Source organism: Dactylosporangium sp. NPDC006015 (assembly GCF_040614215.1).
In the GTDB taxonomy this organism is placed as follows: Bacteria; Actinomycetota; Actinomycetes; order Mycobacteriales; family Micromonosporaceae; genus Dactylosporangium; species Dactylosporangium maewongense.
In genome coordinates, this window is sequence record NZ_JBEXUD010000011.1 from 1 (window position 1) to 57,462 (window position 57,462).

At 68.9% G+C, this 57,462-nt stretch carries 50 protein-coding genes and 3 pseudogenes (1 of these 53 only partly in view); 29 read left to right on the top strand and 24 right to left on the bottom strand.

Annotated elements, in window-relative coordinates; genetic code table 11:
* Nucleotides 1-369, bottom strand: a pseudogene (locus tag ABZ321_RS20940) (IS5/IS1182 family transposase); the annotation flags it as partial.
* Between the two features lie 196 nt (nt 370-565).
* Between ABZ321_RS20940 and ABZ321_RS20945 the strand changes: the two are divergent.
* The 5 genes and pseudogenes from ABZ321_RS20945 to ABZ321_RS20965 form a co-directional block, all read left to right on the top strand.
* A pseudogene (locus tag ABZ321_RS20945) lies at nt 566-1,648 on the top strand (DUF4158 domain-containing protein); the annotation flags it as partial.
* 4 nt (nt 1,649-1,652) lie between these two features.
* Nucleotides 1,653-1,937 (top strand): recombinase family protein, encoded by a 285-nt coding sequence (locus tag ABZ321_RS20950; RefSeq protein WP_354893520.1) that lies wholly within the window; start codon nt 1,653-1,655, stop codon nt 1,935-1,937.
* Complete coding sequence (locus ABZ321_RS20955) at nt 1,931-2,080, top strand: hypothetical protein (RefSeq protein WP_354893523.1); 150 nt, start codon at nt 1,931-1,933, stop codon at nt 2,078-2,080. Before ABZ321_RS20950 ends, ABZ321_RS20955 begins: the two co-directional genes overlap by 7 nt.
* Nucleotides 2,081-2,143: 63 nt before the next feature.
* On the top strand, nt 2,144-2,908 hold the full coding sequence (locus ABZ321_RS20960; RefSeq protein WP_354893526.1) for a DinB family protein: 765 nt from the start codon (nt 2,144-2,146) through the stop codon (nt 2,906-2,908).
* A 56-nt stretch (nt 2,909-2,964) separates the two neighbouring features.
* Nucleotides 2,965-3,216 (top strand): hypothetical protein, encoded by a 252-nt coding sequence (locus ABZ321_RS20965; protein WP_354893529.1) that lies wholly within the window; start codon nt 2,965-2,967, stop codon nt 3,214-3,216.
* A gap of 129 nt (nt 3,217-3,345) precedes the next feature.
* Here ABZ321_RS20965 and ABZ321_RS20970 read toward each other — a convergent pair whose 3' ends face one another.
* The 3 genes and pseudogenes from ABZ321_RS20970 to ABZ321_RS20980 form a co-directional block, all read right to left on the bottom strand.
* Nucleotides 3,346-3,744 carry an MmcQ/YjbR family DNA-binding protein gene (locus ABZ321_RS20970; RefSeq protein ID WP_033367863.1) on the bottom strand — a complete coding sequence of 133 codons (399 nt, stop codon included), beginning with the start codon at nt 3,742-3,744 and terminating at the stop codon, nt 3,346-3,348.
* 82 nt (nt 3,745-3,826) lie between these two features.
* A complete protein-coding gene (locus tag ABZ321_RS20975) occupies nt 3,827-4,723 on the bottom strand; it encodes a hypothetical protein (RefSeq protein WP_354893533.1) in 897 nt (298 codons plus the stop codon).
* A gap of 204 nt (nt 4,724-4,927) precedes the next feature.
* Nucleotides 4,928-5,154, bottom strand: a pseudogene (locus tag ABZ321_RS20980) (IS630 family transposase); the annotation flags it as partial.
* A 423-nt stretch (nt 5,155-5,577) separates the two neighbouring features.
* On the opposite strand from ABZ321_RS20980, the gene ABZ321_RS20985 reads away from it, so the two are divergent.
* The 3 genes from ABZ321_RS20985 (at nt 5,578) to ABZ321_RS20995 (ending at nt 9,198) form a co-directional block, all read left to right on the top strand.
* On the top strand, nt 5,578-6,837 hold the full coding sequence (locus tag ABZ321_RS20985; protein ID WP_354893536.1) for a PKD domain containing protein: 1,260 nt from the start codon (nt 5,578-5,580) through the stop codon (nt 6,835-6,837).
* Nucleotides 6,838-8,104: 1,267 nt separating this feature from the next.
* Nucleotides 8,105-8,239, top strand: coding sequence for a LuxR C-terminal-related transcriptional regulator (locus ABZ321_RS20990; RefSeq protein ID WP_354893539.1), 135 nt, complete (start codon nt 8,105-8,107; stop codon nt 8,237-8,239).
* 563 nt (nt 8,240-8,802) lie between these two features.
* Nucleotides 8,803-9,198 (top strand): hypothetical protein, encoded by a 396-nt coding sequence (locus tag ABZ321_RS20995; protein ID WP_354893541.1) that lies wholly within the window; start codon nt 8,803-8,805, stop codon nt 9,196-9,198.
* 30 nt (nt 9,199-9,228) lie between these two features.
* On the opposite strand, the gene ABZ321_RS21000 is transcribed toward ABZ321_RS20995, so the two are convergent.
* Complete coding sequence (locus ABZ321_RS21000; RefSeq protein ID WP_344514960.1) at nt 9,229-9,384, bottom strand: DUF6131 family protein; 156 nt, start codon at nt 9,382-9,384, stop codon at nt 9,229-9,231.
* 483 nt (nt 9,385-9,867) lie between these two features.
* Here ABZ321_RS21000 and ABZ321_RS21005 point away from each other — a divergent pair, with 483 nt between their 5' ends.
* Nucleotides 9,868-10,386 carry a hypothetical protein gene (locus tag ABZ321_RS21005; RefSeq protein ID WP_354893545.1) on the top strand — a complete coding sequence of 173 codons (519 nt, stop codon included), beginning with the start codon at nt 9,868-9,870 and terminating at the stop codon, nt 10,384-10,386.
* 217 nt (nt 10,387-10,603) lie between these two features.
* Here the strand turns inward: ABZ321_RS21005 and ABZ321_RS21010 are convergent, their stop codons facing one another.
* A complete protein-coding gene (locus ABZ321_RS21010; RefSeq protein WP_354893548.1) occupies nt 10,604-11,254 on the bottom strand; it encodes a MarR family transcriptional regulator in 651 nt (216 codons plus the stop codon).
* A 171-nt stretch (nt 11,255-11,425) separates the two neighbouring features.
* Here ABZ321_RS21010 and ABZ321_RS21015 point away from each other — a divergent pair, with 171 nt between their 5' ends.
* A complete protein-coding gene (locus tag ABZ321_RS21015) occupies nt 11,426-11,725 on the top strand; it encodes a DUF3040 domain-containing protein (RefSeq protein ID WP_344514966.1) in 300 nt (99 codons plus the stop codon).
* A 249-nt stretch (nt 11,726-11,974) separates the two neighbouring features.
* Here ABZ321_RS21015 and ABZ321_RS21020 read toward each other — a convergent pair whose 3' ends face one another.
* Nucleotides 11,975-12,490, bottom strand: coding sequence for a response regulator (locus tag ABZ321_RS21020; RefSeq protein ID WP_344514968.1), 516 nt, complete (start codon nt 12,488-12,490; stop codon nt 11,975-11,977).
* A gap of 297 nt (nt 12,491-12,787) precedes the next feature.
* Between ABZ321_RS21020 and ABZ321_RS21025 the strand changes: the two genes are divergently transcribed.
* Complete coding sequence (locus tag ABZ321_RS21025) at nt 12,788-13,243, top strand: nitroreductase family deazaflavin-dependent oxidoreductase (RefSeq protein WP_344514970.1); 456 nt, start codon at nt 12,788-12,790, stop codon at nt 13,241-13,243.
* Between the two features lie 289 nt (nt 13,244-13,532).
* Here ABZ321_RS21025 and ABZ321_RS21030 read toward each other — a convergent pair whose 3' ends face one another.
* From ABZ321_RS21030 to ABZ321_RS21040, 3 genes are all read right to left on the bottom strand, one after another.
* Complete coding sequence (locus tag ABZ321_RS21030) at nt 13,533-13,823, bottom strand: STAS domain-containing protein (RefSeq protein WP_344514972.1); 291 nt, start codon at nt 13,821-13,823, stop codon at nt 13,533-13,535.
* Nucleotides 13,820-14,449, bottom strand: a complete 630-nt coding sequence (locus ABZ321_RS21035; protein WP_344514974.1) for an STAS domain-containing protein — start codon at nt 14,447-14,449, stop codon at nt 13,820-13,822. The genes ABZ321_RS21030 and ABZ321_RS21035 overlap by 4 nt, the downstream gene beginning before the upstream one ends.
* 102 nt (nt 14,450-14,551) lie before the next feature.
* Nucleotides 14,552-14,890 (bottom strand): STAS domain-containing protein, encoded by a 339-nt coding sequence (locus ABZ321_RS21040; RefSeq protein WP_344514976.1) that lies wholly within the window; start codon nt 14,888-14,890, stop codon nt 14,552-14,554.
* Nucleotides 14,891-15,177: 287 nt separating this feature from the next.
* Between ABZ321_RS21040 and ABZ321_RS21045 the strand changes: the two genes are divergently transcribed.
* From ABZ321_RS21045 to ABZ321_RS21070, 6 genes are all read left to right on the top strand, one after another.
* Nucleotides 15,178-15,606: an STAS domain-containing protein gene (locus tag ABZ321_RS21045; protein WP_344514977.1), complete on the top strand. Its 429-nt coding sequence runs from the start codon at nt 15,178-15,180 to the stop codon at nt 15,604-15,606.
* Nucleotides 15,607-15,956: 350 nt separating this feature from the next.
* Nucleotides 15,957-16,631 carry a response regulator transcription factor gene (locus ABZ321_RS21050; protein WP_344514980.1) on the top strand — a complete coding sequence of 225 codons (675 nt, stop codon included), beginning with the start codon at nt 15,957-15,959 and terminating at the stop codon, nt 16,629-16,631.
* On the top strand, nt 16,628-17,983 hold the full coding sequence (locus ABZ321_RS21055; RefSeq protein WP_344514981.1) for a HAMP domain-containing sensor histidine kinase: 1,356 nt from the start codon (nt 16,628-16,630) through the stop codon (nt 17,981-17,983). The genes ABZ321_RS21050 and ABZ321_RS21055 overlap by 4 nt, the downstream gene beginning before the upstream one ends.
* A gap of 8 nt (nt 17,984-17,991) precedes the next feature.
* Nucleotides 17,992-18,552: a GerMN domain-containing protein gene (locus ABZ321_RS21060; protein ID WP_354893556.1), complete on the top strand. Its 561-nt coding sequence runs from the start codon at nt 17,992-17,994 to the stop codon at nt 18,550-18,552.
* 257 nt (nt 18,553-18,809) lie between these two features.
* Nucleotides 18,810-19,082, top strand: a complete 273-nt coding sequence (locus tag ABZ321_RS21065) for a hypothetical protein (RefSeq protein WP_354893559.1) — start codon at nt 18,810-18,812, stop codon at nt 19,080-19,082.
* Between the two features lie 97 nt (nt 19,083-19,179).
* Entirely contained in the window at nt 19,180-19,419 is a 240-nt protein-coding gene (locus tag ABZ321_RS21070; RefSeq protein WP_354893562.1) for a hypothetical protein, read from the top strand.
* Nucleotides 19,420-19,457: 38 nt separating this feature from the next.
* Here the strand turns inward: ABZ321_RS21070 and ABZ321_RS21075 are convergent, their stop codons facing one another.
* From ABZ321_RS21075 to ABZ321_RS21085, 3 genes are read right to left on the bottom strand one after another with little or no spacing between them, the layout of a single operon-like run.
* Entirely contained in the window at nt 19,458-20,363 is a 906-nt protein-coding gene (locus ABZ321_RS21075) for a glycosyltransferase family 2 protein (protein WP_344514987.1), read from the bottom strand.
* Nucleotides 20,360-21,589: a cation:proton antiporter gene (locus ABZ321_RS21080; RefSeq protein ID WP_354893565.1), complete on the bottom strand. Its 1,230-nt coding sequence runs from the start codon at nt 21,587-21,589 to the stop codon at nt 20,360-20,362. The genes ABZ321_RS21075 and ABZ321_RS21080 overlap by 4 nt, the downstream gene beginning before the upstream one ends.
* A gap of 4 nt (nt 21,590-21,593) precedes the next feature.
* Nucleotides 21,594-22,076: a cation:proton antiporter regulatory subunit gene (locus tag ABZ321_RS21085; RefSeq protein WP_354893568.1), complete on the bottom strand. Its 483-nt coding sequence runs from the start codon at nt 22,074-22,076 to the stop codon at nt 21,594-21,596.
* An 813-nt stretch (nt 22,077-22,889) separates the two neighbouring features.
* Here ABZ321_RS21085 and ABZ321_RS21090 point away from each other — a divergent pair.
* Nucleotides 22,890-29,552: an RHS repeat-associated core domain-containing protein gene (locus ABZ321_RS21090; RefSeq protein WP_354893571.1), complete on the top strand. Its 6,663-nt coding sequence runs from the start codon at nt 22,890-22,892 to the stop codon at nt 29,550-29,552.
* Nucleotides 29,553-29,615: 63 nt separating this feature from the next.
* A complete protein-coding gene (locus ABZ321_RS21095) occupies nt 29,616-30,110 on the top strand; it encodes a hypothetical protein (protein WP_354893574.1) in 495 nt (164 codons plus the stop codon).
* A gap of 248 nt (nt 30,111-30,358) precedes the next feature.
* Here the strand turns inward: ABZ321_RS21095 and ABZ321_RS21100 are convergent, their stop codons facing one another.
* Nucleotides 30,359-31,351: a hypothetical protein gene (locus tag ABZ321_RS21100; protein ID WP_354893577.1), complete on the bottom strand. Its 993-nt coding sequence runs from the start codon at nt 31,349-31,351 to the stop codon at nt 30,359-30,361.
* Nucleotides 31,352-31,731: 380 nt separating this feature from the next.
* On the opposite strand from ABZ321_RS21100, the gene ABZ321_RS21105 reads away from it, so the two are divergent.
* Complete coding sequence (locus ABZ321_RS21105) at nt 31,732-33,585, top strand: GAF domain-containing protein (RefSeq protein WP_354893580.1); 1,854 nt, start codon at nt 31,732-31,734, stop codon at nt 33,583-33,585.
* A gap of 861 nt (nt 33,586-34,446) precedes the next feature.
* On the opposite strand, the gene xylB is transcribed toward ABZ321_RS21105, so the two are convergent.
* The 4 genes from xylB to ABZ321_RS21125 form a co-directional block, all read right to left on the bottom strand.
* Complete coding sequence (xylB, locus tag ABZ321_RS21110; protein ID WP_344515002.1) at nt 34,447-35,850, bottom strand: xylulokinase; 1,404 nt, start codon at nt 35,848-35,850, stop codon at nt 34,447-34,449.
* Between the two features lie 257 nt (nt 35,851-36,107).
* Nucleotides 36,108-36,851: an alpha/beta hydrolase gene (locus ABZ321_RS21115; protein ID WP_354894117.1), complete on the bottom strand. Its 744-nt coding sequence runs from the start codon at nt 36,849-36,851 to the stop codon at nt 36,108-36,110.
* A gap of 97 nt (nt 36,852-36,948) precedes the next feature.
* The gene (locus ABZ321_RS21120) at nt 36,949-37,518 is read right to left on the bottom strand and encodes a DJ-1/PfpI family protein (RefSeq protein WP_354893584.1); all 570 of its coding nucleotides are present in this window, start codon (nt 37,516-37,518) and stop codon (nt 36,949-36,951) included.
* Nucleotides 37,519-37,601: 83 nt separating this feature from the next.
* Nucleotides 37,602-38,423: a GntR family transcriptional regulator gene (locus ABZ321_RS21125; protein ID WP_354893587.1), complete on the bottom strand. Its 822-nt coding sequence runs from the start codon at nt 38,421-38,423 to the stop codon at nt 37,602-37,604.
* A 274-nt stretch (nt 38,424-38,697) separates the two neighbouring features.
* Between ABZ321_RS21125 and ABZ321_RS21130 the strand changes: the two genes are divergently transcribed.
* From ABZ321_RS21130 to ABZ321_RS21165, 8 genes are all read left to right on the top strand, one after another.
* Entirely contained in the window at nt 38,698-40,092 is a 1,395-nt protein-coding gene (locus tag ABZ321_RS21130) for an extracellular solute-binding protein (RefSeq protein ID WP_354893590.1), read from the top strand.
* Nucleotides 40,089-41,051 carry a sugar ABC transporter permease gene (locus ABZ321_RS21135; RefSeq protein ID WP_354893593.1) on the top strand — a complete coding sequence of 321 codons (963 nt, stop codon included), beginning with the start codon at nt 40,089-40,091 and terminating at the stop codon, nt 41,049-41,051. Before ABZ321_RS21130 ends, ABZ321_RS21135 begins: the two co-directional genes overlap by 4 nt.
* A complete protein-coding gene (locus ABZ321_RS21140) occupies nt 41,051-41,962 on the top strand; it encodes a carbohydrate ABC transporter permease (protein WP_354893595.1) in 912 nt (303 codons plus the stop codon). Before ABZ321_RS21135 ends, ABZ321_RS21140 begins: the two co-directional genes overlap by 1 nt.
* The gene (locus ABZ321_RS21145) at nt 41,962-43,029 is read left to right on the top strand and encodes an ABC transporter ATP-binding protein (RefSeq protein WP_354893598.1); all 1,068 of its coding nucleotides are present in this window, start codon (nt 41,962-41,964) and stop codon (nt 43,027-43,029) included. The genes ABZ321_RS21140 and ABZ321_RS21145 overlap by 1 nt, the downstream gene beginning before the upstream one ends.
* Nucleotides 43,029-44,105 carry an ABC transporter ATP-binding protein gene (locus ABZ321_RS21150; protein ID WP_354893601.1) on the top strand — a complete coding sequence of 359 codons (1,077 nt, stop codon included), beginning with the start codon at nt 43,029-43,031 and terminating at the stop codon, nt 44,103-44,105. Before ABZ321_RS21145 ends, ABZ321_RS21150 begins: the two co-directional genes overlap by 1 nt.
* 252 nt (nt 44,106-44,357) lie before the next feature.
* Complete coding sequence (locus tag ABZ321_RS21155; protein WP_354893604.1) at nt 44,358-45,818, top strand: NAD-dependent succinate-semialdehyde dehydrogenase; 1,461 nt, start codon at nt 44,358-44,360, stop codon at nt 45,816-45,818.
* Between the two features lie 5 nt (nt 45,819-45,823).
* The gene (locus ABZ321_RS21160; RefSeq protein ID WP_354893607.1) at nt 45,824-46,036 is read left to right on the top strand and encodes a hypothetical protein; all 213 of its coding nucleotides are present in this window, start codon (nt 45,824-45,826) and stop codon (nt 46,034-46,036) included.
* A 1-nt stretch (nt 46,037) separates the two neighbouring features.
* Nucleotides 46,038-47,246, top strand: coding sequence for an iron-containing alcohol dehydrogenase (locus ABZ321_RS21165; RefSeq protein WP_354893610.1), 1,209 nt, complete (start codon nt 46,038-46,040; stop codon nt 47,244-47,246).
* A 163-nt stretch (nt 47,247-47,409) separates the two neighbouring features.
* On the opposite strand, the gene ABZ321_RS21170 is transcribed toward ABZ321_RS21165, so the two are convergent.
* Nucleotides 47,410-49,716, bottom strand: coding sequence for an MMPL family transporter (locus ABZ321_RS21170; protein WP_354893613.1), 2,307 nt, complete (start codon nt 49,714-49,716; stop codon nt 47,410-47,412).
* Nucleotides 49,717-49,926: 210 nt separating this feature from the next.
* Here ABZ321_RS21170 and ABZ321_RS21175 point away from each other — a divergent pair, with 210 nt between their 5' ends.
* Nucleotides 49,927-50,427, top strand: coding sequence for a TetR/AcrR family transcriptional regulator (locus ABZ321_RS21175; protein ID WP_344515024.1), 501 nt, complete (start codon nt 49,927-49,929; stop codon nt 50,425-50,427).
* A gap of 282 nt (nt 50,428-50,709) precedes the next feature.
* Here ABZ321_RS21175 and ABZ321_RS21180 read toward each other — a convergent pair whose 3' ends face one another.
* The 5 genes from ABZ321_RS21180 to ABZ321_RS21200 all read right to left on the bottom strand — a co-directional run.
* Nucleotides 50,710-51,996 (bottom strand): ABC transporter substrate-binding protein, encoded by a 1,287-nt coding sequence (locus tag ABZ321_RS21180; RefSeq protein WP_354893616.1) that lies wholly within the window; start codon nt 51,994-51,996, stop codon nt 50,710-50,712.
* On the bottom strand, nt 51,993-53,369 hold the full coding sequence (gene fucP, locus ABZ321_RS21185) for an L-fucose:H+ symporter permease (protein ID WP_354893619.1): 1,377 nt from the start codon (nt 53,367-53,369) through the stop codon (nt 51,993-51,995). Before fucP ends, ABZ321_RS21180 begins: the two co-directional genes overlap by 4 nt.
* Before the next feature lie 182 nt (nt 53,370-53,551).
* Nucleotides 53,552-55,282: a glycosyltransferase gene (locus ABZ321_RS21190; RefSeq protein ID WP_354893622.1), complete on the bottom strand. Its 1,731-nt coding sequence runs from the start codon at nt 55,280-55,282 to the stop codon at nt 53,552-53,554.
* Complete coding sequence (locus ABZ321_RS21195; protein WP_344515032.1) at nt 55,279-56,838, bottom strand: glycosyltransferase family 39 protein; 1,560 nt, start codon at nt 56,836-56,838, stop codon at nt 55,279-55,281. Before ABZ321_RS21195 ends, ABZ321_RS21190 begins: the two co-directional genes overlap by 4 nt.
* Nucleotides 56,835-57,462: the 3' portion of a glycosyltransferase family 4 protein gene (locus ABZ321_RS21200; RefSeq protein ID WP_354893625.1), read on the bottom strand. 764 nt of this gene lie beyond the right edge of the window; the window shows 628 of its 1,392 coding nt (coding positions 765-1,392); its start codon lies off the right edge, out of view; it ends in the stop codon at nt 56,835-56,837. The genes ABZ321_RS21195 and ABZ321_RS21200 overlap by 4 nt, the downstream gene beginning before the upstream one ends.

The window sequence follows — 57,462 nt, forward strand, 5'->3', positions numbered from 1 at the left end:
GCCGGCCCGGTCGCCGCCGCACGGCGCTTTCGTGATGGCGCCGTCGGCGCTGACATCGGTCAGGTCCAGGCCGATCATCCGGTCGTAGGCGTCCAGGGCCAGTTCGTGGACCTGCTCGCCGAGACCGGCGTCGGCCCACAACCGCAGACGTCGGCGGATCGTCCGGTCCGAGCAGGCAACCGACGCGACGCGTTCATACCCGGACCCGTGCACCAGAGCGGCGATGACGTGCTCGAACACGACCCGGTCCGGGATCCTGCGGCGGTGACAGCCCAGCGGATGCGAAGGGTCGAACTCGGGTTGCTCAGGCCACAGCGCGGCGAACTGGACCCAGACAGGTTCGAACAACGAAGATGGCAACGCAGGCACGGGACTCCATCGATCACGAAGCGTAGAGAACTCCGATGATCAATGGACCCGTGCCTGTTTGCTACCCCGGGTGCCTACCCGCCGAGTCATGGACCTATTGCCGGTCGCTCTAAGGACAATCTTCGATGGATGGGGCGTGGGTGTCGGATCGAGGACGTCGCTTTGCGTGGGATGAGGGCGGCTCGTTGCGCACAATGTGGCGACCCGCGATGTGTTCTCCGAGGCGCAGTTGGCGCAGCTACGAGGCTTCCCGGAGATCAGTCAGGTCGAGCTGTTCCGGTATTTCACCCTGACGCCGGCTGACGAAGAGTTCGTGCTGGGGTTTCGCCGGGCTGCGAACGTATTCGGCGTCTGCGTACAGCTGTGCTCGCTGCCGTGGCTGGGCTACGTGCCCGATGACGTGGCGTCGGCGCCGGCCGCGGCGGTGGCCCGGCTGGCCGAGCGGCTGCGACTGCCGGTGGGTGCGCTTCGCGAGTACGGCGGCCGCGAGCAGACCCGCACGGATCACCTGGCGCAGGTGGCCCGGTATCTGGGCTGGCACCGGGCTGCTGGGGAGTTGCAGTGGAAGGAGCTGGCCGAGTACCTGTTCGCACGGGCGATGGAGCACGACTCGCCCACGGCGCTGTTTCGGCTGGCCGGCGAGCATTTGATGTCTTCGCGGGTGATCCGCCCCGGCGTGATCAAAATGTTGGAGCGGGTCGCGACCGCCCGGGAGGTCGCCCGGGCGGCGACTTGGGAGCGGGTCCGGCATCTGGTTACGCCAGCGCGGGAGGCGGAGCTGGACGCGCTGCTGCTGGTTGATCCGAGTCTGGGCCGTACGCCGCTGTCGTGGCTGGGGCAGGGCGCCACGAATCCGTCGCCGGCCGGGGTGAAGGTAGAGCTGGAGAAGCTGGCCTATCTGCGCAGGTTGGACGCGCACGAGCTGGACCTGTCGATGCTGCCCGATCAGCGGCGCCGGTTCCTGGCCCGCATCGCTGATCGCGCCACGCCGCAGCAGTTGGCCCGTCGTGACCCGCCGCTGCGGTACCCGATCCTGCTCGCTTGGTTGTCGTCGTCGGTCGTCGAGGTGTTCGACGAGGTGCTGCTGATGTTCGACCAGGCCATCTCGGGCCGGGAGCATCACGCGAAGGAGAAGGTCAAGGCGAAGCTGGCCGAACGCGCCAAGAGCGGCGAGTCGAGGCAGAAACTGCTGGACGACATCCTGGACATCGTGCTCGACACCGCGGTGGACGACGAGCAGGTCGGCACGCTGTTGCGCGAGCAGGTCGGCATGGAGCGGGCACATGCGCCGCGGCGACACCCTCGTCGTACTCGACCTGAGCCGGCTGGGCCGCGACACCCGCGAACTCCTGGCCATCGTGGAGGACGACCTGCACGCCAAGGGCCGGCACTTTCGCGCGTTGGACGGGATCGTGCTGGACACCAGTGACGACATGTGGGGAGAGCTGGTCTTCACCGTGTTCGCCGCCATCGCCAAGTTCCAGCGCCAGCAATCGTTAAGGGCACCCTCGAGGGACTCGACGCCGCCCGCGCCCGGGGTCGGGTCGGCGGACGCCCCCGCGTGCTGAACGCCGAGCAGATTGCCGACGCGGCTATCCTGCTGCGCGCCGGACAGACCCAAGCCGCCGTCGCCGGCAAGCTTGGCGTCTCGCGTTGGACACTGAGGCGATCTCTGGAAACCGACTCGGACGGGGCCGCCGCGGTGGGCTGATCACCTGGCCGCTGGGGTGACTGTGGTCTGGCGCGGGCGGGACGGATACGGGAAGCTGTCCCGATGCCTGCTGAGTACACCCAAAGTGACCAGTTCCGTGGTGCCCGCATCCACCTGTGCGACCTCTCCGGCCTCGAGATTCGCGATTGCGACGTCACCGGCCTGAAGATCGTGGACTGCTATGGGGGCAACGTCTCCCTCGGTGGCGGCTTCGAGCGTGTCGTTGTCAACGACGTCGACGTGACCGCCTACGTCGAGGCCGAGCTCGACCGGCTGCATCCCAACCGGGTGCTGGCCCGTGAGGCCACGTCCGCCGCCGAGTACCGGGCCGCTTGGGATGCCATCGAGAAGCAATGGGAGGAGACGCTCGACCGCGCCAGGCACCTACCCGAGGCGAAGCTGCACGAGCAGGTTGACGGCGAGTGGTCGTTCGTTGAGACGCAGCGGCATCTGCTGATGGCCGCCGATGCCTGGATCGGCAACGCCGTGCTCGAGGAGGACGCGCCGTACCACCCGTTGGGCCTTCCTGGCGGCTGGATGCCGCCCGACGCGGCGGCGAAGCTCGGGCTCACCCTCGATGCCACCCCGACGCTCGACGAGGTACTCGCGCCGCGGCTGGCCCGCATGGCCACGATGCGCCGGGTCGTCGACGGGCTCACCGAGGCCGAGCTCGATCGGGTGTGTGGTCGCAAGCCGGCCGACCCCTACCCGGACAAGGACTACTTCGTACGCCGCTGCCTCACGGTGGTGTGCAAGGAAGAGGCCGAGCATCACCGGTATGCGGTCCGCGACCTCACCGTGCTCGAGGCCGGTGCCCGAACCGAGTGAAGGCGCGTCCCGGCAATGGACGGCGATCTCGCGATCCTGCGCTGGACCAGCCCATCTTGCTGTCGGAGCCCCTCATCGCACCCGCACTGCCCAGCCAGGGCGCGGTGCCGACCGGCGAGGTAGTCACGACTGGCTACGGAAAGACCAGCAATGCGGGCAGCTTCCCCAACGAACGACGCGAGGTCTTCCTCGATGTCACGCCGCGGTGGACCTGCGAAGCCATCTACCAGTTCGTGAAGCCGATCACGCCCGGAATGAACTGCACCCGCAAATCCGGCCAGACGGCCGGAGCATGCGGCACTGGGTGATGTCGTCATCGGAATCGCCTCCTGAAATATCTCTGGCCAGTGCGGCAACCCGACCTATCCCGCCGTGAATACGAATGCTTCTCAGCGCCGAACCTGGATAAGCGGCAACGTGGGGAGGTAGCCGGCGGTTCATCCACCTGCCTTCAGCCGGAACGCGAGGCGGCGGGGCGCCTGCACTCGATAGCTGTCCGTCACCAGCTCGGCAACCTCGACCCAGTCCGTCTCGTCGTCCAGCACCATTCCCACGACATTCACACCCCAGTCGGCCCGGAAGAACGGAGGGCCGGCATGCGCCAGCGCGGCCAACTCCCCGGGCGGCGCCCGGAAGGTCATCAGGATGGCCGGATCGTCCGTATCGATGTACGCCGACCGCCTCCCGTCGGTGGTGTAGACGTGCAGGAACGTCCGCCGGCGAATCCGCCACCGCAGGCCGATCCACGCCGGCTCCTCGTACGCCTCGGGCAGCTCCCCGCAGATCACCCGGAGCCGGCCCACAACGGCGGGTGGAACGTCCGCGATGTCGCTCATCTGTACCTCCCGCACCCATCCTGCCCGCCGGGTAGGACATCAGCACATCAGAGTCTCCGGGGTTGGCGGGGCCGCGCCGACGTCATAGGACTATCGGGCCCAGCTCGGTGACGACGCTGGCAAAGGTTTGGATGAGATCGGTTTCGGCGGCGGTGCGCCAGACAAGCGCGAAACGGGCGAGTGGTGCGTCGCGGATGAGCGGGTAGGCGATGCCGGGGTGTGGCGCCAGGCGTCTGGCTTGGGCCGTCACGGGTGCCATGGCCTCGCCGGTGAGCAGGAGTGGGATCTCCTGGTCGAAGCTGGCGACTTTCGGGCCGCCGTCGCGGCCGACCGGCCGGTTCCCGAGCCAGGTGCGCAGGTAGGTGTCACGCTGCCCGGCCGGGACCCCGCCCAGCACAGTGAACGCATGGACGTGGCCTTCCAGGAACGCCTCCTGCCCGCCTGAGGCGAAGATCCGGTGCACCGCCTTGCCCGAGTACGACATCCGCAACGCGAACAGCATGCAGGTCACATGCTCACCACGAAGGTTGACCACGGCCTCACCGAAATCGACCTCAGCCTCCATAACCGGCCGGTGGGTCTGCGGCACGAACGCCTCCACCGGCGCCCGGCCGGTCTCGACCCTGATCTGCGCCGCGCGTTCCCGCACATACCGGCGCACCACCGGATACGACACATCCGTCATCGCATGCTCGGCGACCAGCCGGTCGAAGATCCGCTTCGCCGTGTGCCGCTGCTTGCGCGGCGCGTCCAGATCCGCCCGCAGAATCCCCTCGATCACCGGCTCGAACCCGTCCAACTTCGACGGCCTCGACGGCAACGCCTTGCGCGGCGCCGGCCACGCCGACGCGATCGCCTTCGCCACCGTCCGTCGCGACACCCGGTACTTCGCCTCGATCGTCCGGCCCGACAGACCAGCGCGTGCGTCCCGACGGATCGCCGCGTACAGATCAATCTTCGCAATGGGCGGCATCGGCAAGCCCCTCACCCAGACGCGCCGATGCTCCCACCACAACCAGTGGTGCCGAAACTCACGACCACGAACTTTCACCCAACCGGGGGTGCGGTCCTAACTGACGACCAAGCGGAGCTATCACTGACGACCACAGCCACACCTGGCACTCTCGACCAGCAAGCCGAGCGACTCCTCAACCTGCTCAACTGATCAGCTTTGAAACACGGCCTAGTGTGCTGAGTCGTTGATTCGTTGGCAGTATGCGGCGATGGTCTCGAGGATGCCGTCGGCGGTCTTGGTCCATACGAATGGTTGGGGTCGGTGTTCCACGCCTCGATCCAGGCGTTCATGTCGGCTTCTAGGTCGGCGACGCTGCGGTGGGTCGAGCGGCGCAGTTTGCGGTTGGTGAGCTCGGCGAACCAGCGTTCGACGAGGTTGAGCCAGGACGAGTGGCTCGACCCGCCAGACTTGCGTCCTTGGACACGGCGAACGGCCGGCGTGACTGTCTGCGGTAGCCGTTGTCGGCAGCAACCCGGGCCAACAGTTCACAGGTGTGGCGTCGGCGACGCGGCGCGGTTGCATCCGTTGCCGGCAGGCTTGCGGCACGCTCGTGGTCGACCAGCGGATGCCGCTGTACCTGCCGGTGTCGGATCCCGTGCGTGTTCAAGTGTCGAGGTGCTCGGCGGCAACGTCGAGGTCCGACCGGTCGACATTCTCGTCCTCGGCGGCTCAGGGATCGGGAGCGTGCTGGTCGGGCCAAGGGCGGCCTCCAGGACGTCGCTCGGTGTCAGCTGCCGGGTGGCCGTCTGCCTCGTTGAACGTCACGCCGGTCCGCCTGCGCCGGTGCCGCTGTTTCCTGCGAGGGGAAGTGCCGTCTGATGCGCCGAACGTTCACCGCTGTAGCCGTGCTGGTGTCTGCGCTGGTGATGGCAGCCGGGGCTGCGGTTGCCGGGCAGGCGCTGCAGGGTGTGGTGTCGCAGCAGCCGGTGGTGTGGACGCCGAACGTGCTCGACGGCGCGATCGCCGGGATGGCGGTAGTCGGTGACATCGTCGTGGTCGGCGGAAACTTCACGACCGTCGCTGACGCGGCAACCGGCAGCCGTGCCGCGCGCCGGTCGCTGTTCGCGTTCCAGCTCGGCACCGGCCGGATGCTGGACTTCGCGCCGGAGCTGAACGGCCGGGTCACAGCGGTCGCCGCCGGGCCGGGCGGGACGGTCTACGCCGCGGGCACGTTCACGAAGGTCAACGGCGATGTCTGGCCAGGCCTGGTCCAGCTGGACCTCGCCACCGGCAGCCGGGTGGCCGGGTTCACCGGCACCGCGGGCCCAGGACAGATCCGCACCATGACCTCGTCCGGTGCGTGGCTGTACGCCGGAGGCCACTTCACCGCCATCAGTGGACAGCGCCGCGCTGGACTGGCACGGCTGTCGGCCACGGCGGGCGTCGTGGACCCCGGGTTCGACCTGCGGCTGGCCCGCCGCGACGGCGGCACCGTCAAGGTCGAGTCGGTCGCCGTCACCCAGGACGGCAACCGCCTCGCCGCGGTCGGCGCGTTCGACACCGCTGCCGGCATGCCGCGTGCGCAGCTGCTGCTCGCCGACGTCGGCGGCGGCCCTGCGGCAGTGAGCGGTTGGTCGACCGACGCCTACACCCGCAAGTGCAAGGCTTTGTACGACAGCTACCTGCGGGGGGTCGACTTCGCGCCGGACGGCTCCTACCTGGCCGTCGCCGCGACGGGTGGGATGGCCGGACCGACGTTGATGTGTGACAGTGTCGCCCGGTTCGACGTCACAGGCAGCGGTGTGCACCCGCCGGTGTGGGTCAACCGCACCGGCGGTAACACCCTGTGGTCTGTCGCGGTCACCGACGCCGCCGTGTACGTCGGTGGGCACCAGCAGTGGATGGACAACCCACGCGGCCGCAAGAACGCGGGCCCGGGTGCCGTGCCGCGGCCCGGGATCGCCGCCGTCGACCCGGTCACCGGCAAGGCGCTGGCATGGAACCCGACCCACAGCCGAGGTGTCGGCGTCGAGGTCCTCGTCACCTGCTCCGCCGGGCTCCTGGTCGGCTCCGACACGGACCAGCTCGGCCGCGCCTACCACGGACGCATCGGCCTGCTCCCCGCCACAGGGACCTGAGCGGCGCGGTGCAGCGGAGCGAACGGTGTACCTTGGCGCGGCCGGGGAACAGAGGCGTCTCCGGCCGCTGGCGTCCATGATGGTGGACTTGTAGGTATCCGCCTCAACCGGTGCCGGCAACGCCGAGCCTGTAACCGGACCTCCGGCAGTTTGATTGAACCGGTGAGGCGGTTCGAGAAACGCCCGACCCTGCCGGCGCCGGAGCCGGCGTGCCCGCTCGTGCGCCATCGCTGCCCGAGTGTGGTCACTGGGACGGCGGGGTGCCTGTGCGGTGCCAGGTTGGCTCACGCCCAGTGCCGCTAGGCCCTTGGCCCGGCGTCTGGGCTGGATCCTCGGGTCCCAGATGATCGATGCTGCCCTTGCGCGGTCGGCGGTTGCGGGCAACACAGATCGTCCGATGTCACGGATCGCCGTTGCGGAACCTGGTGTCCCTGGTGCCCAGGATGCTGGGATTGACACGGCCGTTGCATGAATACGTTTCAGCTCCTCGAAGAGCCGGTGTCGCGGCAGAGGTTGCGTCGACTGGCCAAGTCGCACGACACGGCCGGATCACCGAGCCGCACCCTCGACGCTTCGCCCACGTTGGCCGCTCATGCCTGCCGATCAGCAGGCGTTGACAAGGTTCCCTCCGGCGGCCCAGCACAACCGAATCGGGCCCTCACTCGTCGGCTGTGGCATGCCTTCTGGCCTTCGTGGTCGGAGCCCTTCCAGCTGTCCTGATGTGATCCATCGACAGGGTGCCGGCCCCCAGCCCAGGGCTAGGCTGATGTGATGGTGATGGGAGGACATGGCTGGCTGCAGCTAGGCGATCTCGGTCTGGCGCTGCTGCTGTCCGCGGTCATCGGCTTGGAGCGGGAGATCCGCCAGACTCTCCGGGTACTTCTACAGACGCCCACCGGGGATACCCCTTCCTCTGGATCAACATCCAGTCTCAGGGGAAGCCCACGGCCTGAAGGGGCGCAACCTGTGCCACGGTCGCCGCTGATGCAGTAGCACGTCCCGTGGTTCAGGTTCCCCTGCCGACGGTTCCCCCGGGAAGCGCGGCGAGCGCACGTTCGACGACAACCTCAAATACACCACCCGGATTGCCGCATACCAGGCGGTGAACGCGCTGCGGAGCATCAGCCGCCAAATCCAGGCGCACATCCGGCTCAGCGGACGCGGCAGCGGTACGTGGTGTCCTTCGACGACGAGGTGGAGTTCGCGCACGACCTGTGGATGGCGATGCAGCCGTTGAGCCCCCAGGAGCGGGCCGTGGTGGTGCTGTGTGACCGGGATGAGTACCAAGGAGGTGGCGGAAGCGCTCAACATCACACAGTCGACGGCACGCAGCCAAAAGCAGATGATCCGGCGGAGGCTGCACCTGCCGTCCGTCGTGCGCACCATCGGGGAGGACACGTGAAGGAGTGTCAAGCACCGGGGTTCTTGTTGAGTTGTGTCAGCGTGGAGACCGTTCGGTGCGGCAGGTGGCGCGGGATTTCGATCTGACCGAGACCGCGGTGCGGCCTGTCTGGCGGGAGATTCCGGTCTCCTGGCGGTGTCGTCCATGCGCTCCCTGCCCGGTGCGCCGCCCAACACGCTGCGCGCCGAGCGGGTCGAGGCCGCCCTGGGTCTCACCCCGCCGCGCGGCCGCCATGGCTGCCTTCGTGTGGCGCTGACCTGTTGGTTTGGTTGGCTTGGGCGGGTCGGCTGAGGCAGGTCGGCTTGGTTTAGGTCGGCGCCGGCTCGGTAGAGAGGGCTCAGCGGCGGCCTCGGGGGAGTGCGGATGTTGAAGGGCTTCGTGGTCCCGTACCGGGCGTACATGCAGAAGCGCGGCAGAACGGTGTTTGGGGACCCGCCTCCGACGAAGACCTGCCCGAGCTGCCGGATGGAGGACGCACCGGCGGGCGCGGTCCGCTGCCCGCACTGCACCACGGACCTCGCCGCAGCCTGAACTTCGTGGGCCTTGACGCGTCTGGGGCATCCGTGAACGACCCCGGCCTGGACTGGTTCGACAAGCAGGCCTTGAAGAACTGCGCAACCGGGGTCATGCGAGATTGGCCGGATCGGCAACGGCGGCCGCGCGGCACGCGCTCCATCCGGACAACAATTTCGGTCAGGGCAGCGACTTCGGCGACGCGAAAGGCCGGCAGCGGTCTGCGGGCGAAGTGTCTGGAGAAGCTCGGCAGCCACTGGATCGGCACCGATCCGGCGAGGTACCGGCGTGATCTCAGCAAGCGTTCGCACGACCTATCCGTCCCTCCGCGCGAGTTGCCGCTGCCTGAGGAGACCGATCCTTGGTGGAATCACCCAAGGGCGTCAAACCGCGAAGTCGACGACACCGCCGACCACAACCGTGATGCGGTGACAGGGCGACGATGACCAGAGCAGAGCGTGAGTGTTGCTGGTCGGCTACCAGTAATGTCGCCGCCCGGCGACGGGCCGCCCGATCGAGCCGAGGATAAACAGCACAGCACCGATCACGAGCAGGATCACCCCGATCGTCGTGAGGATGGTGATGTGGAGAAACCAACCGAGCAGCAGCAAGATGACACCGAGAATGAACATGTCCGCCTCCATGTGAGGTGTAGAACGGCCCACTACCCGACGTTCCCCCACAGAACCCTTGCGGTCGCATCGAGTCGCTGAGGTCCTCAGGGTGTTTCGGCGGTGCCGGTGAGGCCATGTTGGGCGGAATACGCGCGCCGGTGCCGTGCGCATCGCCGCGTCTACCCTCCGAAGGAGGCGTGATGGGTTTCCAGGACAAGGGTCAGCACAAGGCCGAAGAGGCGCAAGGCGCTATCAAGCAAAATGTCGCGTGCCAGCCGCAGCGCTTGACGTGGTTGCTGGCCCGATCGGCACGCCGCGAACAGGGTGGGGACGACGAAACCGGCCCCTCCCGCCGTTCGGGGAGGGGCCGGTTCTCGTGTCGGTCGTGCGTCGCTGCCGGCGCACCACCAGCCTGTACGCCGAGCGTGGCGGTTCAGGCGGCGCGGGGTTTGTGGGGATGAGGTCGCCGACGGTGTCGGTGTAGGCGCGAAGGTCCCGACGATGTCGTCCGTCCACGTGGCGGGCCCGGTGACGATCCCCTTCGACGGCGCGGACGGCGTCGATGTCGTGGGCACCTCCTGCGACCTTTCCGGCACTGGCAAGGGTGTGCAGGCGTACATCAGCGGGGTAGTCGTCCACGGCGGGAACTTCGTCACCGTCTTTGGGACCGCCCCGCGCGACGACGAGCGGGACGCCACGCTGTCGGCGTTGAAGGTCGCGGTGAGCACCTGGCATTGGATCTGGCCCAACCGCCAGCCGGCGCAGCGGTCGAGAGGACGGACGGCTCATCGGCCGGTCCCGGACCGACGCGTCGATAGACGAGCGAATCCTCGAAGAGGTCAGGCCGGCCCAGAGCCGAAATGTGTGGGCGATCAGAGCTGCAGCGCATGGTGGATCGCCGCCACCCCGGCCAGGCGCGATGACTCGACGCCCCCGCGTTCGCTGTTGGAGGCTCGGTTGGATGCACTCGTTCCGGATTGGTGCGCTATTCGAAGATCCGGCGCGACGGCAGGCATGTGATCGTTCACGGTGGATAGGCATGGTGCAGGTCGGCGTGGCGGCGGGTGCATCCCGCCGGGACCACCGCCTTCCGCAGCACGGCAGTCGCCGCGCCGGCCGGCCAAGCCCTGTCTGGCCTACCGAGGGTTTCGCCACCCCTTGCATAGTCCGGTCTTCCGCGCGGGGTGCAAGGCTGGCCCGTGCGGTGCGTGCCATCAGTCGGCGGGTTGTGACTGATTCAGGCGGCTGAGCTGCGGTCCGGTGTGGGCTGGGCCGGCCAGGTCCCGGGAGCGAGGGTCGCCGACTCGGTCCACAACTGCCACCACTGTGCGTCGGGCACCTCGCCAGCCGCGGTTGCGAATGCGTGCAGGGCCGCCACGGTACGTTTCGAGACGGTCAGGTCGGCTGCCCGGACCAGGTCCTCGAGCTCCCTGCGGCGCGCGAGCATCACCGCGCCGATGAGTTCCTTCCCGGCTTCGGTCAGACAGAGCCAGATCGGGCGCCGGTCGTCCTCTCGGTGGAAGCGCTGGATCAGGTCACGTCGAACCAGCCGGTCGCACATCCTGGTCACGGTCGACGGTGCGATATTGAGCTGGCGGGCGAGGTCGACGCTGCGCTGGGGACCGCCGGAGGCCAGGATGACCAGTGTGCGGTACTGCTGCAGCGTCACGTCGGTATCGAGCTGGCTGAGATTGCGGGCAGCGAGGGCGACCATCGCCCGGCTGATCGACAGCAGCGCGTCGACGAGCCCGTCGTCGAGCCTGTCAGAGGAAGCAGAAGGTCGTGCCACCCGACAATGGTGGCATGTGTGCAGTCGCCCTCGGCGATCGCCGCCGATCCCCGGACCACCGGCCGCGTCGCTGCGGACGCTCACCTCCATCACGGACATGGGTGCGTCATGTCGTGCGACGCAATGACATCAACTTGTACTTATGCAACTATTGTATGATGCGAGCATGGTGGCGGTTGTCGCGTCAACGGTGCAACGCACCTTCGGTGCGTCAGTGACCGCCCGGGACATCGGGACGGAACGCCGTGAGGTTCGCCCGGCGGCTGAGCGATGAGCGGGCCGTGGCGGCCGGAGGAGCGGCCCATACTTGCTGAGATCCAGCGGCACATCGAGGCCGACGATCCACGGTTCACCGCCGGCTTCGTCAGTCTGCGGCCGTGTCCGCCGCGTGAGTACCGGAGCCGAACGCGCCGACGGATCGGCTGCGTCGCAGTTGTGTCCGGAGTGGTGCTCGTGACGTGGCTGTGGTTGGGGTGGTTCGTGGCCGCGATGTTCGGTTTGGAGTCCGCGGTGATGGGCCTGTTGATGGCCCTCGGCCGGGATGCTGCCCGCGAGGCGGCCGCGAGCTGAGAGCTCCCGGCCGACGAACGCGGATGGTTCGATGTCGAGCAGGACGCGCGGCCACGCCGAGACGGCGGTCGTCGAGGACGCGGCTCGTGCGGGCGCCGGGATCGCGGCCGTTCCCGGGAACGTCGCGATGGCACCCGCTACTACCGGCGATCGGGGGAACGGATGCGTGATGCCGCGCGCTCGACGCCGGTCGGCATACAGCTCAGCGGGCTGCGTCGGTCGATGACACGGCGCCGCCCCTCCGCCGACCTATCGCTGTGTCCGGGGAACGGCCGGCGGGTCGCCGCGGTCCACGACGATTGCCAACCGTTGCACTGCACGGATCAGCCCGATCAGTTGTGTGAAGTCGACCGGCTTGCGGAAGAAGTGCCCAGCAGGCAGGCCGAAGTCCCGCAGCATCTGCTCCTCGACGGCGGACGCGGTCAGGACGACGACGTGCAGGTGTGCCAGCCGTGGATCGTTGACTACCCAATCGAGTACGACCCGGCCGTCGACGCCGGGCAGGTTCAGGTCCAGCAGCAGGATGTCCGGAGTCGGGGCGTCGAGGTACGCGCCGCGCCGGGCCAGGTAGTCCAAGGCGTGCCGGCCGTTGCCGATCACGGTCACCTGGTTGCGCAGCCGGTGCTCGCGGAACTCGTCGAGGGTGTAGGCGACGTCGCCGGGATCGTCCTCGACCAGGAGAATCCGGGCCAGCGGCAGCCGCACGCCTGCGTGCATCGGGTCTTCGGCTTCGTCGCGGCTCGCGCGCATCGGGTCCCGCGTCACTGGTGTCACTCCCTTGACCGATCAGCATGCTGCCGACGCCGACCAGACTCCCCGACACACCCTTCCCTGGCATGGCTGGGACGAACTATTGCATCTGCACAATCGTCTGGACCAGCAGAGGGTACCCCGCGACCGACGACGCCGGCCGGTCGCCGCGCTCGGTACGGCACGCCCGCCGAGTCTGTGCGATAGTGTCCGTACATCTGTTGCATTCATGCAATCATTGCTGGTCATGGCGATGGCCCGCCGGATGCCGGCCTCGTCGTTGCGGGCACGTCGTCGGAGGAGGCTGATCGCATGACCCGGCGTATCCCGCGACTCCTTGCGCGGTCACCGATCCCGCTGTACCGGCAGGGTCTCGGCTGGCTGTTCGGACCGCGGATGGCGATGCTCGAACACCGGGGCCGACGAAGCGGGCAGCTCCGCCACGTCGTCCTCGAGGTGCTCGAGCGGGACGCCAGGGTACTCGTTGTCGTCTCCGGCTACGGGCGTGCGTCCCAGTGGTTCCGGAACATCGAAGTGGATCCGGGCGTGCGGATCTGGACCGGTCGCCGGCGAGGCGTGCCCGCTCGTGCAGAGATCCTGTCCGCCGGGGAGAGCCGTCATCTGCTTGAGCGGTACCGCGACCGTCACCCGCGCGCCGCCGCGCGCCTCGGCCGCATCCTGACCATGCCCGACCTGAGCGCCGCAGGTCCGCTCGCACCCGATGTGGGCGTCCGACTTCCGATGGTGCGCATCCGGTACGCCGACTGACAGCGACAGCACGTCCAGGGCCTGTCATCTCCCGGAGGCGGTTGTCATTTCACGGTGCGGCTCGGGTGCGCGGGCCTCCAGGCGACAGTGTGGTGGGTTTGATGATTCGTCCATGTGCGGACAATGTCGCGGTCAGCGATGCGCGGCGATGCCCGTCCACAGGAGTCGCTGGCCCCTCAGCTGTCCCGACAAGCCGAAGCTGCTGTCGTCGAGGCAGGGCGCCTCAGCGTCATCGGTGTGGTGTGTGTGGCCGCATCTGTCGATGCGACGCGATAGGGCGGAGTGCTGTTCAGGCTGACATTCGTAGCGTCCGGTCGACGGCGTCGCTGGCGTTGCGCAGCATCACGTTGGTCCCGCCGTTGCGAGCGCTGCGTCGGCATGCGTCGAGCGCGCCGACAGCCGTGGTGTCGATGTAGGTGACGGCCTGTAGGTCGATGTTCACGAGTGCGGGTCGGTGCTGGTCGACGATGTGGTTGATCGTGTCGCACAGTGAGCCGATGGTGGTGTGTTCCACGGTGCCGCGGACGGTGACGACGACTGCTCCGCTGTGTTCGATGCTGCTGCTGACGGAGAAGGTCACCGCGCATCGACTCGGTCGGGCCGCTCCGCGCCAGCTGGTGCGGGTTCGGTGCCTGTGGCCGGGCCGCAGGATGTCGCCTCGGCGAGGGTCCGGAACACCGGGAACAGCCCGTGCAGGCTGAGTAGCCGCAACGAGTCCCGGATCTGCTGTGTCGCGCCGACGAGGCACACGGTGATGGACTGGCGGTGCGCCTGGACCAGCACGTCGAGAGCGCCGGAGTCCAGCCGTGGCGCTTGGGTGACGTCGATGACGAGGCGTTGTGCCGGGCCGGTCAGGTCGACGACGAGGTCGCGCAGGCGGGCATTGACGAGCAGGTCGGGTGAGCCCGTCAGGGTGACGACGGTGGTGCCCGCGACCCGGGTGACCCTCAGGCGGCGCGACTCGCGGGCTGCCGGCACGCAGCGTTCACGGGTCAGCGCCTGCTCGACCATCCGTGGCGGCGGGGGCGTGCGGGTGCAACGCCCGCACGTGTGCGGTCCGGTCGCGAGGTCGTCACCCGTCCAGCCGTCCTGGCTGAACAGGCTCCACGCAACGGCCCAGTCGCCCATGGTCGGCGCGAGATTGGTGACCAGTTGGCCGCAGCCGTCGCAGGCGAGGGTGAAGTTCGTGCTGTCGGGACTGAGCAACGCCGTCAATCGTGACCCCCATCAAACCCCTGCGAACAACCGTGGACCAGGCTCCACCCTGCGTGCGGTGCATGGCGGCCGTCCCGCGAATTGATGACAGTTCTATGACGAACCCTCCGGCGGCTCGGCCGGTGTGCCGGTGACGTGCAGGACCCGGTCGACTCGGGCGAGTTGCAGGGTCCGGGCAACCTTCGGCGACAGACCGCGAAGCGTGAGCCGGCCGCCGTCGAGCCACACCTTGCGGTGCACGTCGAGGAGCATCGCGATCCCCGCGGCGTCGACATACGCACAAGCGGTCATGTCGATGACAAGGTTCGCGGGGCGCAGCGCGGCGGCGTCGTCGAGCAGCGCCCGGACGCGCGGTGCGGCACTGGTGTCGAGCGGGTCCGTGACCAGCACCTCGACCAGCCGCATCGCCGGTGTCTGTGCTATCGGCTGCATGTCGTCTCCCTCCGTGGGCCGTGCATGCCAGCGTCGCCGCCCGGTTCGGCGGGCAGCCCTCGACCCTGTGACAGTTGCGTGACAACTGACACCCGACGGCGGCGGGTCGCAACTGAAGCCGGCCCGAGGCGCGATACGTCATGGAACCGTCACACTGCCGCGGGGACTTCTCCATACGCGCGACACAGGGTGATGCAGGTATCGGACGTCACCCCGGACCCGTCGACCCCCGACCGGCACACGCCGGACGAGACCCGTACGGGCGCCACTGCCGTTGGAGGAGCCGCATGCAGACCGCCGTGTCGACCGAGGCGGATCCCGTTGTGGAAATCAGCGTGACCGAGGTGTTGGACGGCCCTTCGGTGCGCCGCAACCTCTCGGTGATCGAGTCCACGATCGCGATGGAGCCGACGCATCTCATCCTCGATCTCACGCGGTGCGGAACCGTCGACGGGGTTGGCGCGGCGTTCCTTGCTGACCTGCACCGCACCGTTGCTGACAGCGGTGGGCGCCTGACGCTGCGGGGACTGTCGATGCCGCTGTGCCTGCAGCTGCAGTCGGCGCAGCTGGAGGAGGTGCTGCTGGCCACGGACCGGCCGCCCGGCTATCTGCCACGGCATCGCGTGCCGCGGCGACGACCCAGGCGGGCCACCCGCGAACGGCAGGTCCAGGAGCTGCGCTGGTGGCAGGCGCCCGCGGCCGACCGGTCGCTGTGACCGCGCTGCTGAGCCTCGACGGCACCGACTTCAGCCTCGCCTGTGACGAGTGTGGTCACCTGATGCAGGCCCGGAACCGGGCGGCCGCCAACCACCGGCGGACATGCATCGTCGGCGCGTCCAGGTCGGTGCTCAGCGCTCTGCGGCTGCTCTGCCTCGATACGGAGTTCCCGAACTTCGTCGACCACATCGCGGCCCTGCAGTGGCTGCGGCGCCGGATACCTGTCCCGCGTCCGGCGGACCGGGTGATCGACGACCGCACCGGGGGACGACGTGACCATCGGGTGGCAAACGCACCCCACTCGCTGGCTCGCGCACGGGCACACGCCGCCGGGGGGCATGATGCAGTGGTGACAGGCGTGCTGGTGATCGAGGACGACGACCGGATCCGGTTGTCGCTGGCGCTCGCCCTGGAGGACGAGGGCTACCTGGTGCGGACCGCAGCGAGCGCGGAGGAGGGCCTGGAGGCGCAACGGGCTGCGCCGGCGGACACCGTCCTGGTCGATCTCATGCTGCCAGGTATGGACGGGTTCGACTGTGTGCGGGAGATGCGCCGTCACGACGACGTACCGATCGTCGTGGTGAGCGCCCGCGACGACACCCACGACATCGTCGCCGCGCTCGAGGCCGGCGCCGACGACTATCTGGTCAAGCCGGTGGCGGTGAAGGAACTGTCAGCGCGGTTGCGGGCGCTGCGGCGCAGGGGGCGTGCCGTGTCCGCCGCGGCGCCGACACTGGTGTTCGGCGACCTGGAGATCAGGCCGGAGGCCGGCGAGGTGCGGGTGCAGGGTGAGCCGGTCGCGTTGACCCGCACCGAGTTCCGGTTGTTGTGCGAGCTCGCCGAGCACCCGGGCCTGGTGCTGTCGCGCCAGCAGCTGCTGCAGCGGGTGTGGGAGTACGAGACCGGTGACGAGCGGCTCGTCGATGTTCACATCGGGCGGCTGCGGCAGAAGATCGAGCGCGACACAAGGACGCCGCAGCGGCTCGTCACGGTCCGCGGCATGGGCTACAAGCTGCAGCGATGAGACGCGCGGGACTTCGGACACGGGTCATCGGCGGGTTCGCCGCCGGCGCGTTGCTGTTATCGGCGTCGATGGCGTTCGCGACGTACCAGGCGACCCGGCGTTCCCTGCTGGAGGGGCGCGAGCGGGCGTCGGTGCGTGCGGTGTCCTTCGACGCCCGGATCCTGCGGGAGGGCGTGCTCACCGATCAGGTCGACGCCGCCGACCTGCTGCGCTCATTGGACACCGGCGGGAACCGGCGGGCGATGCTGTACCGCGACGGCGGCTGGTTCGGCCGGGCCGCCGACGACGGCATCACCGAGGCGGTGCCGATGAGCTTGCAACACCTCGTCCAGCAGGGGCAGGCGGGCAAGCAGCTCGTGCGGGTCAACGGCGTTCCCGCGCTCGTCGTCGGTGTGCCGCTGACGGACACGGCGGCGCTGTACGAGGTCGACCTGTTCCGGGAGCTGGACCAGACGTTGCGGACCCTGAGCTGGGTGCTCACGGTCGTGGCCGCACTCACCGCCGTCGCGGGCGCCGGCCTCGGCTGGTACGCCGCCCGGTACGTCGCCCGGCCGCTGCGGCAGGTGGCCGGGGCGGCGCAGGAGATCGCCGCCGGCGACCTGTCGACCCGGCTCGACCCGGCTGTCGAGCCCGACCTGGCCCAGCTCACCACCTCGTTCAACGACATGGTCGACCGGCTGGCGAAGCGGCTGGAGCAGGACCGCCGGTTCGCCGCAGACGTCAGTCACGAGCTGCGCTCGCCGTTGCAGACCCTGGCCGCATCCGCCAGCGTGCTGGCCCGCCGGCGTGAGCACCTCGACCAGCGCAGCGGGCTGGCGGTCGGGTTGATCGTCGAGGAGGTCGACCGGTTCCTGTCCCTCGTCGACGACCTGCTCGAACTGGCGAAGAGCGACCGGCCGGTCCGCCGCGCAGAGGTCGACGTCGTCGCGGTCGCGCGGCGCGCCTGTCAGGTGCGCAACCTGCCGCCGGAACTCGTCAGCGCCGTCGGGGACACACCGCACGTGTGGCTGGTGGACGGCCGCCGCGTCGAACAGATCATCGGAAACCTGCTGGACAACGCTGCACGGTACGGCGGCGGGGCAACCGCCGTCCGGGTCGGGGTGAGCGAGGACCGGTGGTTCATCGAGGTCGACGACGAAGGCCCCGGCGTCAGCTCGGAAGACAAGGCGATGATCTTCGACCGGTTCGTGCGGGGGCGCGCGGCCGGCGCCCGCACCGACGACGACGGTGCCGGGCTGGGCCTGGCGCTGGTGGCGCAGCATGCTGCGGCACACGGCGGCCAGGCGGTGGCCTTGGACCGACCGGGCGGTGGCGCACGGTTCCGGGTCGAGCTGCGCAGGGAGCCATCGTGACCGACCGTGTGTGGGCCCTCGTCGCCGCGCTGGTGTTGGCGTTGGCGCTGGCCGGATGCGGCGTGCCGACCGAGGACAGCCCTCGACCGGTCACGGTGAGCAGCCGGGCGAGCGCTCCCTCCCCAGCACAGGCAGGCAGCCCGGCGCCCGGCCGGCCAGCCGAACTGCTGTTCCTGGTCCGTGACACTGGCCTGGTCGCAGTCCGACGCCCGGCCGAGCAGATGCCGGCGATCGACGCACATCTGCGGGATCTGCTGTCCGGCCCAACCACGGCCGAACGGGACGCCGGCTACACCAGCGCGTTGACCGGCATCACGGTGACCGGCATCGTGGAGGTCGGTGGCGGCGACGCGACGGTAGAAATCGGCAGCCGGTCCGATGGGAGCGGACGCAGCGACGAAGTCCTCGCCTACGGCCAGATCGTATGCACCCTGACCAGCCGCGCCGACGTCGACACCGTGTCCTTCCGACACGACGGGCAACCGCTGCGCGTACCCCGCGCCGACGCGTCCCTGACGGACGGACGCCTCACAGCCGCCGACTACGCCGACCTCATCCTGCCGTCCTGATCGCCGCCTGCCGGGGCGACAGATGCTGATGGAACGGCCCCCCGCGTCGTCGGGGTGTGGCGCCGCTTCCGACAGCAGAACCTCGTCGGCCGGTCGGTGCGGAGGCAATCCGACGGTAGGACGACCGTTGCATCACGCTGCCTCGTCGCACAACTGTCATACGAATGAGGAGCGTCCTCCATGCCGCGCGGCGAGGATCGCGACAGCGGCTCCAAGCGGAGCCACACCGTCCAGCAAGACCCGGGGGTGTCGACGCCATGCCGATGATCGGCGGCCGGTACCGGCTGATCGCCGAGGTGGGCACCGGCGGCACGGCGTCCGTGTGGCGGGCCGTCGACGTCAGGCTCGAACGGACCGTTGCGATCAAGATCCTGCTACCTGAGCTCGCCGGCTTGTCACGCGCTCGTGAGCGCGCCGAGGCCGAGGCCCGGGCCGCGGCAGGACGCGGAGCCCAGCGCCGTCACGGGCACGCCGGGCAGCGTCGCCATTGTTCTCACACGATGACCGCGTCAGCGTTGACCCGCTCATGACGCAGCTGCCGGCACCAGCGCTGGGTCAGGGTGAGCCGCGTGGCGAGCGTCCGAGATGTGTAACAGCCGTGGACTGTCAGGTCGGTGCGCTGCTGGTGTGGTGCTGGTCGCGGCGTTGCTGGGTCGCGGCGGCGATGACCTCATCGATCTGAGCGACCAGGTGGGGATGGCGCTCGGTCAGGTGCTGGCTGGCATCGAGGTCCTGAGGTCCCGAAGGGTCGCCGTTGATCGTAACGGGCTCGCGTTCGTGTCAATGGACACCCTGGTGGATCGGTCATCGTCGAGCTGGTTCCGCGATAGCTTGGGCAGGTTCGAGTCGTGTGGGCTCCTGCACTGACGCCCGCCGCCTGCCGGGGGGCTTGGCGGCGGCGGGCGTCAGGCGTCCGGGCGGGACCGGACGATCAGGTCGGCTAGCAGCGCCAGTGAACCGATGATCAGCCCGGTGAGGAAGACCATGACGGTGTTGTTGGCCAGCCGGAGGGGGTGGACGGTCAGGTCGACCGCGCTCTTGACGGTGCCGGTGGCGAGCAGCAGCAGAGCGAGTGGCATCAGAGCCTTGAGCGGATTGAAGTACATCACCATTCGCAGCACTTGCAGCAGGTAGCGGTAAGCGTCGCGGACAAAACGGAACTTCGAGCGTCCTGCGCGGCGGGCGTAGTCGATCGGCATGTAGGCGATCGGGTGCTGGTTGGACAGGAACGCCAGCGTGATGGTGGTGACGCAGGAGAATCCGGGCGGCAGCAGCCGCAGATACGGCGCGGCGACGGTGCGCCGGAACGCCCGCAGCCCTGAGTTGAGGTCCGGGATCGGCTGACCGGCCAGCCACTCGGCGAGCTTGCGGATCACCCACTTCGCTGGGATGCGCAGCAGTCGATGGCTGCCCTGCTCCGAAGTCCGGGCCCCCACGACCTGGTCGATCGTAGGGTCCTCCAGCAATCGCCGGATCAACTCGGGGATGCGTTCATTCGGATACGTCATGTCCGCGTCGGTCCACACCACGATGTCGCCCCGGGCCATCCGTGTGCCGACCCGCCGGACCGTGCCGGCGCCGCCGTTGCGGTGCATCGCGACCACCTGGATCGTCGGCAGCACGGCCGCCGCCGCGCGCAGCACCTGCAGGGTCGTGTCGGTAGAGCCATCATCGACGGCGAGGACTTCGTAGCGCAGTCCGGCTTTGTCCATCGCCGTGCTGATGCGGTCGAGTTCGGCCCGCACGTGCGCGGCCTCGTTGAAGCACGGCAGGACGATCGTGGCGTCCAGCGGTGCGGCCGGCGCGGTCATGACGCACCTGGCGCAGGGTCGGGATCGGAAGTGGTCACGGCGGGCTCGGCCGCTGTGTTCATGCCGCCGCTGCGGCGGCGGGAGCGCCACCGTGCGAACGGCTCGAGGGAACGGGCAAGGATCGGGCCGATAACGGCCAGCACGAGGACGTAAGCAGCGGCGAGCGGGCCGATTTTGGTGTTGAGCCCGGCGCTGACGGCGAGACCGGCGATGACGATGTTGAACTCGCCGCGTGGTGTGAGAGCGACGCCAGCACGGGCGCGGCCCAGCGTGCTGATACCCGCCCGCCGTGCCGCCCACCAGCCGGTCGCGATTTTCGTCAGGATCGACACCACCGCCAGGACCAGCGCGATGCCGAGCATCGGCGGCAGCGCGGCCGGGTCGGTGTGCAGACCGAAGAATACAAAGAAGACGGCGGCGAACAGGTCGCGCAGTGGGGTGAGGACCTGCCGGGCGGTGTGCGCCAGCGGCCCAGACAGGGCGATGCCGACGAGGAACGCGCCAACGGCGGCGGACACCTGCAGTGCCTGTGCGACGCCGGCGACGAGCACCGTCAGGCCGAGCGCCTTGAGTAGCAGGACCTCTTCGTTGGGTGAGGCGACGAACATCTCGACGTAGCGACCGAACCGTAGCGCGACGATCAGGATGATCGTGATCGTCGCTGCGGCGACGGCGAGGGTGCCCAGGCCTGCCACGAATCCGGCGCCCGCGAGTAACGCCGTGAGGATCGGCAGGTACACGGCCATCGTTAGGTCCTCGAAGACCAACAGCGACAGCACGACCGGAACCTCACGGTTGCCCAGCCACCCCAGATCGGCCAGCACCTTCGCCGTGATACCGGACGACGTGACGTAGGTGACGCCACCCAACGCGACCGCGGCCACGGGACCCCATCCCAGCAGCAGCGCCACCGCCACCCCCGGCGCGGCGTTGAGGACCAGGTCCACCACGCCGGCGGCCGCGTTGTGCCGCAGGGTGCCAACGAGTTCGGGGGCGGTGTACTCCAGTCCGAGGGTGAACAGCAGCAGGATGACGCCGATCTCGGCGCCGGTCGCGGTGAATTCCTCGCTGGTCGCCAGGGGCAGGATGCCGCCCTGCCCGAACGCCAGACCGGCCAGCAGGTACAGCGGGATCGGCGAGATCGCGAACCGCGCCGAGACAGCGCCGAGCAGGCCGAGGCCGAGAATGACCGCCCCGATCTCGATCAACGCGGTAGCGGCATCCATACCGTCAGCCGTTGGTGAAGATGTCGGTGACCGCCGTGGTGCCCTCGGCCGTGCCGACGACGACGGCGAGGTCCCCCGGCTCGAAGGTGAAGTCCGGGCGGGGGCTGGCCAGGATCTGCCCGGCTCGGATGACCGCGACGATCGAGGCGCCGGCCCGGGTGCGGGCCTGGGTGTCGCCCAGCGTCCGGCCGTCGTAGGGCGACCCGGCGATGATCGGCACCTGTACGGTCTTCAGACCGGTCACCTGCCGCTGCAGGTCGGCCAGGCGTTCCACGATCCGGGCGGTGCCCAGGAGTTCGGCGACACCGTTGGCTTCATCACCGGTCAACGACAGCGTCGCGGTCGCGGTGTCCGGGTCGGCGCTGTCGTACAACACAACGTCCCGGCGACCCGACACGTGCGAGACCACCGCCGCGTGCTGTCCCTTCGCCGTCACGAACTCGTGCCGCAACCCGATCCCAGGCAGCGCGGTACGTTCAACCTCCACCGGCCTGTAACTCCTTCACCCGCCGCCGACAGCAGCGCTATACCTATCCGTGCTGCAGGGCAGAGGGTGCCAACCCGGTATGGCGATCGTGCCGCGAAGATATGACAGTTCTGTGACGCTTCGGCAAGCCGGCAACTGTCGTATGCCGCACCTCGACATAAATTCGATCTAAATGTCGATCTGCATGTCCGAATTCGCGACGCCTGCCCGGCAGGTGGACGCCCATTGGGAATGACGCGTCCGATTCTTCTGCTTTGTTCTGGCGAAGGTCCGGAAAGCTAAACGGGCGCCCATGTCCACCGGCGTTGAGGGTGGAGCCCGGGGCGAAGCGGTCTTTAGCTGGGAAGACGCCTCCTGGAATGGTTGTCTGAATCGACCGCAATGCGGTTCGTTGAAGGATTCCAAAATCACGCACAGTTATATAGGGCAGTGATGGAAACGTTCAGATCCGTACCTTCGGGCAATCCTCAACTATGAGATAGATCACGCCGTCGGTGTTGTGGGCGCTAACGAATCGCCGGATGGCGAATTGACCGAACGGTTGAGTTGCCCACTGTCGCGGACACCATTTACGGTCCTCACTCGCATTGATCAGTTAGGCGGCAGCGGGGAGTGACAGTGTCGGCGGCTTGGCGTTCGCGCGTGTTCATCAGGTTGGGTGCGGGGCGCCTGCCACGGGTCCTGGCGATGTCCGCCGCCTCAGTGATGGGAGTCTCGCTGGCAGTGGCGCTGCGGGCCCCGGCCGAGGCTGCCCCGGTGAAGCCGCCGGCGCCGACGTGTGCTGATGAGCGTGCCGATGAGACGTCGGCGAGTGTGGCGGCGCGGTTGTGCGGCAAGCGGATCGAGGTCACCGGCGCACGGTCGGAGACCATGCAGGTGTGGGCGTTGCCGGAGGGCGGGCTCACCAGCCAGGTCCATGCCGGACCGGTCCGGTTCAAGCAGGGCGACGTGTGGAAGCCGGTCGACCTGACGCTGCAGGTGCAGGCCGACGGTTCGGTCGCCCCGGTCGGGCACCCCCGTGGCCTGAAGTTCTCAGGCAAGGCCAGTGCCGGTGAGCGTGCCCTCGCCAAGCTCGACGGCGAGGACGGCGTGCTGAGCATGGCATGGGCCGGCGATCTGCCGACCCCGGTCCTGAAGGGGAACGTCGCCACGTATGCGGAGGTGCGGCCGGGCGTCGACCTGGTGCTGACCGCGACGCGGACCGGCTACGAGCAGAACTTCGTGGTGAAGAACCGTGCCGCCCTCGCAGCGTCAGCGACCCTCGGCCTGCGGATGCGTACGCCGGGTGTGACCACCACCCCGGACGGATCCGGTGGACTGCTGTTCAAGGGCAAGGGCGGCCGCAACGCCGGCCGGATCCCCGAGCCGACGATGTGGGACTCGCGGGTCGGCGCGAACTCCGGTGACCACCTGCGGGTGGCGCCGGTCGGATTGAAGCAGGTCCGCAACGGTGACGACGTCGACCTGACGCTGACCCCGGACGCGGCGTTCCTGGCCGACCCGACATTGCTGTTCCCGGTCACGATCGACCCGTCGGTGTATCCGACGTTCGACACGTTTGTGCAGACCGGTTACACGTCGGACCAGTCCGGTTCCGCGGATCTGAAGCTCGGCTACTCCGACGACGGCGGCCCGTGGACCGCCCGGTCGTTCCTGACGTGGAACACCGGCTACCTTGCGGGCGCGAAGATCACGTCGGCGACGGTCTACCTGTGGGAGAACCACTCCTGGTCCTGCCGCACCGCGGACTGGGAGGTGTGGACCACCGGCGCGGTGAGCACCGCGACGCGGTGGACGAACCAGCCGGCCTGGTACGCCAAGCAGCACACCTCCAACCAGACCAAGGGCTTCAGTTCCTCCTGCGCCGCGGGCTGGGTGTCTGCCCCCGCGACTGGCGTCTTCCAGACCGGCGCGTCGTCGGGTTGGGCGACGACCACGATGGGGTTGAGGGCGACCCTGGAGAACAACCACGATTCGTGGAAGCGGTTCAACTCCTCCAATGCCGCCAGCAACATCCCCTATGTCGACATCACCTACAACAGCCTGCCGCAGGTGCAGAGCCACTCCACCGCGCCGACGACGGCCTGCGTCACGGGGGCGAGCCGGCCGTACATCTCCAGCCGCACGCCTACCTTGCAGGCGTTCATGAGCGACGCCGACGGCGGCAGCGTCATCAACCAGTTCGAGTGGTACCAGGCAGGCGGCGCGCTGATCGGCACCACGAATGTGACGGCCCCGTCCTCCACGCAGGCATCCACGATGATCCCCGCCGGTGTGTTCGCCGAGGGCGGCTCCTACAGCTGGCGGGTCCGTGCGATGGACACCGCCGACAACACCCTCGTCTCGGCCTGGTCGCAGTCCTGCGAGTTCACCGTCGACTCCATCAAGCCCGGCGTCCCCGTAGTGTCCTCGACGCTGTACCCGTCGATCGCCACCGACAACACGTGGGGGCATGGCGGCTACGGCCAAACTGGCACGTTCACGTTCACCCCGGCCACGGCCGACACCGACGTCATCGCCTACACCTATCAGCTCGACTCTGACACGGCTCCGTCCACGGTGAACGCCGGCAGCCCGACCACCGTGCAGATCACGCCGAGCGAGGACGGCCGCCGCACGCTGACCGTCCGGGCTAAGGACCGCGCCGGGCAGCTGTCCGACCCCAACACGTACGTCTTCAACGTCGGCCGGGCCGGGTTGAAGTTGCCGCAGCCAGGCGCCAACGTCGTCAAACGGACCAAGCTCGCCGTCGACGGCGACGGCACCTACACCCGGGCCACGTTCCAGTACCGGCGCGGACCCGGCGCCGCCGAGTACGACGTCCCGCTCGCCCACCTGCACAAGGCCGACGGCTCGGCCGTCACGACGCAACCGGTCGGCCTCTCCGACCTCGGCGGCAACGCTATCTGGGACGCGGTCGACACCCTCGGCACCGTCGGCGGCGTGGTGCAGATCCGCGCCACGCTCTACCCCGACGCCGTCGGCCAACCCGGCTACACCACCCAATGGATCACCGTGACCGTCGACCCCGACGGCGACGGCGCCGCCGGAGACGACATCGGACCCGGCTCCGTCAACCTTCTTACCGGCGACTACTCGGTCTCATCGTCCGACGCCGACGAGTTCGGGCTCGGCGTCGGCCGGGCCTCGTCATCCCGGGAGCCGAACGACGGCTGGATGACCCAGGGGGAGCGGCTGCCCGCCAACCTCCAGCAGGTCACCACCACCAGCCCCACCGGGTTCACCACCGGCGGCACCACCACGGCTACCCGGGTAACCACCCGCGGGCAGGGCTCCTCGACGGACTCGTTGCAGGTCGTGCCCCTCGCGACGAAACCAGCCGGGTTCGGTGCCACTGACACGTTCGCAGGGCTCGGCGACGACCAGGGCGCACTCCGGCACGGTATGAAAGCCGGCAAGCGCTACCGGGTCACCGGCTGGATCTACGTACCCGCCGTCACCGGTCTGGACAGCACCGAGGTCCGCGCCCGCCGCATCGTCGGCTTCTACCGCGACAGCGCCGGCGTGTACCAGGAGTTCCGGTCCGTGCAGGCCCAATGGGTCGACGGCTGGCAGGAACTCACCCTCGACCTCGCCATCCCTGCCGGCGCCACGGAGGCGTTCATCCGCCTCTACAACGGCAACGGCTACGGCTCCAACAAGGCGGTCTTCTGGGACAACCTGTCCCTGAAGGAGATCGTCGCGCCGTTCGGCCCGCAGTGGCGCGGCGGTGCGGACGGCGGCGTCGCCGAGGTCGACTACGAGTCGCTGACGTTCCCCTCGCCGGACCTGGCGAAGATCACCAGCGCCGGCGGCGACTACCTGACCTTCGGTCGCAGCGCCTCCGGCCAGTTCTTCCCCGAGCCGGGTGCGGAGGACCTGAGCCTGGTGAAGGTCTCCGACACCGTGTACGAGCTGCGTGAGCTCGACGGCACGACGTCGCAGTTCGTGAAGCAGACCGAGACGTTCCTGATCTCCACGACGTGGACCTCGGACCAGAACTCGACCACGCGCTACCTGTACGACTCCTCCGACAGCCGCACGCTGGTCAAGCGGGTCATCAACGCGACCGAGCCTGGCATCGGAGATTGCACCACGCCGGTGCCGGCCCGCGGCTGCGAGGTCCTCGAATACGAGTACGCGACGGCCACGACCGCGTCCGGTTCGACGTTCGGCAACGTCATCGACCAGGTCCGGGCCGTCAAGGTCTGGTCTTGGGACCCGGCCGCGAACGCCGGCGCCGGCGGTGAGACCGCCGTCGAGGTCGCCAACTACGCCTACGACAGCCAAGGTCGGCTCCGCGAGGTGTGGGACCCGCGACTGTCCCCACCGCTGAAGACCACCTACGAATACGACACGGCCGGCCGCCTCACCAAGGTCACACCGGCCGGTCAGCTGCCGTGGATGTTCGACTACGGCACAGCAACAGGCGATGCCAACGCAGGCCGGCTGCTGAAGGTCCGCCGGGCCGCGCTGGTCACCGGCACGAAGGACCAGCTCGACGGTGAGGTCGCGACCAACTTCGTCTACCAGGTGCCGCTGACCAAGGCCGCCGGCGGTCCGCACGACATGAACGCCACCGCGCTCGCCGCATGGGGACAGACCGGTGTGCCGACGGACGCGACCGCAGTGTTCACGCCGCAGTTCCCACCGACGGTGAACGTCGCCACCGCCACCACCCCCGGCACCGGCGGCTACACGTACGCGACCACGCACTATCTCGACGCGTCCGGTCGTGAGACCAATATCGCGACACCCGGTGCGCACATCGACTCGCAGGAGTACGACGAGTTCGGCAACGTCGTATGGGCACTCAAGGCGGACAACCGGGAGCTGGCGCTCGGCACACTGCCTGGTGCCGCGGCCAAGGCGGCCGACCTCAACCTGCCGGCCGACTCGGCGGGACGGGCCGCGCTGCTCGCCAGTATCAGCCGGTACAGCCCCGACGGGCTCGACCTGATCGAGGAACAAGGTCCGGTGGTGCGGATCGCGCTGGAGCGGCAGTTGGCCGCGGCTGGTAAGCCGACGCTGCCGGCCGGTTCGCAGGTCATCGCCCGCAACCGGACCGTCAACCGCTACGACGAGGGCAAGCCCGACGGCGGGACCTACCACCTGCTGACCACGACGATCACCTCGGCGGCCGTGGACGGATACCCGGACGCCGACAGCCGGACCGTGCTCAGCGGGTACGGCGCGGAGAAGGGCGGCACGTCCGGCTGGGTCCTGCGCAAGGCGACGTCCTCGACAAGTGACGCGGGTACCTCCTACACCCGCTACGACAGCGCGGGCCGGATCGTGGAGGCGTGGGGGGTCGGTTCGACCGGCACCGACGCGCTGATCGAGAAGAGCGTCTTCTACACCGCCCTTGCCAACACCGACGACGCGGCCTGTGGCAACAAGCCGGAGTGGGCCGGTCAGGCTTGCGTCAGCAAGGCCGGCGGCGCGATCACCGGACACCGGGCCGACATGCCGACACAGTTGCCGCTGCGCCGGGTCGAGCAGTACAACCGGCAGGGTTCTGCCACCGTCGTCGCCGAGACCGTCGGCAGCGACGTGCGCCGGGTCACCAATGTGTTCGACGCCGCGAACCGGCTCACGTCGACGAGCCTTACGTCGACGCTCGGGCTTGCGGTGCCTGACGCGACCTACGAGTACGACCTGGCCAACGGCAAGTCCGTGAAGACGACCGCCGGCGGCAAGACACTGCTCCGGGAATACGACAAGCTCGGCCGGCTCGTCACGTACACCGATGCGGACGGGGCGACCACCCGCACCGAGTACGACCGGTTCGACCGGATCGGCAAGGTCCTGGACCCGACCGGGTTCCAGACCTACGCGTACGACCTCGTGAACGAGCCCCGGGGCATGCTCACCTCGATGACCGACTCGGTCGCGGGCACGTTCACCGCGAAGTACGCCGCCAACGGGCAGCTGACCGAGCTGAAGTATCCCGGCGGCATCACACGCACCGACACGCTCGACGCGTCGATGGCACCGGTCGCCCGGCGCTACGTCCGCGACTCCGACGACTCGACGATCTACAACCAGACGATCGTCGAGAACACCCAGGGGCAGTGGATCAACGAGGTCTACACCGGCGGCAGCAAGACCTACGGGTACGACACCCTTGGTCGGCTGACGTCCGCGACCCAGACCACGGCGACGACATGCGCCAACCATCAGTACGGCTACGACACGCGGACGAACCGGCTGGCCAAGCGCACCTGGCAGCGCACCGGCCAGCTCTGCGCCGCAACGGAGACGCCGGACGCCATCGAGAACCACACCTACGACACGGCCGACCGGCTCACCGACACCGGATACCTCACCGACGCGCTCGGCCGGGTCACCGGCATGCCGTCGGGGGTGACCAACACCTACCACGCCAACGACATGATCGCCGTGCAGCAGCTTGGCAACCAGCGGCAGGAGTGGAACCTCGATCCGGCCCGCCGGCTGCGCGGTTTTACCAAGGGAACGGTCTCGCCGTCGGTGACCACCGCGTCGCTGCTCAACCACTACGGCGACGACAGTGACTCACCTCGGTGGATCGTGGAGAACACCACGACCGGTGCGATCAGCCGCAACGTCCTCGGGCCCGACGCCGGGCTCGTGGTGACGACCGCGGCGTCCGGCAGCGTCCAGTTGCAACTGACCAACCTGCACGGCGACGTCGTCGTCACGACGAACACGGCGCTGACCGACATCCAGGTCTCCACCTACGACGAGTTCGGCATGGCGGTCACGGGGGGTGCCGCCCGGTACGGTTGGCTCGGCGGCAAACTGCGCTCGGCGGAGAGCCTGGGCGACACGGTGCTGATGGGGGTCCGGCTGTACGCACCTGGCCTCGGCCGGTTCCTGCAGATGGACCCCGAGAAGGGCGGATCAGCGACGGCGTACGACTACTGCGACGCCGACCCGGTCAACTGCTTCGACCTGGACGGCAAATGGCCGTCGATCCGTAAGGCATTCAAGTGGGTCAGCAACAACGCCGGCAACATCGGCACGGCGCTGGGTACCGCGGCGCTTGTCATGTCGTTCGTCCCCGGCCTGCAACCGTTCGCGGCAGGTCTCGCCGTGGTCGCGACAGGCTTCACGCTCTGGGGTGCGTACAACGATTACAAGGCCGGCAACAAAGGGTCGGCGGCGCTTAGCGCCGCGAGTGCGATTCCTGGTATCGGCGGCGTCGCGAGGTTCGGCAAGTACGCCAAGTACGGGTACACGGCCTACAAGGCGACCAAAGCCCGGAAGGCGTACAAGGCAGCACCGGGCAGCAGAGCCTCGAAGAACCTGCTCAACCGAGCGATGCGGAAGGCCGACTCGGCCAAGGCGGTCGCGCGGAAGGCGTTCCGCCCGGACAAGATCTCGGTCGGGGTAGGCGCCTTCGACCTCGCGAAGACCGGCTGCGGTCTGCGGGCGAAGTGCCGGAAGAAGGTCGGCGCCTACTGGGTCGGCACCGGCTACTCGAGGTACTGAATCCACTGACAAGATAGGTAGCCTCTGACAGTGACGAAGGATATGAGGCCCAGGTCAACGGCGATGTCGCTCGACCTGGGCCGGCACCTCGGCTGGCTGTTCCGCCGGCCGCTGGCCCGCTGGCTCGACGAGACCCCCGAATCAATCGACGAAGATCTACGGAATGCGACGACGACCTGGGAAGACCTGGGGGTCGGTCACATTGTGCGGGCGCTCACCTGGGCGTTGACTGCCGGCGTGTGCTTCGTCGCGGGCATCGTCTCGATCACGGTCGAAGAGCTGGTGGCCGGTCACTCGAACCAACCGTCCGGCGCGATCCAGGTGGCGTTCGGCATCGCGATGCTCACCGGCATCCTGCACGGCGGGGCGGCCGTCCTCGCCGGTCGGGGTGGCCGGCTCAGCGAGCGCAGCCGTCCGCGCGGCCGGAAGGCCCGGCGCACCGACCCCGGGCCGGAAGGTCCGACCGGGGTGCGGCTGTGGCTGCTCCGCCCCGGCAATCGATACTTCCTGATCGCCGCGGCCTTCTTCGCGGTGGGCGTCGTGAGCCTCAGCACCTGAGTTGTGTGGCCTGCTCGAAAAGGCTGCCGCGGGTCCCTGGGGGAGCGACACCGCCAGCGAGAGACTCCCGGCGGCCCCTTCGCTGGCGCCGACCCGCGACATCATCGGATGAGCTACAGATCGGGTGGCCTCGGCCACCCGATCTGCTCTGACTGGCCGCATGACGGTGCGGCCGGTCAGCTCGCCGAGCTGGCGGTGCTGGGGACGGCGGCGCGGCGAGTGGTGCGAGTGGCCGAAGCGATGCGTGGTCAATGCATGCCTCCGATTCTGTCGATCACTACCGCCGGGCCGGGAGGATTTCTGCTGACGGATGCGCCGGCCGCGCTGGTCGGGGAGTCCAGCAGCCGCGCGGCGGCCACTGCGGTGTCGGCGCAGCGTAGTGTGTGGTGCACTGCGTCGGCGTAGTTGTCGTAGTGCGCGACGGCGTATCCAGTCGTCACGATCGCGATCCTGGCGTCGTCCGGAAGACGCGGCACAAGCACCGGTTCTAGCACCGCTCCGAGCGGCAACGCGCCAGGCCCGGCATCCAGCACGTCCAGCAGACCGTCCGGTGCGTCTGCCGTGTGCCGTAGGCCGAGGATCTCAGGGCCGCCGCATCGCAGTACCTGTACCGCGCCTGCCAGGTCCACACGCACGAATGTGGCCGCCGCGTACCCGTCAGGGGCATGCCGCCGGACCAGAGGTGTCAACAGAGCCGGCAGCTGCCACAACCCGGCACCGCCGCGACGCACGGCAGAGCGGAACGTCCGCTCCACCGTCCGTACGCATCGTCCCAGATCCGGCACGTCCCCCATCACCATGCCGATCAGCACCCACAATCCATCACCCGGCACGAACACGGCGGTCGCGAGTTCACCGGGCACCCGCGACACGGCCAGCATCACCGGCCGGTCGACGCTGCCGGTGCCCACGTCGACGACGGTCGGCACCGCTGCCCGGGACCAGCTGAGCCGGGTGCGTCGCCGCCGCCATGACAACACCGGAATGACGGCAAGATAGAGCGCGGACGTTGCTAGTGCCCCTCGGTCACCGCGGTGGCCCGGGACGATCGGTACCGCCACCGATAGCAGAATCAGCGCGCCGGCCCAGCCGGACATCAACGCCGCCACCCGTGGCCGGGACGCCATCCCGGCCACGCCAGGTACCAGCAACCACCCGATCGGAGCGGTCACCCCGACGGCGCCCATCACGATGGCGTTGCCGGTCACGGCGAACAACGCCGCCCGTGTCGATACCTTCACGAATCCTCACACCTACTCGGGCCGCATCGTCCGGCCAGCATGGTCGGTCGTGTCGCCGAACTGGGCGGACCCGAATCTGTTTGGACCGACGGCCTCACCCCGTACACCGTAGCCACGAACGTCCCGACGAGACAGCACAGGCCTCGTCTGACCGCGGGGCGACTGGACCGGATCCGCGCACAGTGATGTCAGTCCCCCGCCGTGAGGGGCAGGGACGGGGCGCCGCCGATGGCGGCGAAATGAGATCGGGGGTGGCGGGGGCGTCCTGGTGTGCGGGGTTTGCCGGGAGGGGTAGCCGCATCGCGATCCACCACCAGATCCGCTAGGAGGCGATCGTACCGATGCGCAGGCCTGCCAGATCCTCGTCGGTGCTCACCGCCGTGTTCGTGCTGGCGATCTGTGCCGCGCTCGGCACGATGCTCATCTCCTTCGACCAGCGACGGCGGGCCGAGCACACAGCCGAGGCCGAGGACCAGGCAAGATCCGCAGTGACAGCACTGGCGCTGCTCGTAACGGACGCCGAGGCAGCCCGGTGCGGTCTCGCGGCCACCGGCGACCAGCTGTTCCGCACGCGTCTGGCCAGCAGTCTGGACGTGATCCCGCGGCGGGAACGGGAACTGCAACGAAGCGTCACGCACGACCCCGTCAAAGTCATGCTGCTCCGACAGATCAACCTGTACCTCAACGAGTACCTCAGCAACTACCTGGCACCAGCACTGGCGACGAGCCGCTCCGGTGGTCCGGCCACCGTTTCGAACGCGATCATGCTGGCAGCGCGGCGACACGCCGACCTGATCGGATCGCGCCTGGACCGGCTGCTGGAACTGGTGAACCGGTCCACCGTCAGGGCCCGGGCGAGAGCCGAGACACACAGCAACATGGGCATCCTCGCCGGGGTCGTCCTGCCGTTGTTCTCGCTGGTCGCCCTGGTCCTGATGCGCCGCCACGCGACGGCGGTCGCGGGTTCGGTGCGCAACCTCGAGGCCGCCGCGGTCAAGATCGCCGACGGCGAGCTCACCATCCGGGTACCCGAGGACGGTCCCGCGGAGACCAGCCGATTCCAACACGCGTTCAACAACATGGTCAGCGCCCTGGCGCAGCATCGGCACACATTGAACGAGAAGATCGCCGAGCAGTCGGCGCTGCGCAGCGCGGGAACGCCGGCCGCAGGTGTCCAGACACCCCAAGCGGTGTTCGACGCGGTCACCGAGCAGGCCGGCATCCTCTTCCGCACCGACCTGGCCGACCTGCTGCACGTCGACCCTGACGGCACCGCGAGTGTCGTGGCGACGTGGAGCCACGCACAGTGGGATCTGCCCGCTGACGAACAGGTCCGCCTCGAGCCGGAGGGCATGGCCGCTCAGGTGCTTCGCTCCGGCCGTGCGGTCCGCCTCACCCACCCCGGTACCCCGGCACCCGCATGGCAGCGACCCGCCCGCTTCGGCCTGCAGGCCGCGATCGGTGTGCCGGTCATTGCCGCCGGCCGCGCCTGGGGCGTACTACGGCTCATGTCACGGCGCCCGGAGACACTGCCCGAGACCGTCACGTCCCGGGCCACGCCGTTCACCGACCTCGTCGCAGTCGCGGTCGCCGACCACCAAGCACGCACGGACTCCGCCGAGGCACGCACGCGAATCATGTTCGCCGCCGACGAGACCCGCCGCACGATCGAGCGGAAGCTGCACGACGGGCCGCAGCAGCGGTTGACGGCGTCGCTGTGGGCGTTGCAGACGCTGGACGCGCAGATACCGGCGAATCTCACCGAACTCCACGCCCAGGTATCCATGTTGACGGCCCGCATGAGCACAGCGTTGGACGACCTCGCGACCATCGCCCGCGACGTTCACCCGGCGATCCTCTCGCAGCGTGGCCTGCCATCGGCGATCCGATCATTGGCCCGCCGCACACCGGTCCCGGTCGAGACAACCCTCGATCTGCCCGCCCGACCCGACGAGCAGGTGGAGATCGGCATGTACCACATGGTTGCCGAAGCCCTTGCCCTCGCGAACAACCATCCACACACGACGCTGGTCAACATCGAGGCGTCCGTACGCAGCGGCCGGCTGCTGCTCCACATCGAGATGAACGGCATGCGGACCGGGGACGTCGCATCGGGCCCCGAACTGGTCAGAATCCGCGACCGCGTCGAAGCACTGGGTGGAGCGATGACCCTCGAAAGCAGCCCAGAGCGCGACATCCGGCTCTTCATCGACGTGCCAACGGCTACCCGCTGATGCCCGCATGCCCCGGCCGGCCCCGGCGGGCTGCTGCGCGGTGCGTGGCGCGCCGAAGGCGACCAGGACTGTGGATGGGGCGGTGCCTGGGGCCGGAGCGCCTGCGCCGAGGGCTGACATTGGTGCTGCGTCTGCGAGCTTGAACTGGGCTTGACCCGTTTTGACGGACAGGATCGTTGTGGTGGTTCAGGCTATCTCATCAACCCCGGCCGCCCGATCCCGAACCGGCCATGGATCTCACCAGGGCTGACCAACGACGTCCTGACGTCTGCCCCCACACTGGCCGCCGCCGAGCCGGGCCTGGCCGCCCGGCTCGACGGTGCCGTCCTCGTCGGACACAACGTGCGCGTGGACTGGCGCCTGCTGCACCAGCGGTGTCCCTCAATCACGCCGGCAGCGCTGCTGGACACCTACAAGCTGGCTCGGCACGTCATGACCGGCACCGACTACAGCCTCACCACGCTGCTCGCAGCGCTCGACCTCACCGCTGCGGTGCACGCTGCGGTGCCCAACGGCCAGCCCCACCGCGCTATGGGACACCGTCGGCACTGCTCTGCTGCTCGGCGCCCTTGTTCGGGTCGGCTGGCCAACCGATCCAGTCATGACGGATCTGGCGGCTGTGGCGAGCATCCCGTTGGACAGCGCGGGCGGTGCCCGCTCCGGCGACGAAGGTCAACTGTCGCTCTTCTGAGCCGTCACCGCCGTCTGTGTGCCGCGGCCAGCTCCGCCAGCGAACGGGGGTGAGGCGTCGGCGAAGGCACCGTGGGCGCGGTAGGCGTGGCGATCATGGTCAGCTCCTCACGATGGTGGTGGGTGTCGCGGGGCGGGGCCAGGCGCCGTCGAGGGCGCTCCGCGTTCGACCTACCGCGCTCGGTCCCGTTGCGTCAGCAGTCGTAGCGACCGTTGGCGGACGTCGACGTAGCGCTCATGCACCTCCGGGGTACCGGCGGTGGCTACCTCCTCGGCCTCGACAGGCCAGTGCGGCGGCTCGGCACCGCCGGACAGCGCCCAGGCCGCCTGACGTGCCGCGCCGAGCGCGACGTACTCGCCGGGGATCGGCACGCTCACCGGCGCGTTGAACAGTGCCGGCGCGACCGCCCGTACGGCGCGGGACTTGGCCGCGCCGCCGATCAGCAGTACCCGGTTGACCGGGGTGCCCTGGGCGCGGAGTGCGTCGAGGGCGTCGGCGAGGCCGCCGAGCATGCCCTCCACCGCGGCCCGCGCCAGGTTCGCCGGCGACGCGTTCGCCCGGGTCAGCCCGGCGAGCAGACCGCGCGCGTCGGGCAGGTTGGGGGTACGTTCCCCGTCCAGGTACGGCAGGAGCGTCAACCCGCCCGCGCCCGGCGGCGCCGAGAGCGCCAACTCGTCGAGCCCGGCCAGCGACCGGCCCAGCAGGTCGGCGACCGTGCTCAGCACCCGGGCGGCGTTGAGCGTGCACACCAGCGGCAGGAACCGGCCGGTCGCGTCGGCGTAGCCGGCCACCAGCCCGCTCGCGTCGGCGGTCGCAACCTCGCTCACCCCGAACGCGCATCCCGAGGTGCCCAGCGACACCACCACGTCGCCGGGGCGCAGGCCGACGCCGAGCGCCGCGCCCATCGTGTCACCGGTGCCGGCGGCGAGCACCGCGCCGGACGCGGTCTCGCCGACCGTCTCGGCGGGCCCAGCGACCCGGGGCACAGCCAGGTCCCGGCCGAAGGCGAGCCTCACCAGGTCCCGGCGGTACTCGCCGGTCGCCGGCGACCAGTACCCGGTGCCGGAGGCCTCGCCGCGGTCGGTCGTCGGCTCGCCCCCGTCCGCGCGCAGCCGGTGGGTGAGCCAGTCGTGCGGCAGCAGCACCGTGGTGGTCCGGGCCGCGAGCTCCGGCTCGGCGCGGGCGAACCAGCGCAGCTTGGTGACCGTGAAACTGGCCACCGGCACCAGCCCGACCGCGTCGGCCCACGCCTGCGGGCCGCCGAACTCGTCGGTGAGGTCGACCGCGGCGCGCGCCGAGCGGGTGTCGTTCCACAGCACAGCGGGACGCACCACTTCGCCGGCCTCGTCGAGGCAGATCATGCCCTGCTGCTGCCCGCCGACGCCGATCGCGGCGACACCGTCCAGCAGTCCGGCGCTGGCCTGCTCGTACGCGGCCCACCACAGGCGCGGATCGGCCTCGGTGCCGTCGGGGTGCGGCGCGCGGCCCTCGCGAAGCACCTCGCCGGTGTCCGCGTCGCACACCACGACCTTGGTCGACTGGGTCGACGTGTCGACCCCGGCAACCAGGGTCATCGCACGCCCCGCAGGTGTTCCATAGTGCCTCCGTCGTTCGCGGTTGAACCGACTTTACGCACACCAACCGGTTAGTTCAATACCCTTCCAAACCCCGGCCGGGCGCTGCCGATCCGAAAGATCAGGCACGGAAGACCACCCGACAGTGGCGCCGGCCGTGACGAACGGTGGCCTCAGTCCATGCCGGGCGAGCCCGTCGAGCATCTCGACGGCGAGGATCCACTTCGGACATGACCACCACCCCAAGCCGAAGGTCTTCAGTGGCCTTGTCCCCGGCGAAGGAAGCACGACACGAGTCGCCTGAAGTCGTGCGGGTGCTCGATCGCCGGCACGTGCCCGCATCGCCCGAACACGTGCAGACGGGCATCGGCCAGATGTTCGAGCAGGGGCAGGGCTGCCGTCCCGATCGGGGTGACTCGGTCCTCCGCGCCGTGGACGAGTAGCACGGGCGCGCGGACCCCTGCCAGCGTTTGCGCCGGGAGGGCGAGCTCGTCGGCCCAACGTGCCCTGGGTGGAGGGAACAACGACGCGAATGCGGCCGCCCCCGCTCGCATCGCGGCTGCACGGGCGTCGACTGCCGACTCGGTCACGAGCGCTTGGTCGTAAACGAGGCGACTCAACATGTCTCGTGCCCCGAGCGGGCCGGCGGGGGCGGCCCAGACCGCGTCGAGTTCGGCGGACAGCGGCGCCCCAGGGGCACCCATCGTCGAGACCGCCACGACATGGGTGACCCGCTGGGGACGCGCGGCCGCCAGCGCCAGCGCCACGGCACCGCCCATGGAGTGACCCACCACGGCGTAGTGCTCGACACCGAGCGCATCCATCAGGCCCGCGGCCTGCTCCGTCCACAGCCGGAGCCCGCCCCTGGAGCCCGCCGGGATTGGTGTACGGCCGAACCCCGCCTGGTCAGGAGCCACCAGGTGCCAGGACGTGCCCAGCGCCTGCGCCGTCGTTGCCCAGGCGCCGGACCCGGTCGTGCCGGGTCCGGAGCCGTGCAGCATCAGCACCGCGGGCCCCGTGCCGCTCTCCAGGATGTGGACGGGGGAGCCGTCGACCGTGACGGTCCGAAGTGCCGTCACCGGGGCAGGTCAGGGGTGCTCATGCCGATGCGGAGCTGATGGACTTCGAAAAGACCTCCATCATCGCCCTGCCGAATTGCGGCATGTCGGGCCACCCCCGGCAGGAGACGAGGTTGCCGTCCACGACGTCGGGAGCATCGATGACCGTCGCGCCCGCGTTCTCCATGTCGCCGGTGATGGGGGGAAAGCACGCCGTCTTTCGCCCCTTCAGCAGCCCGTACACCGCCGGCACCTGCGCGCCGTGGCACACCAGCGCGATCGGCAGGTTGCGCGCGAAGAAGTGCTCGGTGATGCGCCTGACGTCGGCGTCGACCCGGATCCACTCGGGGGCGCGGCCGCCGGGAATGATGAGGGCGTCGTAGCGCTCGACGTCGACCTCGGACCAGGGCACGTCGACCGGCAGCTTCCGGCCGTTCTTCTCCACGTAGGCGTCGGAGTTGGGGTCGAACTCGTGGATGACCAACTGCACGTCGCGCATCGTCCGTGACGAGACGTCGACGTCCCAGCCGCCCTCCTGCACGCGGTAGTAGGGATACATGGTGTCGAGCTCTTCGGCGGCGTCGCCGGTCAGGAGCAGTGCTCTGGGCACCTGCTTCTCCTCACATCTGGGGGTCAGGCAATCCAATACGATCCGATCCGATTGAGTCAGCATTCCCGGGGCCGGTCCGCCCGTCAAGCCTCTGCCGCCGCCCCTTCCGCTGCCTCCGCCTCGTCGAACAACCGCCGGAACCGCTCGCCGGAGCGCAGGATGTGCCGGCGCATGGCGTAGGCGGCGGCGTCGGGGTCGCGTGCGGCGACCGCGGCCACGATCTCCTCGTGCTCGGCCATGGCCAGGTGCGTGACCTGGATGTCGCGGTGCAGCCGGAACAGGTGCACGTGCGTGTGCAGGCGGGCCAGCGCCTCGCGGATGACCTGGTTCTCCGCGCTCAGGGCGATGAGATCGTGGAACGCGGCGTCGCGCAGCCCGAAGGCGCCGTAGGCCATGGGCCCGTCGTTCCGCTCCAGCTCCGCCATCTCCTGCAGCATTCCCCGCAGGCCGGCCACCTGCTCCGGGGATGCGCGTTCGGCGGATCTGCGCGCCGCCGCCGGCTCCAGGAGCAGGCGGATCTCGAGCATGTCCTCGAACCGCCGACGGGTGATCTGCGGTGGAATGCGATAGCCGGCGTGCGGCACCCGCACGACCAGACCCTCGGCCTCCATGCGGTTCAGCGCGTCGCGGATCGGCGTCTGCGAGACCCCCAGCTCCCGTGCCAGGACGTCGATCGTGACGCGGGAGCCGGGCTCGATCCGTAGCGACATCAGCTGTCCGAGCAGCGTGTCGTACACCTCGTCGGCGAGCCGGCCGCGAGATCTTCCCGGCGGCACCGCGCCCGTCATGGCCCCGTGGTCCCAAGCGATCGTCGCTTCGTCGTCCATCGTGACGTGAGGCCCCCTTCTTGCGTCTTCGCGAACCTGTTGACATCGATCGCAGCGCTGCTGCATGCTGACGCGCACTCAGATCGTATAGGAAACGTGAGGATGCGAGTCATCTTGCACCCTCGCGGACCCGCCCGCCAGCACACCACTTCGACCACCTGAGGCTCCCACGAGCCTGCCCGGCGTCCCGCTCGGCCCACCACCACCGGCGTGCGGCAAGGCCCGGCGACGGCCCGGCGATACGTCTGAACACCCTGCACCTGCTCGGCGAAGCACGCAGCAACGCTCCCGAAGTCCCCACCCAGAAAGCAGGCAGAGGATGCGGAATTTCCAGCGAACAGGACGACTGTCCGTGCCCGGACGGAAGGCGCGGCTCGCGGCGGCGGCCCTGCTGCTGGCCACGACCATGGCGGCATGCGGCGACGACGACGGCGGCGCGAAGGCGGGCGCCCCCAAGGCGCCGGCGAGCATCCCGGCGCTCACCCAGGACCCGCTGACCCTCAGCTTCATCTGGTTCGACTGGCCCCCCGCCCATGCGCTGGAAGACTTCGCGAATGCCGAGTACAAGAAGGAGCGGCCGAACGTCACCATCAAGGTCAACACCGTGCCGAACGCGAACTGGCACGACGCGATGTTCACCCAGTTCGCCGCGCGCAAGACCGACTTCGACATCGCGATCCTGGACTCGCAACACATCGGCGAGGCCGTGACGAACGGCAACATCCTCGACATCACCGACTTCGTCAACAAGAACATCGACGTCAAGGCCTACAACCCGTACCTCCTGGCGGCCTACGGCCAGTTCCCCCAGGCGGAGACCGGCAAGCGCGACGAGAACGCCAGCCTGTACGGCCTGCCGCTGCTCGGCGACACGTGGACGATGATCTACCGCAAGGACCTGATCGGCGACAAGCCGCCGCAGACCTGGGACCAGATGATCTCGGCTGCCGAGAAGTGCCAGGCGGACAACCCCGGTGTCAGCGGGCTGGCGTTCCACCAGGCCAACGGCTCCGACGCCGCGGCCGTCACGTACAACACGGTCAACGGCGTCTACGGCGGCAACCTCTGGAACGCCAAGGATCGCAAGATCGAGGGCGTCCTCAACGACCAGGCGGGGCAGGAGGCGATGGACGTCCTGGTCAACAAGATGAAGCCGTTGACCGCCAAGGGTTCCGGGAACTGGTTCATCGACGAGGTGAACGCGTCGGTCGCCCAGGGCAAGGCGTGCATCGCGTTCCAGTGGATCGCCGCGAGCGGCGGCCTGCTCGACCCGAAGCAGTCGACGCTCGGCACCACGCGGGAGCAGATCCTCACCAAGCTGGGCTTCGCCACCCTGCCGGCGCAGAAGACGAACCTGGTGCCGCTCGGCGGCATGGGGATGCACATCTCGGCGTACGCCGCCAAGCCGAACCAGGCGGAGGCCCTGAACTTCATGAAGTGGTTCGAGCAGGCCGACATCCAGAAGAAGTGGGCCGCGGCCGGTGGCGTGCCGGCGCGTACGGACGCGCTGCAGTCACCGGAGTTCCTCAACGCCTCGCCGTTCAACCAGGTGTACGCGGACTCGGTGCCGCGGATGCGGGACATGTGGAATGTGCCCGAGTACGCGCGCCTCGTCGACATCGAGAACACCAACGTGAACGCGGCGCTCAACGGCGCGAAGCAGCCGAAGGACGCGCTCAACGACATCGCCAAGGAGCAGCAGAAGGTGCTCGACTCCAGCAACCGCAAGGGCGGCGGCGGGCTGTGAGTGACCCCGTCCCGCTGAAGACCGACGACTCCGGGCAGGTGGCGTCCGCGACGCCGCCTGCCCTGGGCCGGTCCCGCCGCCGGTCCCGCCGCTTGAGCGACCGCGGGCTCGCCGTGGTCTTCACCTCACCCGCGTTGCTGCTGCTGCTCGGCATGTCGGTGTTCCCGTTGCTGTGGACGTTGTACCTGTCCTTCACCGACTACTCGGCCACCCGCGGGGGGCCCGCCGAGTTCGTCGGGTTCGGCAACTACACCGCCATCCTGACGTCGCCGCAGGTCCACCAGCGAACCCTGACGACGCTGATCTTCGTTGCCGGCGCGGTCGCCCTGCAGACCGTGCTCGGCTTCACCATCGCCTATCTGATCTCCCGGCGTACGCGCGGGCGAGGAGTGCTGACCACGCTGTTCCTGGTGCCGATGATGCTGTCGCCGGTCGTGGTCGGGCTGTTCTGGCGGTTCATGCTCGACGCGCAGTTCGGCGTGGTCAACAGCATGCTCGGCTCGCTCGGCCTGGGGCAGGTGGAGTGGCTCACCCGGCAGCGGACGGCATTGCTCTCCCTGATCGTGGTCGACACTTGGCAGTGGACCCCGTTCATCATGCTCATCGCACTCGCGGGCCTCACCGCGGTCCCCAAATACTTGTACGAGGCCGCCTCGATCGACCGGGCGTCCGAGTGGTTCCGGTTCCGCACCATCACGCTTCCGCTGGTGTGGCCGCTGCTGCTCATCGCCGTGCTGTTCAGGGCCATCGAGGCATTCCGGCAGTTCGACCTCGTCTACATCCTCACCAGCGGAGGTCCGGGGGTGTCCACCGAGACGTTGTCGTTCCACGTCTACAAGGTCGCGTTCCTGGGCTTCAACACCGGCACCGCCTCGGCGTACGGGATCCTCATGGTCCTCGTCGTCATCGTCCTCACGCAGTTCTACCTGCGCTACTTGAACAAGCTCAAGGAGGACTGATGGCCGTCTCCGTCGACGACGCCGTGTCCACAGGTCCTGTCCGGGATCACACGCCACCCACGCGCCGCCTCGGCGGTCGGGGCCGCACCGTGCTGGAGGTCGCGCTGCTGACCGTGCTGGCCGTCGTCATGCTCTTTCCGGTGCTGTGGATGATCGAGACGTCCATCAAGGAGAACCGGGACGTCTACGCCGTCCCGGCCAAGTTCTTCGGCTTCACCGTCACCATGGACCATTTCAAGGACGTGTTGGTCTCCTCCGGCGGCGGTCGCGCGGGCCTGTCGGTCTCGTTCCTCAACTCCGTCGTGGTCGCCGGGGTCTCCACGGCGCTGGCCACCGTGCTGGGGGTCCCGGCGGCCTGGGCCTACTCACGCTTCGCCCTGAAGGCCAAGAAGGACCAACTGTTCTTCATCCTGTCCACCCGCTTCATGCCGCCCGTGGTGGTCGTGATCCCGATCTTCCTCATGTACCGCCAGGTCGGGCTCATCAACACCCAGCTCGGCCTGATCCTCATCTACACCGCGTTCAACGTCCCGTTCACGATCTGGATGATGAAGGGGTTCGTCGACGAGGTGCCCGCGGAGTACGAGGACGCCGCCATGCTCGACGGCTACACCCGCTTGCAGGCGTTCCGCAAATTCACCCTGCCGCTGCTCGTGCCCGGCATCGCCGCGACGGCGGTCTTCGCACTCATCTTCTCCTGGAACGAGTTCGTGTTCGCGATCTTCCTCACCTCCAGTGACGACGTGCGGACGGCCCCACCCGCCATCGCCGGACTCATCGGTGGCACCACTGTGGACTGGGGTCTCGTGGCCGCCGCCTCCGTGGTGTTCGCCCTACCGGTGCTCGTCTTCGCCTACCTGGTGCGCAAGCACCTCATCGCCGGTGTGACGCTCGGGGCGGTGCGACGCTGATGGCGGGCATCGAGGTAACCGCCCTGCACAAGCGCTACCCGGACGGGACGGTCGCGGTTGATCACGTGGATCTGTCCATCGGCGACGGCGAGCTGTTCGTGATGCTCGGCCCTTCGGGTTGCGGCAAGACGACCACGCTGCGGGCCATCGCCGGCCTGGAGAGGCAGACGACGGGCGACATCCGCATCGGCGACACGCTGGTCAACGACCTGCCGCCCGCCGAGCGCGACATCGCCATGGTGTTCCAGTTCTACGCTCTCTACCCGCATCTGAGGACCCGCGACAACCTGGCGTTCCCACTGCGGGCCGAGGGACTGCCCGAGCCGGAGGTGCGCGAGCGGGTCGAGGAGGCCGCCAGGCTGATGCGCCTCGGTCCACTCATGGACCGGCGACCGCGCCGGCTGTCCGGCGGGGAGCAGCAGCGCGTCGCGCTTGCTCGCGCCCTGGTACGGCGGCCGCGCGCATTCCTCATGGACGAACCGCTCACCAATCTGGACGCGGAGCTGAGGGCGGACATGCGCACAGAGATCAAGCACCTGCAGGGGCAGCTGGGCACGACGATGGTCTACGTCACCCACGACCAGGTCGAGGCGATGTCGCTCGGTCACCGCATCGCCATCCTCAACAAGGGCCGCGTCGAGCAGATCGGCACGCCGCTGGAGGTCTACGACCGTCCGGCGAGTCTGTTCTGCGCCGCGTTCATCGGTTCCCCGCCGATGAACCTGATCGAGGTGGAGGTGGCCGACGGGATGCTGCGCGGTCAGGGCGGACTGGTCCTCACGCCACCGCCGGGCCTGCCGCGCGACCGTTCCCTGGTCGCGGGCGTCCGGCCGGAGGCGCTGGAAGTCACGGCACCAGGCGCGGAACGTTCGGTCCCGGCCCGCGTGGTCGCGGCGGAAGGATTGGGCGACGAGATCATCTACGTGATCGACCACGGCGGCGAGCGCGACGTACGGGTCCGGATGCCACCGACCATCCGTTTCGCCGTTGACGCACCGGTCGGGCTGCGGCACTCCGGCGGGACCCCGACGGTCTACGACGTGCGCACGGAAGAGCTGGTGGCCTGATGGGAACCGTGGCAGCGCACGGGCTGCGCAAGTCCTTCGGTGAAGTCCAGGCCCTGGACGGGGTGACGCTGGACGTCCCGGACGGCTCGTTCTTCGTCGTGCTCGGGCCCTCCGGGGCAGGCAAGACGACGACCCTGCGAGCGATCGCCGGCCTGGAGAAGCTTGACGCCGGGTCGGTGCATCTGGACGGCAGGGACGCGACCGGTGACGAACCGGCCGCACGCGACCTGGCCATGGTCTTCCAGAACTACGCCCTCTACCCGCGACACACGGTGTACGAGAACATCGCTTCGCCGCTGCGGGCACGCCGCCGCGCTGCCGGCGAGATCGCCGCTGCCGTCGAGCAGGTGTCGGGTCTGCTGCACATCGAACGTCTGCTGCAGCGCCGTCCCGCGCAGTTGTCGGGCGGTGAGATGCAGCGTGTCGCCCTGGCCCGGGCGCTGGTCCGTCGCCCGCGCGCGTTTCTCATGGACGAGCCGCTGACGAACCTCGACCTCAAGCTCCGCGTCGAGATGCGCACCGAACTCACCCGCATCCACCGCAGCCTCGGGGCGACCTTCGTCTACGTGACCAACGACCAGGTCGAGGCCCTGTCCATGGCCGACCAGGTCGCGGTCCTCAAGGAGGGGACGGTGCAACAGGTCGGAACGCCGACCGAGGTGTACGAGCGGCCGGCCAACCAGTGGGTCGCGGGCTTCGTCGGGAGCCCGCGGATCAGCCTGCTCGCCTGCCACGCCGAGGGAGATCGTCTGGTCGGGGCGGACGGTTGGACGCTGCCGCGGCCCCGCTGGACCACGGCTGAGGACGGTCGTCAGCTGCTGTTGGGCGTACGCGCGGAGGACCTGTCCGTCGAGCGGCGTGGGGACGCGTCGTTGGAGGGTGAGCTCTACGGGCTTGAGCCGCTCGGTGACCGAACGGTGGTCGACGTCCGAGTGGGGACGGAGATCCTCAAGGTCAAGGCACGACCCACCGTCACCGGTACGCCGGGCGAGCGGCTGCTCGTCACGGTCGACCTGGACCGTGCGCACCTGTTCGATGCGGACACCGGGCTGGCGCTGTCCGAGGCCGGGAGGTAACCGCGTAGAGCGGCGACGTCACCATGCGCCCGTACGTGGCAATCGAGCCCGGCGGACCGCGTCCCCGGTGAGCACGGCCTGATGACGCGAAGCGGCCATGGCCCGAGCAAGCGATCGGTGGCGCGGGGCGTCGCCGTGCGCCCTGGGCAACGGCCACGGTCGACCCGCCCGGCAACCCGTTCGTCAACGCGCGTGGCGCGAACGCTGAGCTCGCGCTGGACATCACCAAAGAACATCACAGGAGGCGGCGCAATGAGTGACCCGATGTACGTCCTGGCCCCCGAGTACCGGCGGCTCCGGATCGGCGACGCCTGGCGCGACGCCGCCGGCGGAGCCACCTTCGCCGTCGAGGACCCGGCCACCGGCAAGACCATCGCCGAGGTGGCGGACGCCGACGTCGTCGACGGGCTCGCCGCTCTGGACGCGGCGAGCACGGCGATGGCGGAGTGGGCGGCGACCCCGCCGCGGAAACGGTCGGAGTTGTTGACCGCGACGTACCGGGCACTGACCGAGCGGTCCGAGGAGGTCGCCCGGCTCATCACGCTCGAGATGGGCAAGACGCTCGCCGAGGCTCGGGGCGAGGTGGCCTACGGCGCCGAGTTCTTCCGTTGGTTCGCCGAGGAGGCGGTGCGCGTCGAGGGGCGCTACAACACCGCTCCGGCCGGTGGATATCGCATCCTCACCGTGCCGAAGCCGGTCGGACCGTGCGTCTTCGTGACGCCCTGGAACTTCCCGTTGGCCATGGGTGCCCGCAAGATCGCTCCCGCGCTGGCGGCGGGCTGCACGACGATCACCAAGCCAGCGGCCCAGACACCACTCACCATGCTGTTCCTGGCCCGCATCATGGAGGAGGTCGGCGTTCCCCCGGGCGTCGTCAACGTGGTGACCACCAAGCGTGCCGGCGAGGTGGTCTCAGCACTGCTGGCCGACCGCCGGACCCGCAAGCTCTCGTTCACCGGGTCGACCGAGGTCGGGCGCGTGCTGCTGCGACAGGCGGCGGACAACGTGCTGCGCACCTCCATGGAGCTGGGCGGTAACGCGGCCTTGATCGTGTGTGCCGATGCGGACCTGGACGTCGCGGTCGACGGTGCCATGGTGGCCAAGATGCGCAACATCGGGGAGTCCTGCATCGCGGCCAACCGGATCTACGTCGAGGAGCCGGTGCACGAGGAGTTCACGGCGCGCTTCGCCGAGCGGATGGGCGCGCTGTCGGTGGGCCATGGTCTCGACGACGGCGTGGACGTCGGGGCGTTGATCGACGAGGCCTCGGTCACCAAGATCGACGAGCTCGTCGCCGACGCGGTCGATCGCGGCGCCCGTGTCCTGGTGGGCGGCGAGCGTCCGCATGGGCCGGGCCACTTCTACCCGCCTACGGTCCTCGTCGACGTGCCCGAAGACGCGCGGATGCTGGAGGCGGAGATCTTCGGCCCGGTGGCGCCGATCATGTCGTTCACGTCCGACGACGAGGTGATGGCGAAGGCCAACGACACCGAATACGGCCTGGTCGGATACGTCTTCACCCGTGACCTCCAGCGGGCGCTCCGGTTCACCGAGGGGCTACAGACGGGGATGCTCGGCATCAACCGTGGTCTGATCTCGGACCCGTCAGCTCCGTTCGGAGGCGTGAAGCAGTCCGGGATCGGCAAGGAGGGGTCGCACGAGGGCATCCTCGAGTACCTCGACGTCACCTACGCGGCGATCGACCTACCGTGACCGGCTTGCTGATCCGGGTGTCCGCCGAGGATCACCGCGCCCTGTGCAACATCTTCATCGCGACGGACCCGAGGGCGCCCGGGCGCAACCGACTCCGGCAGCCCGGCGCGCGCGCCCGCGCCACCCGGGCGGCCAACCTTGCCCACGCCGTCCCGGTCTCGCAGGTGACCTGGACGTCCGCCCAGCACATCGCCGCCGACGTTCCAGAGAGGCACTGACATGCTTGAGACCGTCCGCGGACCACGCCAGCTGATAGTGGGCGAAGGGGTCGCGCAGAACATCCCGCGAGTGGTGGCCGAGTGTGGCTCGCGAGTCCTCATCGTGACCGACCGGATTCTTCTGGGGCAGCCGGGTGTGGCCGAGATCGTGGCCGCCGTGCGGGAGAAGGTCAAGGTCGTCGCGGTGTTCGCCGACGCGACTCCGGACGTGCCACTCGCCGATGTCGCCCTGGCCGTCTCGGTCGCCGCAGAGGTGGACGCCGACGTGATCCTCGCCATCGGGGGTGGCACGGTGATCGACCTTGCCAAAATCGTCGGCGTCATCCGGCGCCACGGTGGGACGCCGCGCGACTTCTACGGCGAGTCGAAGGTGCCGGGGCCGACGATTCCTCTCGTCGCGGTCCCGACGACGTCAGGCACCGGCTCGGAGCTCACGCCGGTCTCGGTGTTGACCGACCCGGACCGCGAGCTGAAGGTGGGGGTCTCCAGCGTCCACATCGTGCCCGACTTCGCCATCGTGGACCCCGAGCTCACCTACACCTGCCCTGCGACCGTCACCGCCCACTCCGGCATCGACGCGTTTTGTCACGCGGTGGAGAGCTTCACCGCGCGACCCCGGGCCCACGGACCGCGCGACCCGGTGGAGCAGGTCTTCCTCGGCCGCAACCCGATCACAGATCACTATGCGCTCCTGGCCGCGGAGCGGATCGCCCGCAGCTTGCGCCGTGCCGTCAGGGACGGAGGCGACACGGACGCGCGCGCAGACATGTCCTATGGGTCCATGCTCGCCGGGCTCGCGTTTTCCCACGCAGGCAACGCGGCCCCGCACGCTTTCCAGTACCTCATCGGCGCAGCCACCCACACGCCGCACGGCCTGGGCGTCGGGCTGCTGCTGCCCTACGCGCTGGACGCCGCCAGGGATGCCATCGGCGACCGGTTGACCATCCTCGCCGGGGCGTGCGGGCTCGACGTGACCGACGCCTCGGATGCCGAGGGCGCAGATACGTTCCTCACCTGGCTCGACGGGCTCCTTGCCGACATCGGCATCCCTGCCACCTTGGCGGACATCGGCGTGGCACGCGCCGACCTCCCGCGCTTCGCGGAGATGGCCGGTGGCATCACCCGCTTGATCCAGAACCATCCAGGCCCGACCGACACCGCCAGCCTGACCGCGATCCTCGAAGCGGCCTGGACCGGGGACCGGACCTGATACGTCCTGACTCCGAGCAGAAGACAGTGACGGGCCTTTCACATGACGACGAGTCTCTGTCCCACACTGGGTATCGGAATGGTCGGTCACGCCTTCATGGGAGCCGCCCACTCCCAGGCCTGGCGCACGGCCGGCCCGGTCCTCGACCTACCGCTGTCGCCGCTCATAGTCGCGCTCGGCGGGCGTGAGGCGGCGACGGCGGGCCGTGCTGCGGCGAGGTCGGGGGTGTGTCGGTGGTCCGGGTGCGCGAAAGGGTGGAGGGCCACCAGTTGTATCGGCCGAGCAGGACGGCTGAGGCGGGCACCAGGAGGGTGCGGACGAAGAAGGTGTCGAGCACGACGGCGAATGCGACGGTGTAGCCGAGTTGGTGGGCTTGGGTGTTGTTGCCGGCGATGGCCAGGACGGTGAAGGTGCCGGCGAGGATGAGTCCGGCGGCGGTGATGGTGCCACCGGTGCGGGCGACGGCTCGGGTTAGTGCCTCGTGGAGCGGGTATCGGTGGGCTTCTTCACGGACGCGGGCCATGAGCAGGATGTTGTAGTCCTCTCCGAGGGCCATGGCGAAGATGAACAGCAGGATCGGGATGATGAAGTTCAGGCCGTCGCTGTGTCCGTGGTGGACGAACACGATGCTGGCGAACCCGAGGGCAGCTAGGTAGGACAGGCCGACGGTGACGATCAGATAGATCGGCGCGATGAGGCTGCGTAGTAGGACGGCCAGCAGTATGGCGATGACCAGTAGCACGATCGGTATCAGGCGGGCCAAGTCGTTGGTGGAGGTGGTGTAGATGTCGTAGGCGGTCGCGTCGACTCCGGCGACGCCGCTGTCGGTGGCGGCCACGGCGGTGGCGATGTCGGCCACGGTGGTGCGCAGGGTGGGGATGGCATCGATCGCGGCGCGGCTGCCGGCGGGTCCGGCTGCGGGGATGGCGTCGAAGCGTGCGGTGCGCCCGTCGGGGCTGATGAATTGTGCGGTGGCCCGGTATGTCTGGTACAGGCTGGGTGTGATGCCGGCCGGGGGTGTCGGCGGCAGGCTGCCGGTGGGGCCCAGGCTGGCGTACAGGCGGGTGATGTCGGCTGCGGTGACGGTGGTGCCGTTGGGGTTGAGCGGGCCGGTCAGGGCGCTGACCGGGGCGGCCGTCAACAGTCGTTGGTGGGCTTGTTGCAGCGCGTCGGGGTTGTGCCAGACCGGGTCGGCGAACCGGAATAGCAGTATTTCGCCGTTGCTGGTGGGGCTGGGAAAGTGGATGGCCACCACGGCGCTGCCGGCGGCGGAGTCGCTGGCCGTGGCGGGGCTGCTGGACGTGAAACCGCTGGTGGTGAATCCGTTCAAGCCGGCAGTGAGGCCACCGAAGAGCAGTACCCCGGCGACGAGGACGGGGATCGGGCGTCGGATCGCACCGGCGGCGATGCGGCCCCACATCCCGATGCTCTGCTGGCCCGCGGCGGGGCGGGTGGGCCAGAACAGTGCCCGCCCGGCGATCGCCAGCAGCGCCGGCAGCAGCGTCAATGCGGCCAGCAGCATCACGGCCAGGGCGATGGCCAAGCCTGGGCCGAGGCCGCGGTACAGGCCGAAGGAGGCGGCGGCCAGACAGGCCAGCGCGGCGATCACGGTGATGGCCGAGAAGGTGATCGACTCCCCGACCCGGCCCATCGCCGCGATCAGGGCCTCGCGGGGTTGCCGGCCGCTGCGGATCTCCTCGCGCATCCGGAAGACCAGGAACAGGCCGTAGTCGGTGCCGGCGCCGAGCAGCAGCACCACCAGCAGTTGCTGGATGGCCGGTGACACCGGCAGTCCGGCCTGCCCGGCCTGACCGATCACGGGCCCGGCCAGCAGCAGCGCCAGCACTGGTGGGATCAGCGTGACGAGTGGTGCGAGCAGTGAGCGGTACACGACGAACAGGAGCACGATCACGAACAGCAGGGTGAATTTGCGAATGTTGTCGCCGGTCTGCGTGGACGCGGTATCCGCGTCGGCGGTCTGCGCCAGCGGGCCGGTCAGGTGAAACGTCAGCCCGGCCGGTGCGGAGGCGGCGGAGAAGGTGTCGCGTACCGCGGTGACCAGCCGGGCGTTGGGCGCGTTGCCTGGTCCGTTGGGGACGGTCACGATCAAAGCTCGGTGGGCCTGCCCGTCGGCCGAGGTGCCCTGATCGCGAACCGAGGTCACATCCGTGATGGTCGCGGCGGCCAGCAGCACCCGCGAGAACGCAGCGTCGTCGGCTGCGGTGAGCGGCCCGTCCGCGCGGGACGCGACGATGATCGCGGTCGCGGCCGGGCTGGCCCCCTGAAATGGTGCCGCCAGGTCGGCGGCCTGTCGGCTCGGCGCGCTGGCCGACAGGAACTGGGCGTTGTTCGTCTGGATGACGCTGGACAGGCTCGGCAGCCCCACCACCGCACCGGCGACCCCGGCCACCCATGCCACCACGATCAGCCAGCGAAACCGGACAGCGAACCGCGCCAACGCCTCGAACATGACAAAATTCCTCACCGATGCCTGACGTATTATCTAAACGGTCCGTCTGGTAATACCGTCGCGGCACAGATTATCCAGACGCTTGCGTTTAGTAAAGAGTGGCAGGGTGGAGAAGGGGCGACGATGGCCGATCAGACCGGTGAGGCGCCGCGGCCGCGCAGGGGCCGTCCCCGCGATCCTGGTGTAGATACTGCGGTACTCGCTGCGGCGGTGGAGTTGCTGGCCGACGTCGGCTATGCGGGCCTGACCATGGAACAGGTCGCGGTGCGGGCCGAGGTGAGCAAGGCGACCGTCTATCTGCGCTGGCCCAACAAGGCGGCGCTGGTCGCCGAAGCGATGCAGCGCCACGCCGACGTGGTTCCCGACATCCCCGATACCGGCAGCCTCGCCGAGGACATGCGACGCTTCCTGCACGCGCTGCTGCAGGGGAAGAACCGCGGCGCGCAGGCTCTGGCCGCCGTCAGCGGGGAGACCGCCAGCAACCCGCAGCTACGCGAGTCGTTCCGCGCCGGTATGACCGGAGCGCTCGTACAAAGCCTGCGCACCATCGTCGAACGCGCCATCACCCGCGGTGAAATATCCGCGAGCACAGACGTCGAACTGCTCTCGCTCCTGCCCGTGGCGACCATGCAGCACTGGCGGCTGGTCAGCGACCAACCAGCCGGTGCAGCACTGATGGATCGCATCGTGGCCCAGTTCTACACACCCTGACCGCCATGGCGAGGGTGCTGTTGTGGCCGAAGCGGCGTTCCGGAAAGGGACCTCGCTATGCGGGTGCGTGATGAGCTGGGTGAGGTCTTCGCCGACGGGGCGTTCATCGACGCGTTGGGGATCCGTGGCTCGCCGGGGCAGCTGGCGATGGTCACGGTGCTGCAGTTCGCAGAGGAACCTCACCGATCGGCAGGCCGCCGACGCGGTGCGGGGACGTACCGACTGGAAATACGAGTCCCACGGGATCAAGCATCGTGTGAGCAACCAAGCTTGACCCCCGCATCAGCGTGGCGGGATCTTGTCCTTGGTGACCGCGTTTTCGAGATCCCGGGCGAAGGCGTCCGGGTCGTGGGTGCGTACGTAGTTCGACACGGCGTCGTAGAAGCCCTCCTGGAACTCCGGGCTCATGGCCTCGCCGTGAGCGACCGACAGCAGCACCGATGAGCCCCAGAGGCTCTTCGAGGCATCGCGCTGGTAGGCGGACAGGGGCGAAGTGTCGACGTTCCGGAGCACCGGTACTGACCCCTTCGCCTTGCTGAACGGGATCTGGGTCGCCGGCTTGCTGATGTCGCTGAGGAAGGCAAGGGCGTTCTTGGCGTTCCTGGCCCTGGTCGCGGCCACGAAGACGTCGACAACCGCGAGGAAGCTGTCGCCGGTGCCGGGAAACGGCACAGCTCCGAAGTCTTTGCCCTCCCGTGCGCCATCGGCGACCAGCTCGCCGTACGCGGAGTCGTTCAGGGACTCGAAGGCGCAACCACCGGTGGCGAGCTTCTTTGTCGCCGCGTCCCAGGTCAACGTACCGGCTTCGGGATCGGCGTACGCGAGGATGTCGCCGAAGGTCCGCAGCGCCGTCCGCACCTGCGCGCTGCGCCAGTTGAGGCGGTCGCCGGCCATGTCCTGCCAGCCCTTCACCCCGATGATGCTGAGCAGCACGTTCTCGAACAGCTCGACGGTGGTGAACGGGTCCTTGCCGCCGAGACACAGCGGGGTGGCTCCGGAGGCCCTGACCTTCTGCAGACTGTCTAGGAACGCGGCAAGGGTGTAGTCGCTGGAGGGCAGCGCGACGCCGGCTCGGTTGAGTAGCTCGGTGTTGAACCACAGCATATTGCTGCGATGGGCACCCGTCGGCACCCCGTACGGCTTGCCGTCGTGCATGAGCGAATGCAGGATGGTCGGTTGCATCGTCGCGCGCAGGTCACCGTCGGCGAAGACCGACGTGACGTCGCGGATGACGCCGCGGTCGGCGTAGCCTTGCACGGACTTGCCCGTGAAGGTCTGCCAGACGTCGGGTGGGTTGCCGTGCTGCAGCCGTTTGGCCAGCGCCACGACCGCCTGTGACCCGGCGCCGCCTGCGACCGCGGCGTTGACGACGTCGACATTCGGATTCGTCTGGTGCACGGCTGACAAGAGGACGTTCAGCGCGGCGGCCTCCGACCCGGAGGTCCACCACGACATGACCTCGAGCTGCTTGGTGTCCGTCGTGGCGCTCGTCGGCTTCTGCGCACCGCAGCCGGCCACGGCGAGCGCTATGACTGCGACTACCGCGACCGCGCGGCGCTGGCGGTTCATGCCGCGCTCCCGGTGACGGTGTTCGGCCCGGAATCGCCGGGCAGGCCCGACTCGGTGCTCCCGCGGACGGATCCGGGCGCGGCTCTGAGGTCGTAGAGGGCGTAGAGCCCGACGACGGCGAAGCATGCGGCTGGGACGGCAAAGGAGGTCGCCGCGCTCGTCTGGTCCACGAGCTTGCCCTGGAGCAGCGGCATGATCGCGCCGCCCACGATGGCCATCACGAGGCCGGCGGCGCCGAACTTGGTCGCCGGCCCGAGCCCTTTGAGGGCAACGCCGTAGATTGTCGGGAACATGAGAGACAGACAGAAGGACAGGGCGACCACGGCGAGGACCCCGGCGAGGTTGGGACTCGATATCGCGAACACGCAGAGCATCACTGCCAGCAAGGCCAGCACGGCGAGCACCTTGGTGGCGCGCACGCGACCAATCACCCACGTCATCAGGAAGCGTGATCCGAGGAAGACGAGCAAGCTGACCTGAAGGTAGGCGCCGCCCTTCTGCAGGCTGCCGCCCAGTGCCTGTTGTACATACTGGATCAGGAACGTCCAGGTGCACACCTGAGCCGCGACGTTCGCAAACTGGGCGATCACCCCGAAGCGGTAGCGCTTGCTGCGCCACAGCACGCCGAACAGGTGACCGGTGCCGCCGACGTGCGGGCCGGCATCGGGGAACTCCTCGATGATCGGCGGCGCCTTCTGACTCGCGATGGCGACGGCGATGAGCAGCAGGAGGAAGGCCAGCCCCAGGTAAGGGGCCATCACGGCGCCGAGCTCGCCCGCGCGGACGGTGTGCAGCTGGGCTGGGCTCAGTGACGAGATGTCCACCGGGTCCACGAGTTTGGGCAGGATGAGCGTCGAAGCCAGCAGCACACCGATGTTCGTCCCCAACGGATTGAATGCCTGGGCGAAGTTCAGCCGCCAGGTCGCCGTCTCCTCCGGGCCGAGCGACATGACGTACGGGTTCGCGGAGGTCTCCAGGATCGAGCAGCCGGCGGCCATCGCGAACAGGGCCAGCAGGAACGCCTCGTACGTCATGATCTTGCTCGCCGGGTAGAAGAGGAAGGCGCCCAGCGCCGCCAGCCCCAGTCCGGTGAGGATTCCCGTCTTGTAGCCGAAACGCTGGTTGATGAAGGCCGCCGGAAGCGCGAGCAGGAAGTACGCGCCGAAGTAAGCCAACTGGACGAGCGACGCCTGGAAGGTGCTCATCTCGAAGATGCGCTTGAAGCCTGCCACCATCGGCGTGGTCAGGTCCTGCGCTATGCCCCAAGCGGTGAAACAGCCGATCAGAGCAATGAAGAGTAGTAGCATCCCGCTGCCGAGCAGTTGCCGCTGCTGCCCCCGCCTGTCTGCATCATCCCCTACTGACGGCGCCATGCTGGCCCTGGGCACTCCTTCCGTGAACCGCGCGTGCGCGCGGTTGGTCGTTGACCTCATGCAGCGGACTCGCAGGAGCGGATCGATGGAACACTCGCCGCTACCGCCGGGCAGACTCCACACAAAAACCGCACGTCATAGCCCCAACCGGATTTACGAGCCCGACAGGCACCTACCGGCGGTCATGCGCTGACGTTGTTCTCGGTCGGTGTCGTCACGTTTTCGCCCGAGGTAACCGGCCCGTCCGGCGACACACGGGGTTTGGCGATCCCCTCGACGGCGCGTCCCGCCGCGGGCAACGGCTTGGACGATGCCGGGGCGCCAGCGGGCGCCCGCTGCCGGACACCGACGCCGGTGCGTTCGAGGGCTGAGTCGACCGGGGAGACCTTCCGCCGCTGCAACCGGAGCGCGGGCACGGCGCCCCGCAACAGGATGGCGGCATGAACCAACGCGAACGCGACGGCGTTGAGGATCCCCGGCGTGGGGTCGCGCAGCAGCCCCCACCCGGACACGGCCATGAGCACGCCGATCGCGGCCAGCGAGGGCGCGACGGCGGCAGGCTGCCACCCGCTGCTTCCGCGCTTGGGCGTCACCACGAACCTCGCCGGTCGTCGCAGCACCGCGCGGACCGTGCAGACGATGCCTATCCAGAAACTCGTCGCCGCGAGAGCGAAGGCGGTATAGGTGTACGTGCCGAATCCGGCCGCCGCGACGCTGGCGATGGAGAGCAGAAAGTATGGCGCGAAGTGGAAGAGGAAGTCCGCCGCGCTCGCGGACGCCAGTGGCTGCCACCCGAACGCGATCCGCGCCAGCGGCATCAGCATGTAGATGAGCAGGGTCCAGCCGTACAGGAAGTACGAGGCGGACAGCAGGTACTGCAGCCGCAGTCGCATCGGCAGCCGCGAGCGAAGCACGAGCGGAATCGCCGAGATGCATCCGCGGGACCAGCGCAGCTGCTGGCTCACGTACGATGACATGTCCTCCGGTCCCAGTCCCTGGGCCAGCACCTCGGGCACGTATACGGACTTCCAGCCGTCCGCGTGCAGTCGCACGGACAGTTCGAAGTCCTCGGTGACCGTTTGCTCGGGGAAGCCGCCCGTTGACTCGAGTGCGGCGCGGCGGAAGACGATGTTGGTGCCGCAGCAGAACATCGAGCTCAGCCCGGCCTTGCCGTTGGCGATGCTGCCGAAGAACAGCGCCTGCTGCGACCACGCCGCCTGGGCCACCGCGTTCTCGGCAGCGTTCGCGTAGTACTGCGGTGACTGCACGAACGCGACGTCGCGGCTCTTGAAGTAGCCGACGGTGGCTTCGAGGAACCGCGGGCCGGGCACGTGGTCGCAGTCAAGGACCGCGACCAGCGGCGAATGCGTGCGCTTCAGGGCGTCGTTGATGTTGCCGGCCTTCGCGCCCCGGTTCGACCCGCGGCGCAGGTACTTCGCCCCGAACCGCGCCGCGAGGGCTCGCACCTCGGGGTTGTTCCCGTCGTCCAGGATCGCCACGCGCGGTCGTGCACCCTTGAGCCGGACCGCGGCCTCCACGACGGGCGCGATGATCTCCACGGGTTCGTTGTAGACGGGGATCAGCACATCCACGTACGCCTTCGGGGTCCGGCGGAACCTGGGCCGCGGTGACGCCCGGTTGTGCGCACAGGTCCACCAGAATCCGAGCGCCTGCACCAGATTGAACGTCTCGGCCAGAACCAGCACCCAGTACAGGACCGGATTGCCCACCCGGCCGGGCTGCAGCAGCCATCCGAAGTACCACACCGATGCGGTCAGGCTCAGCATGACCAGCAGCCGAAACGCCATCGCCTCACGCCGGCTGGCGCGGCGCGGCTGCCACCGTGGCGCGGTGGTTCTCGGGTCGGCTCGCTGGCCGGGCTCCGCCTCGGTCATGGTCATGGTCATGGTCATTGCAGGATCCAGATCGTGACGTTCTCCCGGTGCTCCACCCGCTGCACTGTCCGCCCTCCGATGTCGAGTTGTGCCAGCGCCTGGCCCACCAGGCTCGCGTTGTCCGGGTTGTCGAGATAGCTCGCCATGAGGAACGTGCGGCCACCGTGCTGCGCCGGCAGCGGGACGCCGCCCCTGATCGGCACGGCGGTGACGGCGGGGTGGTAGTAGCTCACCAATACCTCGAGGTACCCGGGGGCGAACAGGATGACGTCACCGGGGCGGGCCTCCTCGTTCACGAGGCGAAAGGCTCCGTTGTAGTCGTAGAGCCTCGGATTGGCCGAGTTCAGTTGCTGGTCCCCGAGGCCGACGATCATGGTCAGCGCGATCGCGGCGACCGCCGTCGCTCTCGCGGTCGTGGTTCGCAGCCAGCCGGTCGCCGCACGGGCGGTGAGGATGAGCAACGGTGGCAGCACCGAGATGAAGTACCGCAGCTCGAAGAAGGTCCGCTGCTTCGTGCCGAGCAGGTACGCGAGTGCGAACGGAACGATGACGAGCGACACCAGCAAAGCGGTGGAGCGGGAGCGTCCCCGGCCGAGCAGGAGCAGGATGGCGAGCATGCCGACCGGCCACAGCGCGACCAACCGCTCCATCGCGGCGTCGGAGTGGTAGCCCCACATCGCCCAGGCCAGGTTGGCCAGGATTACGTAGAGGGAGATGAAGCGCGAACCTTCGCCGCCCGTCGCAGTATTGCTCCCGGAGGCGCCGCCGCTCGACCCGATGAAGTCCCCGACCTGCTCCCCAGCGTACGGAACCAGCGGCAGCAGCAGCACGACCGTCACCACGGTCGCTGACAACCACCCGACAAGCAGTCTGCGCGCCATCTGCTCCCGCTTGAGCCCGCGCCGGATCACGATGGCGGCGAACACCAGGTGCTGGGTGCACAGCTGCAGCAGCGAGAAGTAGTGGGTATAGACGAGGCCAGCAGAGGCGACCGCGAACAGGCCCCAGTCCAGCCATCCCCCACGCCGGATCGCTCGTGCCTGTCCGAGCACAGCGAGGAGCGACCAGAAGATGTAGAACGCGTACATCCGCGCTTCCGCGGAGTACCAGACGGCGACGGGAGACACCGCGATGAGCAGCGCCGCCGCGACACCCGCGCGCCGGTCGTAGAGCTCACGGGCGACCAGGTACACCAACGGAATGGAGAGGGTGCCGATGATCAGGGAGGGGATGCGGACCGCGAGCGGACCGTCGCCGAACAGGCGGACGTCCAGCCAGAGAACGCTTCCCCACAGCGGCGGATGGACGTCGGCCGAGCGAAGGTCGTGCAGCATGGTGAGGTACGGCAGGCGTGCCTGTCCGATGCTGATCGCCTCGTCGAGCCACACGCTCCGCAGCGGAACCACGCGCAGCAGGGCCCCGACCGCGACGATGACGGCCAGCGCCGCCGGAACACGCAGCGACCGGGGTTTGCCCACGCGCTCCGGGTCCACCGGTGCCGCCGACGTCCCGAGCTGTTCGGCGGAGGAATCACGCGGGATCGGCGGCGCCGCTTGTGTGGTGCTGTTGCTCACGCGTACTCCAGCAGGTCGTGGGGCCGGCCGACGCGAAGGCGGACGCAGACCTGCTCGCTGGGCTGCACCCCGGCGCGTTGCAGCACGGTAAGTGCGTCGACCTCGTCGGCGCCGTGGATGAGGCCGACGATCCGGTCGCCGCGCGCCAACCAGGTGTCGGTATGCCGGCACCGCATCCGCAGATCCTCGGCGTCCGGCAGTGCCGCTCCGGACAGCTCGACGACCGTCACGACGTCACCACCCGCACGGTGATCGGCCCGGCGAAGCGCGAGCCGGGCCGCTTCGGCAGCCAGCACGAGCCGGATCCGCCCCGCAGTCCGCTCCCAGGTGAACTGCGCGGACCATGCACATGCCCGCGATGCCCATGCCACTGCCTCCGAGGAGCGGCCGAGGCGCTCGATGAGGCCGACGATCGCGTCGGCGAGCTGCGACTCGTCGTCGATCAGCACGCCGGTTCGACCGTCGAGAACCGCGTCCTGCACCCCGGCCACCCGCAGTGCCACCGCCGGCACGCCGAGCGCGGCCGCCTCCAGGATGCTCAGTCCCCATCCTTCGCCGGTGGACGCGCTGACGGTGATCCACGCCGTCTGCAGTATCGCTGTCCGCTCGGCATCGGTGACGCGT

What these genes read in the sequence shown, in the direction of transcription:
- ABZ321_RS20950 (WP_354893520.1), top strand. Translation starts at nt 1,653, where the DNA reads ATGCGCCGCGGCGACACCCTCGTCGTACTCGACCTGAGCCGGCTGGGC.
- ABZ321_RS20960 (WP_354893526.1), top strand. Translation starts at nt 2,144, where the DNA reads ATGCCTGCTGAGTACACCCAAAGTGACCAGTTCCGTGGTGCCCGCATC.
- ABZ321_RS20970 (WP_033367863.1), bottom strand. Translation starts at nt 3,744, where the DNA reads ATGAGCGACATCGCGGACGTTCCACCCGCCGTTGTGGGCCGGCTCCGG.
- ABZ321_RS20985 (WP_354893536.1), top strand. Translation starts at nt 5,578, where the DNA reads ATGCGCCGAACGTTCACCGCTGTAGCCGTGCTGGTGTCTGCGCTGGTG.
- ABZ321_RS21000 (WP_344514960.1), bottom strand. Translation starts at nt 9,384, where the DNA reads ATGTTCATTCTCGGTGTCATCTTGCTGCTGCTCGGTTGGTTTCTCCAC.
- ABZ321_RS21005 (WP_354893545.1), top strand. Translation starts at nt 9,868, where the DNA reads ATGTCGTCCGTCCACGTGGCGGGCCCGGTGACGATCCCCTTCGACGGC.
- ABZ321_RS21010 (WP_354893548.1), bottom strand. Translation starts at nt 11,254, where the DNA reads ATGTCCGTGATGGAGGTGAGCGTCCGCAGCGACGCGGCCGGTGGTCCG.
- ABZ321_RS21015 (WP_344514966.1), top strand. Translation starts at nt 11,426, where the DNA reads ATGAGCGGGCCGTGGCGGCCGGAGGAGCGGCCCATACTTGCTGAGATC.
- ABZ321_RS21025 (WP_344514970.1), top strand. Translation starts at nt 12,788, where the DNA reads ATGACCCGGCGTATCCCGCGACTCCTTGCGCGGTCACCGATCCCGCTG.
- ABZ321_RS21040 (WP_344514976.1), bottom strand. Translation starts at nt 14,890, where the DNA reads ATGCAGCCGATAGCACAGACACCGGCGATGCGGCTGGTCGAGGTGCTG.
- ABZ321_RS21045 (WP_344514977.1), top strand. Translation starts at nt 15,178, where the DNA reads ATGCAGACCGCCGTGTCGACCGAGGCGGATCCCGTTGTGGAAATCAGC.
- ABZ321_RS21055 (WP_344514981.1), top strand. Translation starts at nt 16,628, where the DNA reads ATGAGACGCGCGGGACTTCGGACACGGGTCATCGGCGGGTTCGCCGCC.
- ABZ321_RS21065 (WP_354893559.1), top strand. Translation starts at nt 18,810, where the DNA reads ATGCCGATGATCGGCGGCCGGTACCGGCTGATCGCCGAGGTGGGCACC.
- ABZ321_RS21075 (WP_344514987.1), bottom strand. Translation starts at nt 20,363, where the DNA reads ATGACCGCGCCGGCCGCACCGCTGGACGCCACGATCGTCCTGCCGTGC.
- ABZ321_RS21080 (WP_354893565.1), bottom strand. Translation starts at nt 21,589, where the DNA reads ATGGATGCCGCTACCGCGTTGATCGAGATCGGGGCGGTCATTCTCGGC.
- ABZ321_RS21095 (WP_354893574.1), top strand. Translation starts at nt 29,616, where the DNA reads ATGTCGCTCGACCTGGGCCGGCACCTCGGCTGGCTGTTCCGCCGGCCG.
- xylB (WP_344515002.1), bottom strand. Translation starts at nt 35,850, where the DNA reads ATGACCCTGGTTGCCGGGGTCGACACGTCGACCCAGTCGACCAAGGTC.
- ABZ321_RS21115 (WP_354894117.1), bottom strand. Translation starts at nt 36,851, where the DNA reads ATGCTGCACGGCTCCGGACCCGGCACGACCGGGTCCGGCGCCTGGGCA.
- ABZ321_RS21140 (WP_354893595.1), top strand. Translation starts at nt 41,051, where the DNA reads ATGGCCGTCTCCGTCGACGACGCCGTGTCCACAGGTCCTGTCCGGGAT.
- ABZ321_RS21145 (WP_354893598.1), top strand. Translation starts at nt 41,962, where the DNA reads ATGGCGGGCATCGAGGTAACCGCCCTGCACAAGCGCTACCCGGACGGG.
- ABZ321_RS21150 (WP_354893601.1), top strand. Translation starts at nt 43,029, where the DNA reads ATGGGAACCGTGGCAGCGCACGGGCTGCGCAAGTCCTTCGGTGAAGTC.
- ABZ321_RS21155 (WP_354893604.1), top strand. Translation starts at nt 44,358, where the DNA reads ATGAGTGACCCGATGTACGTCCTGGCCCCCGAGTACCGGCGGCTCCGG.
- ABZ321_RS21165 (WP_354893610.1), top strand. Translation starts at nt 46,038, where the DNA reads ATGCTTGAGACCGTCCGCGGACCACGCCAGCTGATAGTGGGCGAAGGG.
- ABZ321_RS21170 (WP_354893613.1), bottom strand. Translation starts at nt 49,716, where the DNA reads ATGTTCGAGGCGTTGGCGCGGTTCGCTGTCCGGTTTCGCTGGCTGATC.
- ABZ321_RS21180 (WP_354893616.1), bottom strand. Translation starts at nt 51,996, where the DNA reads ATGAACCGCCAGCGCCGCGCGGTCGCGGTAGTCGCAGTCATAGCGCTC.
- fucP (WP_354893619.1), bottom strand. Translation starts at nt 53,369, where the DNA reads ATGGCGCCGTCAGTAGGGGATGATGCAGACAGGCGGGGGCAGCAGCGG.
- ABZ321_RS21190 (WP_354893622.1), bottom strand. Translation starts at nt 55,282, where the DNA reads ATGACCATGACCATGACCATGACCGAGGCGGAGCCCGGCCAGCGAGCC.